Consider the following 57,523-nt stretch of genomic DNA (forward strand, 5'->3'; position numbering starts at 1 on the left):
GAGTTCCATGGTTCCGAGGCAGTTCCAAGACAGTTCCAAGACGGGGAAGTGACGTGACCGGACGGCGACGACTTGGGGAGTTGGCGCTGCTCGGCGCGGTGCTGGTCCTGTTCCTCCTCGGTGGCGCCGGACCCGCCTCGGCCCACGCCGTCCTGCGTGGCGCGGACCCTGCCGACGGAACCGTGCTCAGGACGGCGCCCGGCACGATCACTCTGGCGTTCACCGAGTCCGTCGGCCTGCTCGACGACTCCTTCCGCCTGTTCGACCCCGAGGGGCGGCGGGTGCGCACGGGCGAGCCGCAGCACGCGCCGGGACGCCCGGACACGGCCCGGGTGGCGTTCCCGAACGGGCTGGGCGAAGGCACGTTCACCGTGGCGTGGCGGGTGGTGTCGGCGGACAGCCACCCCGTCTCGGGCGCCTTCACCTTCTCGGTGGGAAAGCCCTCCCCGACGAAGGCCGCGATCGACACCGGCCCGGCCGAGAACCCCACGACCCGCGGCCTCCACGACCTCGCGCGCTACACCGCCTACGGCGCCGCGGCCCTGCTCGTCGGTACGGCGGCCTTCGTGCTGCTGTGCCGCCCGCCGGACGCGGGCCCGCTGCGCAAGCCGCTGGTGGCGGGCTGGTGGGCCCTGCTGGTCTCCACGCTCGCCCTGCTGGTGCTGCGGGCGCCCTACGAGACCGGGGCCGGTCCGGCGTCGGCCTTCGACCCCGCGGCTCTCACCCTCGCCCTGACCGGCCGCCCCGGTCTGGTGCTGCTGGCCCGCCTGGCCCTGCTCGCACCGGCGGCCGCCCTCCTGGTACGGCTGTCCCGGCGCCGGCCGGGGGAGAGGCCTTCGCGTGCGACCCTGGCGGCGGGCGCCGCGCTGGCCCTCGCCCTGGCGCTGACGTGGGCGGGGTCCGAGCACGCCTCGGCCGGCGTCCAGGTTCCGGTGGCGATGGCGTCGTCGGTGCTCCATCTGCTGGCGATGGCGGTCTGGCTGGGCGGCCTGACGGCCCTCCTGACCACGCTTCAGCACGCCACGACGGACGAGCCGGAGGCTCCACGCGGCGCGCCGGCGGCCCCGGACGGTGCCGGGGGGCCCGGTTCGGAGGACGCTGCTGGGGGCCTTGGTTCTTCGGGCGGCGGCGGAGACCTTGGTCCTTCGGGCGGCGCCGGGAGTCCTCCTCCTTCCGGCGACGGTCCCGGACCGAAGGCGAAGGCGGCAGTCACGGTCGCCTCCGAAGGCCGCAGCGGTCGCACAACGGTCGCGGCCGCCGCCGCGAAGGTCGACGGTCCGCGTCCCGCGGCGGCCGGTGTGGCGGCCGGAGCCACGGCGCCATCCGCCGACGGTGCCGCGCTGACCGCGGCGGTGGCGCGCTTCTCCCGGATCGCCTTCGGCGCCGTCACCGTCCTCGTGGTCACCGGCGGCTACCAGTCCTGGCGCGGCCTCGGCTCCTGGACCGCCCTCACCGGCACGGCGTACGGCAGGCTGCTGCTGGTCAAACTCGTGCTGGTGGCACTGCTGCTGGCCGTGGCGGCCCGTTCCCGGCGCTGGACGGCGCGGCTGGTGACGGCGGACGCGGAGCCGGCCGCACCCGAGGCCCGCCACCGCGCTCTGCGCCGCTCGGTGCTGGCCGAGGTCGCCGTGGGCATCGCGGTCCTGGTCTTCACCACGGTGCTGACCGGCACCGTGCCCGGTCGCGCGGCCGCCGAGGCGGCCGAGGCCACGCCCGAGGCCGGGGTTCCGGGCGCCTCCGTCACGGTCATCCCGTTCGACGTCGGCACCCCGGGCGGTCACGGCAAGGTGCAGATCACCCTGGAACCGGGCCGCGTCGGCCAGAACGCGGTGGAGGCCGTGGTCTACGGCCCGGACGGCGGCCTGGCCGTCGTCCCCGAACTGCGCCTGTCCCTGTCCCTGCCCGCACAGAGGATCGGCCCCATCGACGCCGGGCTCACCAAAAGGGGCGGCTACTGGGGCACCGACTCCCTCAACCTCCCGATCCCCGGCACCTGGACCATGAAGGCGACGGTACGGGTGTCGGAAATCGACCAGGTGAGCGAGGAGCGGAAGGTCCAGATCCTGCGCTAGTGGCCACGGGACGCCCACCGGTGCGTCGTGTCTCTTCATTTGTGCGGATGAGACATCCGATCGCACATATAGGGCTAATCAGGGAATTCCTTCACCCGTTTGCCGCGCATCCGGGGAAGTCGGACGGCGTTAGTCGGGATATGACTAAGGCAACCAGGGAAGGATACTGGGGTCTGTTCGGGGGTCAGGAGCGAGAGGACCCGGTCGCCGCGCACGCGGTTGCGCTGGGACCCTACACCTACCTTCCCGCCCCGGTGCACGCGTCGACCGCCGTCAACGGCACCCTGACCAGGGGCGGTTTTCCGGTCGCACTCAAGGTGACGGAGCCCCTGCTGCGGGATTTCCTGGACGCGATGAGCACACTGGAAGCCGACCTCGCCCGCCGCTGGCTCGGTGCGGAGGGCCGGTCCCGTTTCTTGGCGGCGGAATAGCCGGCCGCGTAATGTACGACGAACGTATCGATCATCTTTCTGGCCATTCGGCTGACTATTCGGGTTATCCCGGTTACCCGACCCATCCTGACGGATACGAGGGGGCCGGCACCGGCCGGCACCGGGGTCCGGCGGAGTTCTTCACGTCTCCCCTGGAACCGCCGGACGCGGCCTGGGATCCCGCCGAGGAACTGGCCTTCATGCTCCAGGACGCGATGGAGGCGCACCGGGCGGACACGCCTCTCGCCCGGGACGAGGAACCGGTCCCCGAGCCCGCTCCGAACACGCCCCTGGAGAACCTCCAGGCGATCACGGCGGAACTGCCCCCCTTGAAGGAGGTCGCCCGAAGCCATCGAAAGGTCCGGGAACGCAAGCGTCCGAACGTCCTGCGGACCACCAGTCACGTCATCGCCGCGCTGGCCGCGGTGATCGCTTCTTCGGTGAGTTTCTTCGGTGGAATGGTTGCCTACGATCCCCTCCACGTCGTGGCCGTGGCCCGGATGCAGGACGGCGTCGCGTCCTGGTGGCCGCTGCTGGTCTACGGTCCCTGGCTGGTGGCCTCGCTGTCCGTGCTGCGGGCCGCGCTGCACCAGCGCCGCGCCGTCCACTCCTGGAGCGTGGTGCTGATCTTCTCGTCCATCGCGATGCTCCTGTGCGTGTTGCAGGCGCCGAGGACGATCGCCGACATCGCCGCGGCGGCCCTGCCGGCCCTGGCCTCCCTGGCCTGCTTCCAGCAGTTCGTACGCCAGATCACCCTGACCCGGCCGCCCCGGCGCACCACGCCCCGCCACCGCCAGCCCCGCACCGAGACCCCGCCCATGTCCACCGCCCGCGACACCCGCCGCACCACGACGACGGCGCGACCGGCCGGAGGCGTGGCACGCAAGAGGATCTGAGCCGATCGCCGCCCGGACCGGGCCCCACGGACGTGGTGCCGGGGTCACCATGGAGGTGGACGGAGTGTGGCGGACGCGAAGGAGGCCGCCATGGCAGCCGCGCATCTACCGGTGTCGCCCCTTGTGGTCAGGGCGACCGACGGCCGACGGGCCGAGCTGATACTCACCGGGGACATCGGGGCGAAAGCCCTGCGGCCACTGGAGGAAGGGCTCGCGGCCCCGCCGCTGAACGAGGCCGACGAGTGGGTCGTCGACATGAGCGGGGCCACCCATCTCGACCTCGCGTGCGCCTATGCCCTGCTGCGGGTCGTCACGCGGTGGCCGGCAGCCGCGCTCACCATTCGCGGAGCCCGGGGCGCCGTGCACCGGACCCTGCATCACGCCGGGCTCGACAGGGCCGCGGTGATGGAGGACTTAGGGGCGGCAGGAGGCTCAGGGGACTCAGGGGGGTCAGGGGCGATGTAGGGCTACGGGGCCGGGGAGGGTTTCGTTCGCCGCCGGCGGGGCCCCTGATCGGACGGATCCCGAATAGTTCGGTGGCCGATGTAATCTGAGGGCATGGCTCCGGATACGACGCACACCCCGTCCCGCCCGCGCTGGCCCGCCGTGCTCACCGTGGAGCGGGCCCGCCCGGAGGGGATCCGGTCGCGGCCGAACGCCTGGCGGCTGGCCGTGGCCACGGTGTGCTTCGGGGCCTTCATGGGTCAGCTGGACGCGAGCATCGTGACGCTGACCTACGGCAGTCTGCGCACCGAGTTCGACGCCTCGCTCGCCGCGGTGGAATGGGTGTCTCTGGCGTATCTGCTGGCCCTGGTGGCGCTGCTGGTGCCGGCCGGGCGGCTCGCGGATGCCCACGGCCGCAAGCTGCTGTACCTGTACGGGTTCGCCGTCTTCACGCTGGCGTCCGCCGCCTGCGGACTGGCGCCCTCCCTGGCCGCGCTGGTGGGTTTCCGGGTGGCGCAGGCGGCCGGGGCGGCGCTGATGCAGGCCAACAGCGTCGCGCTGGTGACCACCAGCGCACCCCGCGGGCGGATGCGCAGCGCGCTCGGGGTCCAGGCCGCCGCACAGGCGCTGGGACTCGCCCTGGGGCCGACGGTGGGTGGCGCGCTGGTGTCCACCATGGGCTGGCGCTGGGTGTTCTGGGTGAACGTGCCGGTCGGGGTGATCGCGCTGGTGAGCGGCCACTATCTGCTGCCGCGCACCAGGGCCCGTACGAAGGTCGTCCGCTTCGACTGGGCCGGGCTGGTCCTGCTGGCCGTGGCGACGACGTGCGCGCTGCTCGGCGTGTCCGCGGCCTCCGGTCTGCCGGTGCCCGGCTGGAGCGTGGTCCTGCTGTTCGGCGTGGCGGCGTCGGCCGGCTGGGGCTTCGTCCGCCGTCAGCGGCGTACCGCCACGCCGCTGCTGGAACTCGCTCTGCTGCGGGTGCGCGCGGTCGCGTGGGGACTGGTCGGAGCGCTCAGTGGTTACCTGGTGCTGTTCGGCCCGCTGGTGCTGGTGCCGGTCGTGCTGACGGCGCGGGGGGTCTCGGAGCTGACCGCGGGAGTGGTGCTGACCGCCCTGCCCGCCGGGTTCGCCCTCGGTGCCACCGGCGGTGACCGGCTGCTGCCACGCTCCTTCAGCGACCGTGGGCGGTGCCTGACCGGAACCGGCGTGTTCCTCCTCGCCACGGGCGCGCTCCTGGCCGTTCCCCTGACCATCGCCTGGCTGGTGCCGCTGCTGGCCCTGGTCGGCGTGGGGCTGGGGATGTTCACCCCGGCCAACAACGCCCTGATCATGGGCGCGATCCCGGCCCGTTCCTCCGGCACCGGGGGCGGCCTGGTCAACATGACCCGCGGTCTGGGCACCGCCCTGGGCGTGGCCCTGGTGACCCTCGCCCTGCATCTGGCGGCCGGCGGCGGGACCGAGGCCGGTGCCCGGTGGTCCGCGGCGATTCTGGTGGCGGTGTCGGTCGTCGCCGTCGTCTCGGCCTGGCTGGGGCCGGACCGGGGCGAGTCCCGGTCGGCCCGCCCTGGACGGGGCGTGAGACGGTGCGCCGGCCGACGGACAACCCGCGTGAGCCGGTGAACGGCCCGGAGGCCGAACCGGCTGGAGGGCGCGTACGGGCGGAAGGGCCTGCGCGGGCGGGAGGGCGCGTACGGGCGGAAGGGCGTGCGCGGTCGGGAGGGCGCGTACGGGCGGAAGGGCGTGCGCGGGCGGGAGGGCGAGTAGGGGCGGAAGGGCGGGCACGGTCAGGCGGGCGCGCATCGGCGGAAGGGCGGGCGCGGGGACCCGGCTACCCTTGCCGCATGTCCGAGCAGCCCCGTTCCGAGTTCCCCCTGCCCGGCCCCGCCGCCGAGGCGCCGGACGCCCGTCTGCTCACCGAGGCTGTCACCCGCCTGCGCCGCGCCCTGCGGGCCTCGATCCGTACCGACTATCCGTGGGAGAAGCTGCCCATGGCCCAGGTCGAGCTGCTCCAGGTGCTCGGTGAGCACTCGCCCGCCCGGATCAGCGATCTCGCCGCCCGCCAGCGGCTCGCGCCGAGCACCGTCAGCGGACTGATCGGCCAGATGATCACCACGGGCCTGGTCGCGCGCGAGGTCGACTCCGCCGACCGCCGCGCCTCCGTCGTCACCCTCACAGGCGCCGGACGCGACCAGCTCGCCGCGTGGACCGCCGCGCACGAACGCCGGATGGACGCCGCACTGGCCTCCCTGGGCGACTCCGATCGGGCCGCCATCGCCACAGCCCTGCCAGCCCTCTTCCAACTCGCCGAACAACTCGGCCAGTTGGAAGACGGCACGACCGCGGGCTGACACGGCGAGGGCTCCCACCGGAATCCGGTCGGAGCCCCCTCATCGTGCTGGGTGTTCTTTCGCCCTGCCGGGTGCTTCGGTGTCAGGCGGTCGCGCAGACGGTCTCGATGAAGTGGCCCACCTGCGTCTCCGGCAGGCTGCGTGAGAGGTCCGACTCGCTGATCATGCCGACCAGGCGGTGGTTCTCGATGACGGGCAGCCTGCGGATCCGGTGTTCCTCCATGGTCCGCAGGACAGTGCCGCTGTCGGCGTTCGCGTCGATCGTGATCGGCTTGCCCTGCTCCAGCTCACCCGCGGTCATGGTCCGGGGGTCCTTCCGCATGGCGAGGCACTGCACCACGATGTCGCGGTCCGTGATGATCCCGTGGAGGCGGTCGTCGGGCCCGCAGATCGGCAGGGCTCCGACGTCCAGCTCCTTCATCCGGCGCGCCGCGTCCTCGAGCGTCTCGCTCTCCTGAACGCATGTGGCACCGGTGTGCATGATCTCCCGTGCAGTGGTCATGGCCGTCTCCTTCGAGCTTCGATGGCCGGCACGGAGAGAGCCAAGAGCCTGGCCCGCCCCGGCCAGTTCGGCATACCACCAGTGTCGGGTCTCCGGGTGCCCGCCGCATGCCGTGGAGTCCCGGCTGCCGCTTGAGACAGCACCTCACCCCAGGTGAGGCGTTTGCGCGTGTTCGTGGTGGTTCAATACCGTTGGTCGCGAGGTCAACCGACGTTTCGGGCAGGGCAGAGCGATGACCGTGAGTCCGTCTTCGCCACGGCCGGCCGCGCACCGGGCGCGGGCGCCCGTCCATCTGTCGTCGCTGGTGAAGCACCCTGTGGTGGACCCGGGCGACCGGTCGCTCGGCCGGCTCTCCGACGTGATCGTCCGGTTGCGCGGGGCCGACTATCCGGTGGTGACCGGGCTCGTGGTCGGCGTGGGTGGCCGTGAGCTGTTCGTCCCGGTCGAGCAGGTGGCCGCTCTCGACGCCGAGGGCCTGGTGGAGCTCGAGAGCGCACGGCTGGACCTGCGCTCGTTCGAGCGGCGTGAGGGCGAGGTGCTGCTGCGGGCGGACGTGCTGGGCCACCGGCTGATCGATGTCGGCGAGGCACGCCTGGTGCGCGCGCAGGACGTGGAACTGGCCGAACGGGAAGGACAGTGGCTGCTGTCGGGCGTGGACACGCACCGCCCGCACCGGCTGCTGGGGATCTTCGGGGACCGTTCGACGGGGCACGCGTGCCGTGACTGGAAGGCGTTCGAGCCGCTGATCGGCCACAGCCGCAGCGCGCTGGTCCGTCGCCCCACGACCCGGATCCGGCGCCTCCGCCCGGCGGAGATCGCCGACCTGCTCGAGGACGCCTCCCGGGACGAGGAACGCGAGATCCTCGGCGACGTCCGGCAGGACCCGGAACTGGAGGCGGACGTCTTCGAGGAGTTGGAGGAGGACCGGGCCTCCCGCCTGCTCAACGCCCGCACCGACGAGGAGGTCGCCGCCGTCCTGGCGCGGATGCGGGCGGACGACGCGGCCGACGCCATCGACGATCTGCGGCAGGGCCGTCGCCGTACCGTGCTGGAGCTGCTGCCCGCCGGACAGCGCGCCAAGGTGCTGACCCTGATGGGGTTCAACCCCGACAGCGCCGGCGGTCTGATGGGGATGGACTTTCTGGCCCTGCCTCCGGACACCCCGGTGAGTGAGGCCGAGGCGGCGGTCAGGCGGGCGAGCCGGCTCCAACCGGAGGCGCTGACCAGCGTCTACACCGCCGACGAGGAAGGACGGCTGCTCGGCTGGGTCCGGCTGGTCACCATCCTGCAGAGCGATCCAGGACTCCTGCTGGCCGAGGTGAGCGAGGCCGATCCCGTGCGCGTCGGCCCGGACACGGACCTGGTGGACGTCGCCCTGCTGATGACGGACTACAACCTCATCACCCTGCCGGTCGTGGACGACGAAGGCGTCCTGCTCGGCGTGATCACGGTCGACGACGTGCTGGAGGCGACGCTGCCGGAGGACTGGCGGCGCCGGGACGTGGCTCCGCCCCCCGACGCCCACCGCACCACCGAGGTCGGCAGCGCCGTGGTGGCCGGCGGCGCCAAGGGCCTGGACGAGCCCGAGGAGCCCTCACCATGAGGGAGCGCCGCCCACCGCAGCAGCCGCGGCCCGGCTCCCGCCCGGAGGACCGTCCGCCCGGGGGTGGTGGTCCTCGGGATGGGGGTCGGTCCGGGACCGGTGGTCCTGCGGAAGGCGGCTGGTCCGGACCCGGTGCCCGCCCCTCGGATCGCCCCGCTGCGTCCGGTCCGCTCCCGGACGGGGCCCGGCCCGCGACCGGCCCGCGCCCACAGGCGCAGGGCGGTGCGCACCCCGCAGCCCCGGGCGGGTCACCGGGCGTCGGCCCCGGCACCCCGGAACGCGCCACGACGCCTGAGCGTGCCACGACGCCTGAGCGTGCCACGACGCCTGAGCGTGCCACGACGCCGGAACGCGACGGCGCCCCCCGACCTCACGCCCGCCCCCGACCTCACCGCCGCCCCACAGCAGTACTGGACGAGGCCCACCTCGGCGACATCGAGGGTGCCCTGGGGCGTGTCCGGCTGGAGGAGTCGGACTCCAGCCGGAGCCTGAAGCGGCGGCTGCTGACGTTCCTGGCGATCGTCGGCCCCGGCCTGATCGTGATGGTCGGCGACAACGACGCCGGCGGGATCTCCACGTACGCCCAGGCGGGCCAGAACTACGGCTACAGCCTGCTGTGGGTGCTCCTGCTCCTCATCCCCGTCCTCATCGTCAACCAGGAGATGGTGGTCCGGCTCGGCGCCGTCACCGGTGTCGGGCACGCCCGGCTGATCAACGAGCGCTTCGGCAGGTTCTGGGGCTGGTTCAGCGTCGGCGACCTGTTCCTGCTGAACTTCCTGACGATCGTCACCGAGTTCATCGGAGTCTCGCTCGCCCTGAGCTACCTCGGCGTCGACAAGTACATCGCCGTGCCCGTCGCCGCCCTCGCCCTGGTCGCGATCACCGCCACGGGCAGCTTCCGGCGCTGGGAACGCGCGATGCTCGCCTTCATCGCCGTCAGCCTGCTGCTGGTGCCGCTGGCGCTGATGAGCCACCCGCGCTACGGGGCGGCCGTCCACCACCTGGTCGTCCCCGGTGTGCGGGGCGGGGTCACCTCGGAGGCCGTCCTGCTGATCATCGCGATCGTCGGGACGACCGTCGCCCCCTGGCAGCTGTTCTTCCAGCAGTCCAACATCATCGACAAACGCATCACACCGCGGTTCGTCGGCCATGAGCGCGCGGACACCGTGCTGGGCTCCCTCGTCGTGATCGGAGGCGCCGTCGCCGTCGTCGTCGTGGCCGACTACGCCGTGAGCGGCACGAGCGCGGCCGGGCACTTCTCCGACGCGCTGGGCGTCGCCGAGGCCCTGGGCGGGCACAGCCGTGTGCTGGGGGTGATGTTCGCCGTCGTGCTCCTGGACGCGTCGATCATCGGTGCCGCGGCGGTGACCCTGGCCACCAGCTACGCCTTCGGCGACGTCTTCCACCTGCGCCACTCCCTGCACCGCAGCTTCCGCGAGGCAAAGGCGTTCTACGGCACCTACGCCGGGATGGTCCTGGTCGCGGCCGCCGTCGTGCTGATCCCCGACGCGCCCCTCGGGCTGATCACGACCGCCGTCCAGGCCCTGGCGGGACTGTTGCTCCCCTCCGCGTCGGTCTTCCTGCTGCTGCTGTGCAACGACCGGTCGGTCCTCGGCCCCTGGGTCAATCCGCGCTGGCTCAACATGGTCGCGTCGACGATCATCGCGGTGCTCCTGACGCTGTCCGGAATCCTCGTCGCGACGACCCTGTTCCCGTCGCTGGACACCACCCGGGTCGCGCTGTGGCTCTCCGGTGTGCTGGTCGTGGGGCTGCTGAGCGCGGCCGTGGGGCTGCGCGTCGTCCGTGCCCGCCGAGGCCCGGCGACCCTGGCCCCGCCCCCGAAGACCTCCCGTTCCGAACGCGAGAGCTGGCGCATGCCTCCGCTGGCTCTGCTGGAGCCGGTCGTCTGGTCCCCCGGGCTCAGACTCGGAATGTGCCTGCTGCGCGGGTACCTGGTGATCGCCGCGCTGCTGCTGGTGGTCAAGGCCGTCCAGATCAGCTGAGCCGGGTCGGGGCGCCCGGTCGGGGAGGTGGCCGGGGCCCGGACACGGAGTGAGGATGGAGGGGTGAGGAAGGCCCTGCTGTGATCCTCTCCTACCCGCACCACGGCGACCGTGTGGTGGCCTATCTGCTGCCGGTGTGGACGAGGTTCCCCGCCGCCGACCGCGCGGGCGTGGCCGCTGCCGTGCTGGCCGTGGCGCTCGTCACCCTGATCGTCGGCACGAGGGTGCGGCGGGGGCGGGTTCGGTCCCGTCCGTCCGAACGCCCACGGGTCCGGACCGCCGAGCCGGTCGACACGTCGTGGTTCACGGCCCATGCCCTGGAAGGCTTCCCCGAGGAGGCGATCCGCGCCACTCTGAAGGCCCCGGCCGCGCCCTCCCGCGAACGCCTCTACGCCGCCTGGGTCCTCGCCACCCACACCCAGGGCACGGATGCCGTATGGCTGGAGAGGCACCTCGCCCTCCCCGCCGAAGCGGCCCACCTCATCGTGGCGGCCGCCGAATCCAGACGCGGCGGATCCTCGCCCCTGGATGACAAGACCCCTGAATGAGTCGGCCCCGACAAGAGCAAAGGCTCCGGCCGCAATGCGGTCGGAGCCCTCGCGTTCGCAGTGTCGCGCTCGAAACCCTGTCTGACCTGGCCGAAGACGCTTTGGCTGAGACACGGTCCGGGCGCACAACCGTTGTTGCCTCCACGCTCGTGACGCACCTCACACCCTGACGCGCAAAATGTTGCGCAACCCTTTGAGTTTCCCAGCGATCTCCTGTGCGAATACGTTGATCACACCCGGTTCTGAGGTTCGCATGAAGCTTCGCCGCTACCTGGCTCTCGCTGCCGCTACGGCCGCCATCACGCCTGCTGTCCTTCTTGCGGCCCCGGCCGCTTTCGCGACAGAGGGCACCCCCGGCTCCTCCTCCAGCAACCCCGCCCCTGCCGACAGCGAGTCGGCCGCGTCGAGCGGGTCCGACACCAAGACGGAGGACGGGTCCGACACCAAGACCGAGGACGGATCGGACACCAAGACCGAGGACGGATCGGACACCAAGACCGAGGACGGATCGGACACCAAGACCGAGGACGGGTCCGACACCAAGACCGAGGACGGGTCCGGCTCGAAGGACGACGAGGGCACCACGCCCACCGACAAGGAGTCGGCCACTCCCACCCCCAGCGCCTCGCCGTCCGAGACGCCGGGCCCGCAGATGTGCAACGACACCGACGACTACAAGCAGGACAAGAACCTGCGCACCAGCCTGTCCGGCCTGCCCTCGAAGATCGTCGCGGGCAGCGGATTCCACAACTTCAAGCTGAACGTCAAGAACTCTGGCAACAACACCTACAAGCGCGTCGACATGGGTGTGTTCGCGGCCCTGATCGACGACAAGAAGTACACGGACGAGTCGCGCTTCCTCACCCTGCAGTACCAGGACCCGACCACCGGCACGTGGCAGAACATCTCGGTGGACATGAACGACGAGGCCAGCGGCTACCTCGGCTACACCGATGTCCAGGCCAAGGAGTCCTTCTCCATCGACCTGCGGCTGAGCGTGGACAAGAAGGCCCCGGCCGGCCTGGGCTTCGCCATCTCCATCGGCATGTACGCCGATGACAAGGGCAACTGCGTCTTCGCCAGTGACGACGACTTCTACCAGTTTGACGTCCTCGCCGCCGGCGCGAGCGCGGGCACCCCGGGCGACGCCAAGCCGCAGGGCGGCCGGAAGCCGCTGCCGGCCAAGCCCGCCGGCGACAACGAGATCGTCCCGCAGGGCCACCTCGCCGAGACCGGCTCCAGCTCGGCGCTGCCGGCGATCGCCCTGGCGGGCGGCGCCGCGGTCGCCGTCGGCGCGGGCGCCGTGTTCGTCGTGCGTCGCCGCAAGGCCGACACCGGCGCTGCCACGGCCTGATTCGCGTCCCTGACGCACTGAATCACGAGGGCTGCACCCGCACACGCGGGTGCGGCCCTTCGCCGTCTGATCCGTAGGCGGGTGCAGCGGGAAGTGGTGATCTACCGGACCGTGAAGTGGGCCGGGACCATGCGGTTGGCTGGTTGACGAGTGGGGGCGGACGATGAAGTTCTGGAGCAGCAAGAAGAAGCTGCCGACACCGACCGAGGATGCTGCCACGGCGGCTCGGCACGTTGAGCGCTGGTTTCGCAGCATGGATCCCGGCGCGGCGGCGGATCTCAGCCGTCGATGGCAACAGTCAGGGCGACTCGAGCCCGACGATGCTCGACGTTTCTCGGCCTGGTACTGGGAGCATGTCCGCCTCTACATGCTCAAGGCAACGACTGGCGAGGGGCCATCGATACGGCCCAGGCCGACTGACGATTTCGAAAGGGTCCGCCTCGAGATTTCGTCGATGGTCGAGGACAGCGAGGCATTGAGGCGATGGTTGAAGGCTGAGGGATACGAGTGAGGGAGTGACGCCCCGTGCGGCCGGAAGGCCGGGTGCTGCCCCAGGCGGAGGCCGGCACCTGGAATCGGCTGCTTCGGGATGCGGGCGTACGGGACGGCCGTCTCCACGACGCTCGCCGCACCGCTGCGACCGTCCTCCTGATCCTTGGTGTCCCGGACGTCGTGATCGACTCGATCATGGGGTGGGAGCCCGGGGGAGCGGCGCGGATGCGCGCCCGGTACCTGCATGTGACGGGGGTCATGCTCCGCAAGGTCGCCCAGCAGGTTGGCGACGCGCTCTGGACGCCGCCCGGCTCCGAAGAAAAAGGCGACTGAGACGGAAACTGAGACGGACAACGTCGAAGGGCCCCACCGCGAACGGTGGGGCCCTTCGACATCGTGCCCGGTGAGGCACTGGCGGAGGATACGAGATTCGAACTCGTGAGGGGTTGCCCCCAACACGCTTTCCAAGCGTGCGCCCTAGGCCTCTAGGCGAATCCTCCGCCGGAAACATTACATGACTCGGAGGAGTGCTCGCGAACTCGTTGCAGGCCCCCGGGATCGGGTACTCTTTGCGGAGCCCCTCACGCGGCGCTATCTGACTGAACTCCCCCAGGGCCGGAAGGCAGCAAGGGTAGGTCGGCTCTGGCGGGTGCGTGGGGGGCGCTTGCGTTCGCGGGGCCGGACACGTTGTCGGTGGACGCCTATAACCTCGTATGCGTGTCGTCTCTCGCGCTGTACCGCCGCTATCGCCCGGAGTCGTTCGCCGAGGTCATCGGGCAGGAGCATGTCACCGACCCGTTGCAGCAGGCGCTGCGGAACAACCGGGTCAATCACGCGTACCTGTTCAGCGGTCCGCGCGGGTGCGGCAAGACGACCAGCGCGCGGATCCTCGCCCGGTGCCTGAACTGCGAGAAGGGGCCGACGCCGACCCCCTGCGGGGAGTGCGACTCGTGCCGTGACCTGGCCAGGAACGGGCCGGGGTCCATCGACGTCATCGAGATCGACGCCGCTTCGCACGGTGGTGTGGACGACGCCCGTGACCTGCGCGAGAAGGCCTTCTTCGGGCCCGCCCGCAGCCGGTACAAGATCTACATCATCGACGAGGCCCACATGGTCACGCCGGCCGGTTTCAACGCGCTGCTCAAGGTGGTCGAGGAGCCGCCGGAGCACCTGAAGTTCGTCTTCGCCACGACCGAGCCCGAGAAGGTCATCGGGACCATCCGGTCGCGCACCCATCACTACCCGTTCCGCCTGGTGCCGCCGGGCACCCTGAGGGACTACCTCGGCGAGGTCTGCCAGAACGAGGACATCCCCGTCGAGGACGGGGTCCTGCCCCTCGTCGTGCGGGCCGGCGCCGGGTCCGTGCGTGACTCCATGTCCGTCATGGACCAGCTGCTCGCCGGCGCGGGGGAGGAGGGTGTGACGTATGCCATGGCCACCTCACTCCTCGGGTACACCGACGGCTCGCTGCTCGACTCCGTCGTCGAGGCCTTCGCCTCCGGGGACGGCTCCGGCGCCTTCGAGGTCGTCGACCGTGTGATCGAGGGGGGCAACGATCCCCGCCGGTTCGTGGCCGACCTGCTGGAGCGGCTGCGGGACCTGGTGATCCTCGCCGCGGTCCCGGACGCCGCCGAGAAGGGGCTCATCGACGCCCCGGTCGACGTCGTCGAGCGGATGCAGGCCCAGGCCCGGTCCTTCGGCGCCGCCGAACTGAGCCGTGCCGCCGACCTCGTCAACGAGGGGCTGACCGAGATGCGCGGCGCCACCTCCCCCCGCCTCCAGCTCGAGCTGATCTGCGCCCGCGTACTGCTGCCCGCCGCCTACGGCGACGAGCGGTCCGTGATGGCCCGCCTCGACCGGATCGAGCGCGGCGTCAGCCTCTCCACGGGCGGGGGTGCGCCCGCGATGGGGTACGTGCCCGGACCCGACGTGCACGGGGGAATGCCGACCGCGGCGGGGGGCGGCGCGGGTGCGGCGCCGGTCCCTCCGGCTCCGCCGGCTCCGTCTGTGCCGCCTGTTCCGCCGGGCGGCGGGGCCGCCGCGGCTCGGGCGGCAGTACGGGGTTCGGGAGCCCCCGACGTGCCCGCCGGGCCCGCCGTCCCCTCCGCACCCCCCTCCGCACCCCCTGGTCCGGCCGCGGGCGACCGTCCCCAGGAGGCGGCTGCACCCCCCGCGCCGGCCCCTCCCACACCTGCTCCCATGGCCGCACCGCCGACGCCCGCACCCCCCGCACCCTCCGCGCCCGGTGCCTGGCCCACCGCGGCGGCCGCGGGCGGTGGCCGGCGGCCGGGCGGCTGGCCCACCGCGGCGGCCCCGGGCGGCGGGCAGGCGCCGAGCGCGCCGAGCGCGTCCAGTGCCCCGGCCCCGGCGCGGCAGGCGCCCGCGGCGAGGCCTGCCGCAGCCTCGGCGCCCCCCACCCCGCCGGCCCCGGCGGGCGGCGGGCTCGACCCGCGCACCCTCTGGCCGAACATCCTCGAAGCGGTGAAGAACCGCCGGCGCTTCACCTGGATCCTGCTCAGCCAGAACGCCCAGGTCTCCGGATTCGACGGCACCACCCTCCAGATCGGCTTCGTCAACGCCGGTGCCCGCGACAACTTCGCGAGCAGCGGCAGCGAGGACGTGCTGCGTCAGGCGCTGGCCGAGCAGTTCAACGTCCAGTGGAAGATCGAGGCCGTCGTCGACCCGACGGGCGGCGGCGGCTCCGTACCCCCGTCCCCGGGCGGCGGCTTCGGCGCAGGCCCCGGAGGCGGCGGCTACGGCGCCGGTGGCGGCGCGGCGGCGCAGCGTACGCCGGCGGGTCCCCAGTCCGCGGCTCCGGCGGCGCCCGCTCCCGCCGCGTCCCCGAACAGGCCGCCGTCCGCGGCGGCACCCGCGTCCGCTCCGGCACCCCGGCCCTCCGCCTCCGAACCGGCTCCCGTCGCCCCCGAGGACGACATCCCCGAGGACGACGACCCGGATCTCGACGAGTCGGCCCTGTCCGGTCACGAACTGATCGTCCGGGAACTGGGCGCGACGGTGGTCGAGGAGTATTCGACGGAGTGACGGAGTGACGGAGTGACGGAGTGACGGAGTGACGGAGTGGCGGAGTGACCCGGTGCGGAATCAGGGAGTGAGGGAGTAGCGGAGTCACGGGCCGAGGCCGAAGGCCTCCCCGCCCGCCCCGGCCTGCCCACCTCGGCTTTGCTCAGAGGAACATACGAACGTCCCGCCACTCTCCCCTCGGCGGCCCGCACAAAGCGCTCCGCGCCGTTGCCGTTAGGCTGACCTCGTGAAGGTCCTCGTCATCGGCAGCGGCGCCCGCGAGCACGCCCTGTGCCGTTCCCTGTCCCTCGACCCCGCCGTCACCGCGTTGCACTGCGCGCCCGGCAACGCCGGCATCGCCGAGGTCGCCGAGCTGCACCAGGTCGACGCCCTCGACGGCGCGGCCGTGTCCGCGCTGGCCGCCGAACTGGGCGCCGACCTCGTGGTCGTCGGCCCCGAGGCCCCGCTGGTCGCCGGCGTAGCCGACGCCCTGCGCGCGGCGGGTGTCCCGGTGTTCGGCCCCTCCAAGGAGGCGGCACGGCTGGAGGGCTCCAAGGCCTTCGCCAAGGACGTGATGGCCGCGGCAGGCGTACCCACGGCGCGTTCGTACGTGTGCACGACGCCTGAGGAGGTCGGTGCGGCCCTCGACGCCTTCGGCGCCCCCTACGTCGTCAAGGACGACGGGCTCGCCGCCGGCAAGGGCGTCGTCGTCACCGACGACATCGAGGCGGCCGAGGCGCACTCGGCGGCGTGCGACCGCGTGGTGATCGAGGAGTACCTCGACGGACCCGAGGTCTCCCTCTTCGCCGTCACCGACGGCGAGACGGTCGTGCCGCTCCAGCCCGCCCAGGACTTCAAGCGGGCGCTCGACGGCGACGAGGGTCCGAACACCGGCGGCATGGGCGCGTACTCGCCGCTGCCCTGGGCCGACCCCAAGCTCGTGGACGAGGTCCTGCACAGCGTGCTCCAGCCCACCGTCGACGAGATGCGCCGCCGCGGCACGCCGTTCTCCGGTCTGCTCTACGCGGGGCTCGCCCTCACCAGCCGCGGCATCCGCGTGATCGAGTTCAACGCCCGTTTCGGCGACCCCGAGACCCAGGTGGTCCTCGCCCGGCTCCAGACCCCGCTGGCGGGAGTCCTGATGGCCGCCGCCACCGGCGATCTCGCCCACCTGGAGCCCCTGCGCTGGACCGACGAGGCGGCCGTCACCGTGGTCGTCGCCTCGCACAACTACCCCGGCACCCCGCGCACCGGCGATCCGATCACCGGTCTCGACGAGGTGGCCGCGCAGGACGCCCCGCACACCTACGTGCTGCACGCCGGTACCCGGCGCGAGGGCGACACCGTCCTGAGCGCGGGCGGCCGCGTGCTGTCCGTGACCGCGACCGGCAAGGACCTGACCGAGGCCCGCGACCGCGCGTACACCGCCGTGGCCCGCGTCCGCCTCGACGGCTCCCAGCACCGTTCGGACATCGCGGCGAGGGCCGCGGCGGACGCCTGACGCGGCAGCTCCCCCCTTCCTCCCCCTCGTACCGTTCTTCTCTTCACCAGCAGGCCCCGGCTCCTGAGCCGGGGCCTGATCATTGCGCTGTGTCGCCCGGCTCTGACCAAAGCCATTCCATCGAGTGACCAATGCTCTATCCGGCTGACGCGGGCCGGGGGCCCAACTAGGGTGCGCGCAGGCATTCCGGCACTTGGCCCACCGGCATTGCGATGTCAGTCATGGGTGCCACAGTGGGGGAATGAGCAACGTCAGGACAGTCGGGAGGGGGTGACGGGCGGCCGTGACCGGTATGGGTGTGGAGGTCGGTGTGAGGGCCGCGCGCTCCAGGGCACTGGCCGTGCTGCGCGTGCGCAGCCGGGCACTGGCCGTCGCCCTGCTGCCCGCCGCCCTCGCCGTGATCCTGCTCGCCGGCGGATGGACCGGGCACCTCGTGGGCCGGGGCTGGGACCTCGCCCGCTGGGTGGTCGGCGCCGTCGCGGTCGTCGTCCTGCTCCTGGCCGCGGGCGTCGGGCTGGTCGTGGCCCGTGCCCGCCCCGCGACGACCCCGACCGTACCGATAGCCGAGAAGTCGGCCCCGGACCTGTACCGCCTGGTGCGCGATCTGGCCGACCGCCTCGGTGTCCCCGCCCCGTCGGCCATAGAGCTCACCCCGGACTGCGACAGCTGGCTGGAGGACCGTACGCACCCGGCCCACGGCCCACCCCCGGCAGCCGATCACCTCCAGGGCGAGCCGGACGCGCTGCGCGGCCCGTCCTCGGCCCGCCCGGGGCGTACGGCGGCGACGCCCGTCCTCGTCATCGGCTCCCCGTTCCTGTGGTGGATGCGCGTCGGCGAGCTGCGGGCCGTGCTCGCCCCGGTCGTCGCCGGTACGGGACCCTCGGCGCACCCGGACATAGCCGCGGCCCGGCGTTTCGTCCGCGGTCTGGACGCGGCGGTGGCCGTCGCCTCGGCACCCGGCCGCCGTCCCCTGGTCCGCTCGGCGTGCGCCGGTCTCGGCTGGGTGGCCCGGCTGCTCCTGCGCGGCTGCCGGGAGCACGCGGCCCTGATGGAGCGCGGTGTGGCGGCCGCGGCCGCGGAGCGCGCACAGGCGGTGGACTACGGGCTCAGGATCGTCGCCCAGGAGCAGGTGGGCCTGGCGTACGCGGGCTGGGACCGGCTGCTGACCCGGGTCGCGCTGCCCGCCTGGCGCATGGGCCGCTGGCCCTCCCGGCTGGACGCCGGTGTCGTCGCGGCTCTCACCGAACTGTCCCGCCGCGACCGCCTGGCCGAGGGCTTCACCTCCCGGCTCGGCGAGCGCCCGGCCTGCGACCTGCTGGAGGAGCCCGGCGTCGTCGACGAGGCCGCCTCGCTGCTGGCCGCGCGCCTCTTCCACGGCGGCCCGGCCGAGCGCGGCGGGGACTGGTGCCCGGTGGACTGGCAGGAGTACCCGGACGAGGTCGTCGACCGGAAGTGGCGCACCGACGCCGCCCGCCTCCACCGCGTCCTGAACGCCCTGGGCGTCCGGCGCTCCCCCGGCTCCGCCGCCGATCCGTACGGACCGACCCTGGCCCGGGTCCTGGAGCACCTGTCCACCGCGTCCCCCTCCGGCAAGTCCGGCGGGTCCGGCGGGTCCGGCGAGTCCGGCGAGGCCGGCGGGTCCGGCGAGCGCTCCGAGCGGACGGGACGCCCGGCCGACGACACCCGGCCGGCTCGTGACGACGGCGCGTGCGGCGCGTACCACCCGTACGGCGAGCCCGGCGGACACGGCGGGCACGCCGCCCCCGAAGACCCCGCCACGCCGGACGACGATCCCGGCCTCGGCAGCGAGCGCGGCGCCGCACTCGCGGCCAGCATCAGCGCCGAGCTGGCCCGCGAGGAGGCGTCGGCGCCGCCGACGCGTACGGCGTCGACGGGGGGCGACCAGCCCGGCGGCGCCCTCCTGCGGAACGAGGACTCGGTGCCGCTCTTCCCGCTGGAATTCCCCCTCGAACCACCGCGCACCGGCCGCGAACTCCTCGCCGACCACATCACCGCGATGGTGTGCTGCGCCGCGATGGACACCGCCGACGCCGCCCCGGGCCTCGACTGGCTCGACGGCCCCGCCCTCCTGATCAACGGCGAGCGGGCGGCCGACCTCGGCCCCAAGGTCCTCGCCCTGGTGGAGGACGGCGATCCCGTCCCGCTGCGGACCTGGCTGGTCGACTCGGGCATACGGCCGGAGAAGCCGGTACGGCTGGTCTGACCCGGGCCGCCACCGACCCGGCGGCCGCGCTACCGGATCCCCGAATTCCACTTTCGGCCAATTCGCGATGAATAGTGACAGCACGCGCGCGTTATGTGATGTGCTGGGACCGATAGCGCACATGGCAAGCGCGTGCGACATACGACAGCCACACCCGGACATGCCGACAGGTCGGCCACCGCGGCCACCACCGGCCCCGCACCGCCGCACGACCGACCACGGGGGCACGAGGGAGGGGATCGGGCATGGGATCGGAGCGGATTCGCCGCTGGGAGTCGGGAGCTCTCGCGCACGCCGTGTCGGACCCCTTCGGCCTGGGTCCTGTCCCCTGGCTGCGCGGCAGCGAGACGTACTTCGACGACACCGGCCACGTCGTCCCCTGGTACGTCGACCCGTCCCCGCCGACGACGTCCGGCGGCCCGCGCATCCCCGCCCCCCGCATCTCCGGCGGCGGCCCCCGCTCGGCCGACGACGTCCACCGGCAGATCAAGGGCTTCGTCTCCACCGGCGCCGTCTCACCCGGCCAGGCGATCGACTTCCACATCACCGTCGACCCGCCCCAGCAGTTCGGCGTGGACGTCTACCGCATCGGACACTACGGCGGCGACGGCGCCGCCAAGATCACCACCAGCCCGCGCCTGTCCGGCATCGTCCAGCCCCCGCCGCTGACCGCCGACCGCACGGTCTCCTGCCACCACTGGTGGCTGTCCTGGCGGTTGCAGGTCCCCTCCCACTGGAGCGTCGGCGCGTACGTGGCCGTGCTCACCACCGCCGACGGCTACCGCTCGCACATCCCGTTCACCGTCCGCGACAACCACCCGGCGGACCTGCTGCTGCTCCTGCCCGACATCACCTGGCAGGCCTACAACCTCTACCCGGAGGACGGCCACACCGGCGCGAGCCTCTACCACGCCTGGGACGAGCACGGCCGGCTGCTCGGCGAGGCCGACGCCGCGACCACGATCTCCTTCGACCGCCCCTACGCGGGCGCGGGCCTGCCCCTGCACGTGGGCCACGCCTATGACGTGATCCGCTGGGCCGAGCGCTACGGCTACGACCTCGCCTACGCCGACGCCCGTGACCTGCACGCCGGCCGAGTCGACCCCACCCGCTACCGCGGCCTGCTCTTCCCCGGCCACGACGAGTACTGGTCGGCGGGCATGCGCCGCACCGTCGAACTCGCCCGTGACCACGGCACGTCCCTGGTCTTCCTCTCGGCCAACACCATGTACTGGCAGGTCGAACTGGGCCCCTCCCCGTCCGGCGTCCCCGACCGCCTGCTGACCTGCCGCAAGCGCAAGGGCCCCGGCCGGCCGGTGCTGTGGCGGGAGATCGACCGGCCCGAGCAGCAACTGGTCGGCATCCAGTACGCCGGCCGCGTCCCCGAGCCGCACCCGCTGATCGTCCGTAACGCCGACCACTGGCTGTGGGAGGCGACCGGGGCCGAGGAGGGTGAGGAGATCGCGGGCTTGGTCGCGGGCGAGGCCGACCGCTACTTCCCGCGCACCCAGCTCCCCGAGTACCAGGACCGCATCCTGCTCGCCCACTCCCCGTACACGGACGGCGAGGGCACCACGCGCCACCAGGAGACGTCCCTGTACCGGGCGCCCTCCGGCGCCCTGGTCTTCGCCTCCGGGACGTTCGCCTGGTCTCCGGCCCTGGACCGCCCCGGCCACGTCGACGCCCGTGTCCAGCGCGCCACGGCCAACCTGCTGGACCGTATCTGCAAGCGGGACTGACCCCCTGTCCCCGGCTCGTGTCCGATACGGGAGAATCGAGCCAGTTGGACAGAACCACGGGGAGGAACCGTGTCCGGATTCGTCGAAAAGCCCGAGCCGAGCCAGGTTCCGGGCCTGGTGCATCTGCACACCGGCAAGGTGCGCGACCTGTACCAGAACGAGGCGGGCGACCTCGTCATGGTCGCCAGTGACCGCATGTCCGCCTACGACTGGGTGCTGCCGACCGAGATCCCGGACAAGGGCCGCATCCTCACGCAGCTGTCCCTGTGGTGGTTCGACCGGCTCGCGGACCTCGCCCCGAACCACGTCCTGTCCACCGACGTGCCCGAGGGCGCCCCCGCCGACTGGGCGGGCCGCACCCTGGTCTGCAAGTCCCTGCGGATGGTCCCCGTGGAGTGCGTGGCCCGCGGCTACCTCACCGGTTCGGGCCTCGCCGAGTACGAGCGGACCCGCACGGTCTGCGGACTCGCCCTGCCCGAGGGCCTGGTGGACGGCTCCGAACTGCCCGCCCCGATCTTCACCCCGGCCACCAAGGCCGAGGTCGGCGAGCACGACGAGAACGTCTCCTACGAGGAGGCGGCCCGCCAGGTCGGCGCCGAGACGGCCGCGCAGCTGCGCCAGGCGACGCTCGCCGTCTACGGCCGGGCCCGGGACATCGCCCGCGGCCGCGGCATCATCCTGGCCGACACCAAGTTCGAGTTCGGCTTCGACGGGGACATGCTCGTCCTCGCCGACGAGGTCCTCACCCCGGACTCCTCCCGCTTCTGGCCGGCCGACCAGTGGCAGCCGGGCCGCGCGCAGCCCTCGTACGACAAGCAGTTCGTCCGTGACTGGCTGACGTCCGCCGAGTCCGGCTGGGACCGCGGGAGCGAGCTGCCCCCGCCGCCGCTGCCGGAGCCGGTCGTGGAGGCCACCCGGGCCAAGTACGTGGAGGCGTACGAGCGGCTGACGGGAACGAGCTGGTCGTAGCCGGCGCGCCGGAGCAGACGAAAAGACCCCGGTCCGATGGACCGGGGTCTGATTCCCGAGCGGACGACGAGGCTCGAACTCGCGACCTCAACCTTGGCAAGGTTGCGCTCTACCAACTGAGCTACGTCCGCATTGCGCCGTGGCGCGAGGCCAACTATACCCAACCTCGCTCCCGTGCGAGCCGTACTGCCGCATGTCGGTTCTCCGCGCCCAGTTTGGTCGCGGCCGACGACAGGTAGTTCCGTACGGTCCCCGGCGACAGCGCGGCCCGCTCGGCGATCTCCGCGACCGGTGCCCCGTCGGCGGCGAACTCCAGCACCTCGGCCTCCCGCGCGGTCAGCGGGGAGTCGCCCGCGGAGATCGCGTCGGCGGCCAACTCCGGGTCGACGTAGCGGTTTCCGGCATGCACGGTGCGGATGATCTCGGCGAGCCGCTGGGCGCTGACGGTCTTCGGTACGAATCCGCGCACACCCGCGGCAAGCGCCCGTTTCAGATGTCCGGGCCGTCCGTGGCTGGTCACGATCAGCACCCGGCAGCCCGGCAGTTCGGCCCGCAGGGATGTGGCGACCCTCACACCGTCCGCGCCCGGCATCTGCAGATCCAGCACGGCCACGTCGGGCACGTGCGCCCGCGCCATGGCCAGCGCCTCCGGTCCGCTCGCCGCCTCCGCGACGACCAGCAGGTCGTCCTCCAGCGAGAGCAGGGCGGCGAGCGCGCCGCGGATCAGGTGCTCGTCGTCGGCCAGCAGCAGCCGGACGGGTACGCAGGACGTCGTCATCGGGTGGCCTCGCTCATCGGACGGGCGGTCTCGGGATCGGCGGCGGGCGGCGGCAGCGGCACCTCGGCGGTCAGCTTGAACCGGCCGCGCCCCGCGGGACCCGCCCGCAGGGTGCCGTCGAGCTCCGACAGCCGTTCCCGCAGACCGGCCAGTCCGGAGCCCGGCCGGTCACCGGCGGGGGACGCGGGCACCCCGTCGTTCTCGACGGTCAGCTCGGCCCGGCCGTCGGCGACGCGCAGGGACACGGTGCAGCTCCGGGCGTCTCCGTGCCGGAGCACGTTGGTGGCGGCCTCCCGGACGACCCAGCCGAGCGCGGACTGCACCGGCGTGGGCAGACGGCCCGGTGAGCCGGTGACCGCGCAGTCGATGCCGGCCGCCGCCAGGACGCCCTGGGCGCCGGCGAGTTCCGCGGCGAGGTCGGCCTCCCGGTAGCCGCGGACCACGGCACGGACCTCGCGCTGCGACTCCTGGGCCAGCCGCTGCACCTCGATCATCTGCTCCACCGCCTCCGGCCGATCGCGCCGGCCCAGCTGCACGGCCAGCTCCGCCTTCAGCGCGATCACCGCGAGGTTGCGCCCCAGCACGTCGTGCAGGTCCCGTCCGAACCGCAGCCGCTCCTCGGCGACGGCGAGCCGGGCCCGGGTCTCCCGGGCCTCGTCGAGCGCGTAGACGGCGTTCAGCAGCCAGACGGAGAAGACGGAGGTGAAGGCGAGGAACGCGCCCCCGACCAGCACCATGACCGTGTTGGCCAGAGCGGTGGGGCCCGGGATCCCCAGCGGGAAGGCGGCGACGCCGGAACCGGTCGCGAAGCCCGTCACCACCGCGGCCACCCGGCGCCGGTTGCGCACTCCGAGGGCGATGGTGCCGGCGCCGAAGATCAGCACACAGGCGAAGACCATGCCCGCCGCGGTGTCCACGTTCTCGCCCCGGCCGTGCGCGTGCACGCCGAGCGCGAGGACCGCGAGGGCCGCGGTGACCGCGCCGAGCGTCCACAGCAGCCGCAGCGGCTGCTCACGTCGGCCGCGGGTCCAGTCGAGCGCCCGGGACGCGGTCACCGCGCAGACGGCGGCGTGCCCGATGACCGCCGCCGCCAGCCAGGCCGCCGGGTGGGGACCCACCTGGCCCAGCACCAGCAGCCCGCCCAGGGCGGCCTCGATCAGCGCGAAGGAGTGGAACGACCACCGTGTGTACGTTTCGACCTTCGCCGGCGTGGTCTTGCCGCGCCACCAGCCCACGGGCCCGCGCATGGTCTCTCCCCCCACCTCTCACGCGCCTCTCAGCGCCTCGGCTCCCAGCGGAACCGGCGCCGTACAGCAAACACCGCGACCGCGATCCAGGCCAGCGCGACGGCCACGGCCCGTAGGGTGCCGTAGGCGCTCAGGTCTCCGGTCCAGCCGCCGCGCACCAGGGTGACCACCGGGGTCAGCGGCAGCAGGTCGCAGCACCGGGCCAGCCGCTCGGGCAGCAGCTCCAGCGGCACGGTCAGCCCGGAGCCCACCATCGAGACCAGCAGCAGCGGAAGCGAGGTGACCTGCGCGCTCTCGGTGGTCCGGGTGAAGCCCGCGGTGACGGCCGCCAGCAGCACACTCAGCAGCAGGCCCAGCAGCAGCCCGGCGACGGCGAGATGGGGCGCGCGCGGGGCCGGGACGTGGAGCAGCGCGGTGCACGCGCCGGTCAGCAACAGGCACTGGACGAGGCCGGTGGCGACGGCCGGCAGCGCGGCCCCGGCGAGGATCTCCGTGTCCCGCAGCTCGCCCGCGCGCAGCCGCTTGAGGACCAGTTGCTCGCGCCGGGCGACGAACACGCTGACCAGGGTGGAGTACACGGCGAACAGCAGCGAGAAGCCGATCGCGGAGGGCAGGATGACCAGCCCGATGGTCAGACCGGCGTCCTCCAGGTTCATCTGCGCGGTCGCCGACCGCACGCTGAAGGGCAGTACCAGCGGCAGGAGCACGCCCGCCACCAGAGCGCTCCGGCTACGGGCCAGCAGGACCAGCTCGGCACGCGCGAGCGCGGCCATCCGGCCGGCGGGGGTGGTGACGGCGGCGCTCATGCGGCGTACTCCTTCGTCCGTGGCGCGGCGGCGTCCCGCGCGATGCCCAGGAAGGCCTCCTCCAGCGAGGCCGACCGCACGTCGAGCCGGCCCAGTTCGACCCCGGACCGCCGGGCCCACAGCAGCAGTTCCGTGGCGGTCCGCTGGAGTTCGCGGGTGCGCAGCCGTACGGCGCGGCCGTCCACCTCGTGATCGCACACGCCCAGTTCGGCGAGCGGGGGCAGGTCGCCCAGGAAGAATCCCGTCGGCAGGTCGAAGGAGATCCGGGACGGCCGCGCGGCGGTCACCTCGGCCGGGGTCCCGGCGGCGGCGATGCGCCCCTCGTGCAGGATCGCGATCCGGTCGGCGAGCCCTTCGGCCTCCTCCAGGTAGTGCGTGGTGAGCAGCACGGTCGTCCCGCCGTCCCGCAGTGCCCGCACCAACTCCCAGGTGTTCTGGCGCGCTTCGGCGTCCAGCCCGGTGGTCGGCTCGTCCAGGAACAGCACCTCGGGTTCGCCGAGCAGCGCGAGCGCCAGGTCCAGGCGGCGCCGTTCACCGCCGGACAGCTGCTTGACCCGCACGTCCGTGCGCCGCTCGAGACCGACCAGCGCCAGCGCCTCGCGGGGCGGGCGGGCCCCGCTGACACAGCCTGCCCACATCCGGGCGGTCTCGGCGACGGTCAGCTCGGAGGGGAAGCCGCCCTCCTGGAGCATCACTCCGGTACGCGGCCGTACCAGCCCGCGCTCGTCGCACGGGTCGTGCCCGAGCACCCGTACGCGCCCCGAGGTCGGGGGCGCCAGGCCTTCCAGGAGTTCGACCGTCGAGGTCTTGCCGGCGCCGTTGGTGCCGAGCAGCGCGAAGATCTCCCCGCGGGCCACGTGGAAGGAGATACCGCGCACCGCCTCGAATCCGCCCTCGTAGACCCGCTGGAGGCCGGTCACCTCAATCACATGCTCGTCCGTGTCCATGGATCCAGCGTCCCGGCGGCCAAGGCGCGTCGGCAGTGCGCGGTGTCATCACCCGGCATGACAAATGTCAGAAGGGGGGAGAACGCGGAGCCATGCGGACAACGAGGTCGGACGGATACCGCGGCCCGACGGATACCGCGACAACGAAAAGACCCCGATCCGATGGACCGGGGTCTCATTCCCGAGCGGACGACGAGGCTCGAACTCGCGACCTCAACCTTGGCAAGGTTGCGCTCTACCAACTGAGCTACGTCCGCACTGCCTCCGACCGGCTCCCACCGATCGGCGCGAGCACCAGCCTACCTGATCCACAGGAGTGGTCGGGACCGGCGGTGCAGAGCGGGTGACAGGAATTGCACACTGCGCCTTCCCCCTGGAAGGGGGATGTTCTACTACTGAACTACACCCGCATGGACTCCGTGGGTCTCGGCCTTCCGGCTTCGCCCCTCGGCGTGCTCCAGACATTAGCTGATCAACAGGGGGGGTGCGCAAGTCGGTTGCCCCCAGGGCCCGCTGACGGACCCTGGGCCATGGCCGGGCGCGTGGGGAGCGCGGCCGTCACTGGGCCGCGCTGAACGCCTCGTAGACCTTCTTGGGGATGCGTCCGCGGGCCGGCACGTCCATTTTGTGGGCCTGCGCCCAGGCGCGGACGGCGGCGGGGTCGGGGGCGACCTCCGTCTGCCGGTACGTCTTGCCCGACTTCGACCGCTTGCGGCCGGCTTCCACGTACGGCGCGAGCGCCTTACGCAGTTTCTTGGCATTGGCTTGGTTCAGGTCGATCTCGTAGAACCTGCCGTCCAGTCCGAAGGCGATCGTCTCCGCCGCTTCCGAGCCGTCGATGTCGTCAAAGAGAGTGACCACGACACGCTGCGCCACGAATATCGGTCCCTTCGTGCGGCACCTCTGCGGTCCATCTGCTCCGCCATGCCGTCATGACGTGCGGAGATGTTAGGAGATGCCACTGTCTGCCTGTTATCGGGAAAAGTATCGGCTGCCGCCAATTCATTTGTACAGTGCCGGGCATTGCAAGGGGAAGCCCGACTAAATCTGTCCGCGTGTCCCGGCGCAATACCGGATCGGGCACCGAACGCCGAACTTTCCCGGAACTTTTCACGAAGGCCGCCCGCACGCGTGGGGGTCGTGACGGGCGTCACGTAGATTCCTACGAGTCTACTCGCGTAGAAATTTTGTGCGGGTAGTCTGAAGGGACCTGCTCAGCACCACACACCGGGAGTGCCAGTGGCACGCGTCGTAGTCGACGTCATGCTCAAGCCGGAGATCCTCGACCCCCAGGGCCAGGCGGTGCAGCGCGCACTGCCGCGGCTGGGTTTCGAAGGCATCTCCGACGTCCGTCAGGGAAAGCGATTCGAACTGGAAGTGGACGGGCCCGTCGACGAGGCCGCGCTCGCCCGCATTCACGATCTTGCCGAATCCTTCCTCGCGAACACCGTGATCGAGGACTTCACCGTCAAGGTCGAGGACGCGGCGGAAGTCGCGGAGGCCGCGAAGTGACCGCTCGTATTGGCGTCGTCACTTTCCCGGGCAGTCTCGACGACCGGGACACCCGGCGCGCGATCGGCCGCGCGGGCGCCGAAGCGGTGGCTCTCTGGCACCGGGACAAGGACCTCAAGCAGGTCGACGCGGTCGTCCTGCCCGGCGGTTTCTCCTACGGCGACTACCTGCGGGCCGGCGCCATCTCCCGCTTCTCGCCGGTGATGGAGACGGTCATCGAGCAGGCGAGGGCCGGACTGCCGGTGCTCGGCATCTGCAACGGCTTCCAGGTCCTCACCGAGGCCCACCTCCTCCCGGGGGCGATGCTCGGCAACGACCACCTCCACTTCGTCTGCCGCGACCAGAAGCTGCGGGTGGAGAACGCGTCGACCGCCTGGACCAGCGACTACACCGCCGGCCAGGAGATCCGCATCCCGCTGAAGAACATGGACGGCCGGTACGTGGCCGACGCCTACACGCTGGACCAGCTGGAGGCGGAGGGCCGCGTCGCCTTCCGGTACCTGGACGGCAACCCCAACGGCTCGCTCCGGGACATCGCCGGCATCACCAACGAGGCGGGCAACGTCGTGGGCCTCATGCCGCACCCCGAGCACGCCACCGAGCCGCTGATCGGTACCGGGCGTACCGACGGCCTGCCCTTCTTCACCTCGATCCTCAAGAAGCTGGTCACCGCATGAGCAAGACGCCTCTGGACACGGTCGAGCACGCGGCCGCGACCCCCGACGTCGAGCTGCCCTGGGCCGAACTGGGCCTGAAGAAGGACGAGTACGAGCGGATCGTGGAGATCCTCGGCCGCCGCCCGACCGGCGCTGAGCTCGCCATGTACTCGGTGATGTGGTCCGAGCACTGCTCGTACAAGTCCTCCAAGGTGCACCTGCGCCAGTTCGGCGAGAAGGCCCCCGAGAGCGACGCCCTCCTCGTCGGCATCGGCGAGAACGCCGGTGTGGTGGACGTCGGGCAGGGCTACGCGGTCACCTTCAAGGTCGAGTCGCACAACCACCCCTCCTACGTTGAGCCCTACCAGGGCGCGGCCACCGGCGTCGGCGGCATCGTGCGCGACATCATCGCGATGGGCGCCCGCCCGGTCGCCGTCGTGGACCCGCTGCGCTTCGGCGCGGCCGACCACCCCGACACCAAGCGGGTGCTCCCCGGCGTGGTGGCGGGCATCGGCGGCTACGGCAACTGCCTGGGTCTGCCCAACATCGGCGGCGAGGTCGTCTTCGACGCCTGCTACCAGGGCAACCCGCTGGTCAACGCGGGCTGCGTCGGCGTGATGCGGCACGAGGACATCCACCTGGCCAAGGCCTCCGGCACGGGCAACAAGGTCGTCCTGTACGGCGCCCGCACCGGCGGCGACGGCATCGGCGGCGCGTCGATCCTGGCGAGTGAGACCTTCGACGACGCGAAGCCGAGCAAGCGCCCGGCCGTTCAGGTCGGCGACCCCTTCCAGGAGAAGCTGCTCATCGAGTGCACCCTGGAGGCCTTCGCCGAGAAGCTGGTCGTCGGCATCCAGGACCTCGGCGCGGCCGGCCTGTCCTGCGCGACGAGCGAGCTGGCCTCCAACGGTTCCGGCGGCATGCGCGTCGTCCTGGACGACGTCCCGCTGCGCGACTCCACGCTCTCGCCCGAGGAGATCCTCATGAGCGAGTCGCAGGAGCGCATGTGCGCGGTCGTCGAACCGGAGAAGGTCGACCGCTTCCTGGAGATCTGCGAGAAGTGGGACGTCATCGCCACCGTCATCGGTGAGGTGACCGACGGCGACCGGCTGGAGATCTACTGGCACGGCGGCAAGATCGTCGACGTCGACCCGCGCACGGTCGCCCACGAGGGCCCGGTCTACGAGCGCCCGTACGCGCGCCCCTCGTGGCAGGACGCCCTCCAGGCCGACGACGCGAACAAGCTGCCGCGCCCGGGGACCGCCGAGGAGCTGAAGGCGCAGGTCCTGAAGCTCGTGGCGTCCCCGAACCAGGCGTCCAAGAAGTGGATCACCCAGCAGTACGACCACTTCGTGCAGGGCAACACCGTCCTGGCCATGCCCGAGGACTCCGGCATGATCCGGATCGACGAGGAGACCGGCCTCGGCGTCGCCCTCGCCACGGACGGAAACGGCCGCTACGCCAAGCTCGACCCGTACACGGGCGCGCAGCTCGCGCTGGCGGAGGCGTACCGCAACGTCGCCACCACGGGCGCGAAGCCGCTGGCGGTCTCCGACTGCCTGAACTTCGGCTCGCCCGAGGACCCGGCCGTGATGTGGCAGTTCGCTCAGGCCGTGCGCGGTCTGGCGGACGGCTGCAAGCAGCTGGGCACCCCGGTGACCGGCGGCAACGTCTCGCTCTACAACCAGACGGGCGAGGCCGCCATCCACCCGACCCCGGTGGTCGCCGTCCTCGGTGTGATCGACGACGTCGCCCGCCGCACCCCGGTCGCCTTCCAGGAGGAGGGCCAGCTGCTGTACCTCCTCGGCGACACCCGCGAGGAGTTCGGTGGCTCGGCCTGGTCGCAGGTGGTCCACGACCACCTCGGCGGCCTGCCCCCGAAGGTCGACCTGGAGCGTGAGCGGCTGCTGGCCGAGATCCTGATCTCCGCCTCCCGCGACGGCATGGTCGACTCCGCGCACGACCTGTCCGACGGCGGCCTGATCCAGGCGGTCGTGGAGTCCGCCCTCCTGGGCGGCAAGGGCGCGCGCCTGGTCGTACCCGACGGCCTGGACGCGTTCACCTTCCTCCTGTCGGAGTCGGCCGGCCGCGCGGTCGTCGCCGTGCCGCGCTCCGAGGAGGTCCGCTTCACCGACATGTGCGGCGCGCGGGGCCTGCCCGCCACCCGCATCGGTGTCGTGGACGGTGACACGGTCGAGGTCCAGGGCACCTTCGAGCTGACCCTGGCCGAGCTGCGCGAGGCCCACGAGGGAACGATCCCGGCCCTGCTGGCGTAGCGGCCGATCGCATCCCACGCTGCCCGAGGCCCCGCCGTGACAGGCGGGGCCTCGGTGTCGCCGTGCTCCTGCTCACGGTGCTCCGGGGTGGGGCGCCGTCAGGCCGGGACCGTCTCCTGCTGGGGCGGGGTCCTGGGGGCGGCCGGGCGGGTCCTGGGCAGACGGAGGGCGAGCAGCGAGGCCATCGCCATCAGCGCGGCCCCGCCCCAGAACACCACCCGCGTGGCGTCGACGAAGGCGCGCACGCCGTCCGCGTGGGCCGCGCCGGTCAGCCGGGCCAGGGCGCTGACGTCGCCGCCGGTGCCGTGGGCGGCGTACAGGCGGGCCAGGACGGCGCCGAAGACTGCCGTGCCCAGGGCGCTGCCGAGGGTCTGGAAGAAGCGGATGCCTGTGGTGGCGACACCGAGCTGGTCGCGCGGCGCGGCACCCTGGACCAGCAGGATCAGCTGGCCGACGAGTTGGCCGAACCCGGCGCCGGCCAGCAGGAGTTCGCCGCGGATCAGCCACAGCGAGGTGTCCGGCCCTGTCGTCGTGGCGAGCAGTGCGAAGGCGAGGGCGCTGGTGGCCGTGCCGCTGATGGTGAAGGTGCGCGCCGACCAGCCGCGAGCGCCGAGCGGTCCGGTCAGTGTGCCGGAGGCCGCCAGGCCGACGGCCATCGGTACGAGGTAGAGGCCGGCCGAGGAGCTGGAGACGCCGCGCGCGACCTGGAGGTAGATCAGGACGTAGTAGATGGCGCACATCATCGCGCTGCCCAGGATGCCCTGGACGGCGAAGCCCAGGCGCAGCTCACGGACCGTGAACAGGGAGAGCGGAAGCACCGGTTCGGGCGCCCGCACCTGCCGCCACAGGAAGAGGGCGAGTGCCACGAGCGCCGCCAGGGCGAGACCCAGGACGACCGGGGAGGACCATGGGTACCGCTTGCCGCCCCAGTCCGTCACCAGCAGCAGCGCACTGGAGAAGGCCGCCGCGAGCGCGGCGCCCGCGTAGTCGATCGGCCGGCGCACAGGGTGCTCGGGAAGCTTCAGGGCGAAGGCGGCGGCGACGAGCACCGCGAGGCCGACCGGCAGGTTGACGTAGAAGATCCAGCGCCAGTTCGCGTGGTCGGCCAGCAGACCGCCGATCCAGGGCCCGACCGCCATGCCGCCGCCGGCGACGATGCCGCCGAGGTTGCCGCCCTGCGCCGTGTCCTCTCCGGGGCCCTTGAGGTGGGCGATGACCACCATCGTGACGCTCATCAGCCCACCGCCGCCCAGGCCCTGCAACGCGCGGGCCACGATCAGCTCGCCCATCGACCGGGCCGCGCCGCACAGCGCGGAGCCCAGCAGGAAGGTGGCGATCGCGCCGGTGAAGACCCGCTTGGGACCGAGGACGTCGCACAGCTTGCCGTACAGCGGCAGCATCGCGGCCGACGTCAGCGCGTAGGCGCTGACCAGCCACGGGATCTTGTCGATGCCGTGTTCGGGGTCGAGGTCCCGGACGATCGGGACGGTGGCCGCGGAGACGATCTGCAGGTCCAGCAGCGCCAGGACGATGGTGACGAGGCAGACGAGGAAGCCGACTTTGCGCTGGGTCTCGGTCATGGATCTCACCATGACGCACGGGAATGTACCCAGTCAATATTTCATCCGGGCTCATCTTTCATCTCGGCCAAAACTTCATCTTGGTACTGTGATCTCATGGCGGAAGCGATGGGGCTGCGCGAGCGCAAGAAGCGGCAGACGGCGATGAGGATCTACCGCACGGCGATCGAGCTCTTCACCGAACGGGGCTTCGACGACGTGTCCGTGCAGCAGATCGCCGATGCCGCCGACGTGTCGAAGATGACCGTCTTCAACTACTTCGGGTCCAAGGAGGACCTGGTCTTCCGTCCCATGGAGGAGCACTTCGGCGACGCGGCCAGGGCCGTGCGCGAGCGCCGGCCGGGCGAGAGCGCCGTCGACGCCGTACGACGGCAGCTCCTCGAACTGGTCGAGGCACGCGACCCGTCGGTCGGCCTGCACAGCGAGCCGTTCGCCCGCATGGTGCGCAGGCTCGTCGTGCAGACTCCGGCCCTGATGGAACGCGCCTTCCTCGGCGCCCAGAAGGGCACCCGGGACCTGGCCGGTCTCCTCGCCGAGGAAACCGGCGACGTGATGCTCGCGACCGTCGCCGCCGCCATGCTCAGTGCCGCCCGCAACGCCGTCGTCGAGGAGAACCACCGCCGCATCGACGACGGCGAGAGCCCGGAGGAGGTCGCTGCCGACGCCCCCGAGCGTGTCCGGCGCGCCTTCGAGCTGGTCGAAAAGGGCCTGAGCGGCTACGCCGTGAAGGCATAGGCTCGCCGTCATGCCCCCGGCCAAGAAGCGCACCCGGACCTATGACCCCGGCAGGACCCGCGCCGCCGTCCTGGCCCAGTCCGGTCATGTGCGGGACGCCGTCCGCAGCCTGACCCCCGAGCAGCTCGCGCTGCCCACGCGGCTCGGCGACTGGACCGTGCGGGATCTGGTCGCCCACGTCGGCATGGCCCTGTCGGCCGTCGGCCGGCTGCTCGACCGGCCCGAGCCGGCCCGGCAGGACGGTGCCCTGCACGACTGGCCGTCGGCCATCGGCGCCGACGCCCCGGCCATCGCGGCACACGCCCGCGAGCTCGCCGAGGGCAACCCCGACCCCGTCGCCCACCTCGAGGCCGCCGAACGGGACTTCACGGCCGCTCTCGCCGGGCATCCCGGCACCCGGCTGCTCGACACCAGCGCGGGCGCCCTGCCGCTGGCCGACTACGTCGTCACCCGCACGGTGGAGCTCGTCGTCCACACCGACGACCTGAACGCCGCCGTGCCAGGTCTGGACATCCCCTACGACCGCCAGGCGCTGGCCACCGCGACGAGGCTGCTGGCCGACACGCTCGCCGCCCGGGCGCCCGGCGGCTCGACCGAGGTGCGCATCCCGCCGTACGCCGTCGTGCAGTGCGTGCAGGGCCCCCGGCACACCCGCGGCACCCCGCCCAACGTCGTCGAGACCGACCCGCTCACCTGGGTCCGGCTGGCCGCCGGCCGGCTGGCCTGGCAGGACGCCGTGGCGGCCGCCGCGGTCAGCGCGAGCGGGGAGCGGGCCGACCTCGGCGGGCTGCTGCCGCTCCTGGCCTGAACCCGCTCCCCGTGGTGTCCACGGCCCGAATGATGTGCGACGCCTCACTCATGTCCCCCGCGGAAAAGTCCGCCGCGCCCTCCCGACGGCGCCGACGGCACCGGATGGATCATCGATTCACCGCTCTGACCTGCTAAAACGGCGACGGGGCGGGAGAAGTGGCGCGAGAGCGGACCCGGACGGGCGGGCATCCCCCAATTCGGACCAGTGGTCGACCTCGCCTACACTCGGAGCCGTGCCACGTGGTGACGGACGACTCAACCACGACCTGCTCCCCGGTGAGAAGGGCCCCCAGGACGCGTGCGGCGTCTTCGGTGTCTGGGCTCCGGGTGAAGAGGTCGCAAAGCTCACGTACTTCGGGCTCTACGCCCTCCAGCATCGGGGCCAGGAATCCGCGGGTATCGCGGTCAGCAACGGCTCCCAGATCCTCGTCTTCAAGGACATGGGCCTGGTCTCCCAGGTCTTCGACGAGACCTCGCTCGGCTCCCTCCAAGGTCATATCGCGGTCGGACACGCCCGCTACTCGACTACCGGCGCCTCCGTGTGGGAGAACGCCCAGCCGACGTTCCGCGCCACCGCGCGCGGATCGATCGCTCTCGGCCACAACGGGAACCTGGTCAACACCGCCCGGCTCGCCGAGATGGTGGCCGAGCTGCCGAAGGACGACAACGGGCGCTCCACCCGCGTCGCGGCCACCAACGACACCGACCTGCTCACGGCCCTGCTGGCCGCCCAGGTCGACGCCGACGGCAAGCCGCTGACCATCGAGGACGCGGCCCACACCGTCCTGCCGCAGGTCAAGGGCGCCTTCAGCCTCGTGTTCATGGACGAGCACACCCTCTACGCCGCCCGAGACCCGCAGGGCATCCGCCCGCTGGTTCTGGGTCGTCTGGAGCGCGGCTGGGTCGTCGCCTCGGAGACCGCGGCACTGGACATCACCGGTGCCAGCTTCGTCCGGGAGATCGAGCCCGGCGAGTTCGTCGCCATCGACGAGAACGGTCTGCGCACCTCCCGATTCGCGGAAGCGAAGCCCAAGGGCTGCGTCTTCGAGTACGTGTACCTGGCCCGTCCTGACACCGACATCGCCGGCCGGAACGTCTACCTCTCCCGGGTCGAGATGGGCCGCCGGCTGGCGAAGGAGGCCCCCGTCGAGGCCGACCTCGTCATAGCGACCCCGGAGTCCGGCACCCCCGCCGCGATCGGGTACGCGGAGGCCTCCGGCATCCCCTTCGGCAGCGGTCTGGTGAAGAACGCCTATGTGGGCCGCACCTTCATCCAGCCTTCGCAGACCATCCGGCAGATCGGCATCCGCCTGAAGCTGAACCCGCTGAAGGAGGTCATCAAGGGCAAGCGCCTGGTGGTCGTCGACGACTCGATCGTGCGCGGCAACACCCAGCGGGCCCTGGTGCGGATGCTGCGCGAGGCCGGTGCCGCCGAGGTGCACATCCGGATCTCCTCGCCGCCGGTGAAGTGGCCCTGCTTCTTCGGCATCGACTTCGCCACGCGGGCCGAGCTCATCGCCAACGGCATGAGCGTCGACGAGATCGGCACCTCGCTGGGCGCCGACTCGCTGGCGTACATCTCCATCGACGGCATGATCGAGGCGACCACCATCGCCAAGCCGAACCTGTGCCGCGCCTGCTTCGACGGCGAGTACCCGATGGAGCTGCCCGACCCGGAGCTGCTCGGCAAGCAGCTGCTGGAGTCCGAGCTGGCCGCCGGCCCGGCCGGAACGGCCGCGGCCGACGCGATCCGCCGCCCGTAAGCACGCACGACGACACGAAGGTTCCCAAGGTCATGTCTTCCGAGACCACTGGCGCCAGCTACGCGAGCGCCGGCGTCGATATCGAAGCGGGCGACCGCGCCGTCGAGCTCATGAAGGAATGGGTGAAGAAGACCCGTCGCCCCGAGGTGCTCGGCGGCCTCGGCGGCTTCGCCGGCCTCTTCGACGCCTCCGCCCTCAAGCGCTACGAGCGCCCGCTGCTGGCCTCCGCCACGGACGGCGTCGGCACCAAGGTCGACATCGCCCGTCGGCTCGGCGTGTACGACACCATCGGCCACGACCTGGTCGCCATGGTCATGGACGACATCGTGGTGTGCGGTGCCGAGCCGCTGTTCATGACCGACTACATCTGCGTCGGCAAGGTCCACCCCGAGCGGGTCGCCGCCATCGTCAAGGGCATCGCCGAGGGCTGCGTCCTGGCCGGCTGCGCGCTGGTCGGCGGCGAGACCGCGGAACACCCGGGACTGCTCGGCGCGGACGACTTCGACGTCGCCGGCGCGGGCACGGGCGTCGTGGAGGCGGACCGGCTGCTCGGTCCGGATCGCATCCGTACGGGTGACGCGGTGATCGCCATGGCGTCCTCCGGGCTTCACTCCAACGGGTACTCCCTGGTCAGGCATGTGCTGCTGGACCGCGGCGGGCTGTCCCTGGAGGCGCATGTCGAGGACCTCGGCCGCACCCTCGGCGAGGAGCTGCTGGAGCCGACCAGGATCTACTCGCTGGACTGCCTGGCGCTGATCCGCACCACCGAGGTGCACGCCTTCAGCCATGTCACCGGCGGCGGGCTCGCCGCCAACCTGGCCCGGGTGATCCCGGACGGTCTGCACGCCGTGGTCGACCGCGCCACCTGGACCCCGGCCCCCGTCTTCGACCTGGTCGCCAGGACCGGCGACGTCGAGCGGCTGGAGCTGGAGAAGACCCTCAACATCGGCGTGGGCATGATCGCGATCGTGCCCCAGGAGTCGGTCGACGTGGCCCTCGCCACCCTGGCCGACCGCGGGGTCGACGCCTGGGTGGCCGGCGAGATCACCGACCGCGGCGAGCACACCACGGGCGCCGCCCTGGTGGGAGACCACGCGTGAACCACACCCGTGACCGGCACGCTTCGGCCGCCGGCGCCCGGTGGGCGTCGGCGGGCGTACGAAACCCGGTCCGGTGCATGAGCCCCGGACCGGGTGCGATGCGATGCCTACGGCACGCTGGATACGGCTGAGCCGCCGCGGGCGTTATGCGCCGCGACGGTGTTGCCGCGAGGAGTTGTCGTCCTCGTCCTCGTCCTCGTCGTCCTCGTACACATCGGCGTACCGTGCGTACGGGTCGTCCTCGTGCTCATCGTCCTCGAAGCGGTCGCCGTTCGGTGACTGATTCGATGTCGATGCGCCCAGCTCCTCAGCCAGGCGTGAGAGGTCCGTCCCACCGCTGTTGTACTTCAGCTGGCGGGCGACCTTCGTCTGCTTGGCCTTGGCCCGGCCGCGCCCCATGGCTCGACCCCCTCAACGACGGGGCTCAACGGCCCCAGAGTCTGACACGCGTTCATGATCCGGAACGGGCTCTCCATGGAGAGACCGGTCCGTAGGGCTTCCACGGTACCTGAGCCCACGCCCATACGGTACGTCGCCCACCGGACGCGCGTGTGCACAGGACCGTCAAGGAAACCTGTCCTTGCTGGTCAGTGGCGATTTTAACCACTTATCCGCAGACGACCCGCCGGTGGAAGTGAGAGTTCTCTCCAACTGTCCACCGGCAGGTACCGCGCGGAGGCGGGACGTCCGCCGTGCGTCAGCGGGCGGGCCGTGCGTCCCTGGCGGCCCTGGCGTCCGCCATCCGCTGCTCGGCGATCCGGTCGGCCGCGGCGGCCGGCGGAATCCCGTCCTCCTTCGCACGTGCGAATATGGCGAGCGTGGTGTCGAAGATCTCCGACGCCTTCGCCTTGCACCGGTCGAAGTCGAAGCCGTCCAGCTCGTCGGCGACCTGGATGACGCCGCCGGCGTTCACCACGTAGTCCGGCGTGTAGAGGATCGAGCGGTCGGCCAGATCCTTCTCGACGCCCGGGTGGGCGAGCTGGTTGTTGGCCGCGCCGCACACCACCTTGGCGGTCAGCACCGGCACGGTGTCGTCGTTCAGGGCACCGCCGAGCGCGCAGGGGGCGTAGACGTCCAGCCCCTCGGTCCGGATCAGCGCGTCGGTGTCGGCGGCCACCGCCACGGTGGGGTACTGGTCGGTGACACGCCGTACGGCGTCCGGCCGCACGTCCGTGATCACGACCTGGGCGCCCTCCTTGACCAGGTGCTCCACGAGGTAGTACCCGACCTTGCCGACGCCCGCGACGCCGACCTTGCGGTCGCGCAGCGACGGGTCGCCCCACAGGTGCTGGGCGGAGGCACGCATGCCCTGGTAGACGCCGAAGGCGGTCAGGACCGAGGAGTCGCCCGCGCCGCCGTTCTCGGGCGAGCGGCCGGTCGTCCAGCGGCACTCGCGCGCCACCACGTCCATGTCGGCCACGTACGTGCCGACGTCGCACGCGGTGACGTAGCGCCCGCCGAGCGAGGCGACGAACCGCCCGTAGGCGAGCAGCAGTTCCTCGGTCTTGATCTTCTCCGGGTCACCGATGATCACAGCCTTGCCGCCGCCGAGGGCGAGGCCGGCCATGGCGTTCTTGTACGACATGCCGCGGGCGAGGTTCAGCGCGTCGGCGACGGCCTGCTCCTCGGTCGCGTACGGGTAGAAACGTGTACCGCCGAGCGCGGGGCCCAGGGCGGTGGAGTGGATGGCGATGACGGCCTTGAGGCCGCTGGCGCGATCCTGACAGAGCACGACCTGCTCATGACCCCCCTGCTCCGAGTGGAACAGGGTGTGCAGGACGCCGTTGGTCACGTCGGTCACGGTGGTGACTCCCGGGTAAGTAGCGGCGAGCGGGGACTGGCCCTCCGAGGTCCCCGCGCGTTGTGGTGGCGAGGGCGGAAGGAGGGGTGGTGGGCGGCGGCCGGTGGGCCGCTCAGCAGGAGATTAGACCCTGACCCCGCTCTCCATGGCCGCGGTGGTGGCGATCACCCTCCCCCGGAGTACACCGCCACCCGGGCGTGGGACGATTTGCAGTGGTTTTCCGTCCAGCCGGGTGCGGCCCGTGCGGGTTTCGGGTCCGGTTCGGTGGGGAGGGAGCAGGCGTGCCCAAGGTGTCCTCCGTGGTCGTCCCGTACGCGACCTACTTGCGCGTCTACGAACCGCTGGCCGCCTTCCCGGAGCCGGAGCGCAGCCACTGGGCGCGCTATGCCCGCCGCCCCGACCGCCCCTCCTGCCAGGACGAACTGCGCCGCTCGCTGGCCGACCTGCTGCCCACCCCGCCGGTGCCGGTGCCGGTACACGAGAGCCCGGACGCGTTCGTGCTCGACGTCGACGGGGTGGTCTGCGTCTGCCCCTGGCGCACCCGGCTGCGCGGCTGGCAGGCCCTGGGCGATCTCGCCGAGGACTTTCCGGCCGTCGTGCTGGACGCGGTGCTGCCGCCGCTGGTGCGCCGCCAGGCCGCCCAGGACTACGAGCGCTGGCTGGCCGACAACCCCGACGCCCGCCCCTGGATCCGCACCGCGACCTGGCAGGTGCCGCTGAACTGGTTCGTGCTGGTCTCCGACGAGGAACGGGAGTACGTCAAGGGCTCGGGGGACAGCGGGGATCCCGGCGGCTTCGGGGACGACCTGCCGGTGCTGCGCTACCGGACGCCGATGGTGCAGGCGCGGCGGCGGGTGGCGCGCGGCCTGCGGGCGCTGAAGGACGCCATCGACGAGGGGCCGCTGATCGACGGACTGGTGGACGTCGGACGCTGGCTGGAGGAGTTCCATCCGCGCTCGTTGGTGGAGTTGGACTACGGCGGCCTGGTGCACGCGCTGCCGGCCGGTGAGCTGGAGGGCGACCACTCCGCCGCCGACGTGGCCGAGGGGATCGAGGCGCTGCGCCAGGGCGACGGGGCGGCCGCGGGGGCGGCGTACGGGCGGCTCGTGGAGCGCTGGCGGGCGGTGCGCGACCGGCGCTCCGCGAACTGACGCTCCGCCAGGGCCTCGTGCCGGGGTGACGTGGATCACGGATGAACGGGGCGTGAACGACGTGCCGTCGGGGGCGTTTCCGGGAGCTGACGGGATGTAGGTCCCGATCCGGGCGATTGCGTCAAGGGTGACGGACGGCACTTACCCGACCCTTGCGCCGCTTGCCACCCCTCGTGCCAAAATAGGACAAGGAGTCCGGGGAGGGCTCCATCCGTCCACCTGTGCTCAACTATGGGCGGAATTACCGTATTGCACTCTTTGGGGGGTCTGGTGACTCCTGATCGCGCTGTGACTGATCGTCACAGGGGCGTGACTGTCCGCTATGACATGGTCCATCGGCTTCCGTCGCTGATGAACACCTGGGAGGGCAATTCCATCGGTTTGGCCGACGCGGCTGGACAGATGGTGTAGTTGTAGTGCCGAGGACAAGCCGTTCGTCCTATAACCGACTCGACTCGCGTCCGCCATTTCGGGCAACGCGGGTCAAGGTGCAGAATTTAGAGGAAAGAACCGAGAAGGTTCGGTTCTCCCGAGGAGGCCGCTCATGACCGCTCGCACCCCTGATGCCGAGCCGCTGCTGACCCCGGCTGAGGTCGCCACCATGTTCCGCGTCGACCCCAAGACGGTCACGCGCTGGGCGAAGGCCGGCAAGCTCACGTCGATCCGCACGCTCGGCGGGCACCGCCGCTACCGCGAGGCCGAGGTCCGCGCACTGCTCGCGGGCATTCCGCAGCAGCGCAGCGAGGCCTGAACAACCGAATAGTCGGACGAACCGGCTGGTCCCCCAACTGGCCGAGGCGTCCGGACCCGCAGCTCCAAGCGACGCGGGGACTGCCCCAACAGACCCCACGCCCAAGCCGTCAGAGCTCCGCAGGCAAGTGAACAAGGGTGCGTCGTCGATCGCGCTGGACTCCGCCGAGTCCAGCGCGATCTTTTTTGTGCGTCTTCCGGGGCCCTCGGGGTGGCTCTGTGAGCGGGCCTGTCGGAGTCTGGGGAGGCTCGGCGGATCATCGGTGGAGCAGCACACAGGGCAGTGCAATTGCACATATTAAATTGACCCTGTGTAGGACGGGTGTAAGTACCGCACTTTCAGAAACTCATTCGGTGACACCCGTCACATACCGAGGCGCTTGTTACCGGCCGTGTCTCTGCGCTAATGGAGGCTCCGGTTCCATCGCCCCACGCCTGCAAGGGAGTTCGGGACACGAGGGGCGCCGCGGCGCCGCTCACGCCGTCGAGGGGTTGTCGTCCCTCACCGCCTCCTCCGGGGCGCCGGAGGCCGTCAGTGGGGCGCCGTCCATCGCCAGCCGCAGCAGACGGCGGCAGACGGCGCAGCGGCGGGTGAGATGGCGGTACGACGAGGCGGCCGCGAGATGTGCGCGGAGCAGCGCCCGCGTCTCGTGCCTGGCCGATGCCGTCATACGCCACCTCCGGTGAACCGCGGGGGAGCGGAGCCTGCTCCCTGGGTACCGAGGGAATGTGACGCCGTCAAGACGCGACGGCGCGCCACTGGCCGACGCCGGCCCCTTCGCCCTTCCGGAATGGACGGCGCGGCGCGGGCGGCGCGAACGGAGCCGACGGTGTGCGTACACGGGAAGAGGGCCCGCGCCCCCTGGGGGACACGGACCCTCTCGACAATGCGGTCCTGACGGGATTTGAACCCGCGGCCTCCACCTTGACAGGGTGGCGAGCACTCCAAGCTGCTCCACAGGACCTGGTTTCGCGGCGCCATTCGTGCGGTGCGCTGCGAGATGAGACTGTACAGGAGCGGGGCCGTCGGGTCGAACTCACGCAGGGTGCGCGCACCGTCACGGGGCGGCCGCGTCGATCGCCTTCACGATCCGCTTGTCGGAGACCGGGTACGCCGTGCCCAGCGCGTGCGCGAAGTAGCTCACCCGGAGCTCCTCGACCATCCAGCGGATGTCCAGGACCGAGGAGGGGACCGGCCGGCCCCGCGGCATCTGCTCGAGCAGCCACGCGTACTCGTCCTGCATCTCGTGGACCTTCTCCATACGCGTGGTGTCCCGCTGGACGTTCGTCGGCATCTGCTGGAGCCGGCGGTCGGCGGCCACCAGGTAGCGCATCAGATCCGGCAGGCGGCGCACCCCGGACGCCGTGACGAAGCCGGGCTTCACCAGGCCGTCCAGCTGCGCCCGCAGGTCCGCCAGGTTCGGCAGCAGCGCGGGGCTGCGTACGGCCTTCAGGCGGCGCTCACAGGCCTGCCAGGCGGCCAGCACCTGCTGCACCTGGCCCACCGTCCGCACGGTCACGTCCACGATCTCGGCCCGCACCTTGTCGTACAGCTTCCGGTACGACTCCTCGTCCCAGACCGGCCCGCCGAAGTCCGCGATCAACCGGTCCGCCGCCGCCGTCGCGCAGTCGTCGAACAGCGCCTGGATCGAGCCGTGCGGGTTCGCCGACAGGGCGAGCTTCTGCGGGTTGCTCAGCTTTTCGGACGCGAACTTCGCGGGGTTGACCGGGATGTTGCGCAGGATCAGCCGCCGCGTGCCCCGCCACATGGCCTCGGCCTGCTCGGCCTCGGTGTCGAAGAGCCGTACGGACACGGTGTCGCCGTCGTCGACGAGCGCCGGGTAGGCCTTCACCGGCTGGCCGGCCCGACGCGTCTCGAAGACGGGGGTCAGCGTGCCGATGGACCAGTCGGTCAGACCCTTGCGCTCCAGGGACTCCCCGCCCTGCCGCTCCGCGGTCGCCGCGGCGGCCTGGGACAGCGCCTTGCGCGCCTTCGGCCTCAGCTTCAGCTTCAGGGCCTCGAGGTCCTCGTCCTCGGCCAGCTGGCGGCGCCGCTCGTCGACGATCCGGAAGGTGATCTTCAGGTGGTCGGGGACCCTGGACCAGTCGAAGTCCTCGGCCTCGAAGGGCACCCCGACCATGCGCTTCAGTTCGCGCGCCATGGTGGTGGTCAGCGGCTCCTGCAACGGCACCGCCCTGTCCAGGAACGCCTTCGCGTAGTTCGGCGCCGGCACGTAGTTGCGGCGGACGGGCTTGGGCAGGGAGCGGATCAGCTCGGTGACGACCTCCTCGCGCAGCCCCGGGATCTGCCAGTCGAAGCCCTCGTCCGTGACCTGGTTCAGCACCTGCAACGGGATGTGGACGGTCACGCCGTCCGCGTCCGCGCCCGGCTCGAACTGGTACGTCACCCGGAACGTGAGGTTCCCCTGCCGCCAGGAGTCCGGATAGTCGGCCTTGGTGACCGCCTCCGCCGACTCCCGGATGAGCATCTCCCGCTCGAAGTCCAGGAAGTCCGGCTGCTCGTGCCGCTTGTGCTTCCACCAGGAGTCGAAGTGCGCCCCGGAGACGACGTGTTCGGGCACCCGCCGGTCGTAGAAGTCGAACAGCGTCTCGTCGTCGACGACGATGTCCCGCCGCCGGGCCCGGTGCTCCAGCTCCTCCACCTCGCTGAGGAGCTTGCGGTTGTCGGCGAAGAACTTGTGGTGCGTGCGCCAGTCGCCCTCGACGAGCGCGTTGCGGATGAACAGCTCCCGGCTGAGCGCCGCGTCGATCCGCCCGTAGTTCACCTTCCGCTGGGCGACGATCGGAACGCCGTACAGCGTGACCTTCTCGTACGCCATCACCGCCGCCTGGTCCTTCTCCCAGTGCGGTTCGCTGTACGTCCGCTTCAGCAGGTGCCCGGCGAGCGGTTCGACCCACTCCGGCTCGATCCTCGCGTTGACGCGGGCCCACAGGCGGGAGGTCTCGACGAGCTCGGCGGACATCACGAAGCGCGGCGGCTTCCTGAACAGCGCCGAGCCGGGGAAGATCGCGAACTTGGCGTTGCGGGCGCCCAGGTACTCGCCCCGGCCGCCGTCCTTGCGCGCGCCGGGCCCGGAGTCCTTGGACTCCTTCACGTCCTTCATGCCGATGTGCGAGAGCAGACCGGCCAGCAGCGAGACGTGGATCCGGTCGGCGGGCGCGTCCTGCTCGTCGAGGTGGATGCCCATCTGCTTGGCGACCGTGCGCAGCTGGCTGTAGATGTCCTGCCACTCGCGGATGCGCAGGAAGTTGAGGAACTCCTGCTTGCACATGCGCCGGAACGAGGAGGAGCCCCGCTCCTTCTGCTGCTCGCGGACGTAGCGCCACAGGTTGAGGAAGGCGAGGAAGTCGCTGGTCTCGTCCCGGAAGCGGGCGTGCTGCTGGTCGGCCTGGGTCTGCTTGTCGGCGGGACGCTCGCGCGGGTCCTGGATGGACAGCGCGGCCGCGATCACCATGACCTCGCGGACGCAGCCGTTGCGGTCGGCCTCCAGCACCATGCGGGCCAGGCGCGGGTCGACCGGCAGCTGGGCGAGCTTGCGGCCGGTCTGCGTGAGCCGTTTGCGGGGGTCCTTCTGCGCCGGGTCCAGCGCGCCCAGCTCCTGGAGCAGCTGCACGCCGTCACGGATGTTGCGGTGGTCCGGCGGGTCGATGAACGGGAACTTCTCGATGTCGCCGAGGCCCGCCGCGGTCATCTGGAGGATGACGGAGGCGAGGTTGGTGCGCAGGATCTCCGCGTCCGTGAACTCCGGGCGGGTGAGGAAGTCGTCCTCGCTGAAGAGCCGGATGCAGATGCCGTCGGACGTACGCCCGCAGCGGCCCTTGCGCTGGTTGGCGCTGGCCTGCGAGACCGGCTCGATCGGCAGCCGCTGCACCTTGGTGCGGTGGCTGTAGCGGGAGATCCGGGCGAAGCCGGGATCGATGACGTACTTGATGCCGGGGACGGTCAGCGAGGTCTCGGCGACGTTGGTCGCCAGGACGATCCTGCGGCCGGTGTGCGGCTGGAAGACCCGGTGCTGCTCGGCGTGCGACAGCCGCGCGTACAGCGGCAGCACCTCGGTGGACCTGTACTTCTTCTTGAGCAGTGCGTCGGCGGTGTCCCGGATCTCCCGCTCCCCGGAGAGGAAGACGAGGATGTCCCCCGCCCCCTCGGCCATCAGCTCCTCGACGGCATCCGTGATCGCGGTGATCTGATCCCGGTCGGCGTCCTCGGAGTCCTCCTCCAGGAGCGGCCGGTAGCGCACCTCCACGGGATACGTCCGCCCGCTGACCTCGACGATCGGCGCGTCGCCGAAGTGCCGGGAGAAGCGCTCGGGGTCGATCGTGGCCGAGGTGATGACGACCTTCAGGTCCGGCCGCTTCGGCAGCAGCTGTGCCAGATAGCCCAGCAGGAAGTCGATGTTGAGCGACCGCTCGTGGGCCTCGTCGATGATGATCGTGTCGTAGGCGCGCAGCTCGCGGTCGGTCTGGATCTCGGCGAGCAGGATGCCGTCGGTCATCAGCTTCACGAACGTGGCGTCGGGGTCCACCTGGTCGGTGAAGCGCACCTTCCAGCCGACGGCCTCACCCAGCGGCGTTTCGAGCTCCTCGGCCACGCGCTCGGCGACGGTGCGGGCGGCGATACGGCGGGGCTGGGTGTGGCCGATCATGCCGCGCACACCCCGGCCGAGCTCCATGCAGATCTTCGGGATCTGCGTGGTCTTCCCGGACCCGGTCTCACCGGCGACGATGACGACCTGGTGGGCGCGGATCGCGTCGGCGATCTCGTCCTTCTTCTGGCTGACCGGCAGTTGCTCGGGATAGCTGACCGCCGGCACCCGGGAACGCCGGGCGGACATGCGCTCCTCGGCCGTCCCGACCTCGCCCTCGATCTCGGCGAGGACGGCGGCACGCGCCTCCGGCTTGCGGATCTTGCGCGCGCCTTCGAGCCTGCGGCCGAGCCGGTGCGCGTCACGCAGCGACAACTCGTTCAGGCGGGAGGCGAGGGCGCCGAGGGCGGGGGCGGGATGCGTAGACATACGGGACCCAGGATCTCATCCCCGAGAAAATCCTGGCGAACGCTTTTGCCGCGGCCTGCCGGGGGCGCGTGGCGGGCCCGGGGGTGCGGCCTGCCGGAGGGCGAGTCCGGTGTACGAGTCCGGTGTGCGCGTACGTCCTCGGGTGGTGTCACCGGGTGGTGTCACCGGGCTCGGGAACGAAAAAGGATCCCGCCCATCGGGCGGGATCCTTCTCTTGTGGCTGGGGCCGGGGTCGAACCGGCGACCTATCGCTTTTCAGGCGATCGCTCGTACCAACTGAGCTACCCAGCCACGAGGTTCCTTGCGAAACCTCAGCGGTCCTGACGGGATTTGAACCCGCGGCCTCCACCTTGACAGGGTGGCGAGCACTCCAAACTGCTCCACAGGACCATGCTTGCGTGCGAACCGACGAACGTAAGTGTCGCACACCGTACTGCGTGCCCCCAACGGGATTCGAACCCGTGCTACCGCCTTGAAAGGGCGGCGTCCTAGGCCGCTAGACGATGAGGGCTATCGGCCCGCCTGGGCGCTTCTCAGCGCGTCGGGGACGTGAAAAGCATAGGGGATGGCCGGGGGTATCGCCAAAACCGTTTACGAGCGGGAGGGGGACGGCGCGGACGGAGGGGCCGGGGAGGCCGTGGAGAGGGAGGGCGCGGTCGGGGAGGGGGTGGCGCCCGGCCTGTTCTCCTCGGGCAGGTGGCGGCTGACCTCGGCCGTCGTCTGGCCCAGGCCGCCCAGCCTGATCGCGTCCCAGGCCTGGAGGCGGCGGCTGTCCCGGTCGACGTAGAGGATCGACGCCTCGATCGGGGCCGGGTACCTCCCCTCGACCGCGCGCAGCCCGCTGCCGCCCGTGGACCCCTCCATGCGCAGCCGCGTGCCGTACGGGAGGATCTCCGTCCCCTGGTGGTGGAGGTGGCCGCACAGCACCAGCGGCACGGTGCCGTCCGTCTCACGCGCCGCGGACGGCTCGTGGGCGATGGCGATGTCGACCGGGGTGCCCTCGGCCCGCTGGTCGCGCAGGGCCGAGGCCAGCCGGGCACCGGCCAGCTCCTCCGAGGCGTCGGCGCCCGGTGCGCCGGAGCGGTCGGGGGTGAACTGGGGGTCGCCGATCCCGGCGAAGCGCAGACCGGCGACGGTCTCGGCGCGGCCGTCGTCCAGGACGTGCACGTTCTTCATCCGCTCCAGGTAGCGCTGGGTGACCTTCGAGTCGTGGTTGCCGCGCACCCAGACATACGGGACGCCCAGGTCCTTGATCGGGTCCAGGAAGCCGTTCTCCGCCGCGGTGCCGTGGTCCATCGTGTCGCCGGAGTCGACGATCACGTCCACCTTGTACTGCTCCACCAGCGAGGCGATGATCTTCCAGCTCGCCGGGTTGAGGTGGATGTCGGAGACGTGCAGGACCCGGATCGTCGTCGGGTCCGGCTGGTAGGCGGGGAGCGTGGAGGTGACGTCGTAGAGCTTGGTCACGTTCGTCACCAGGCGCGCCAGCTCCTTCTGGTAGACGTCGAACTCCGTGACGATGCTGCGCGCGTTGCCGACCACGGTGGGCGCCGAGGACAGCAGCCCGGAGAACTTCGGCTCCAGCACCGAGTTGGGGTTCCAGGTGGCGTACGCCGTCGCGCCGGACGCGGCGAGCAGGGTCAGGGCCAGGCCGCCGGCCGCCAGGGCGCGGCGCGGGCGACGGTAGACCGCCAGGCCGAGCGCGGTGGCGCCGGAGACGACGGCCACGCAGGACCGCACGGCCAGGTCGAGGGTGCCGTGCTCGACGTCGTGCGCCACCTCGTCCTGGAGGCCGGATATGCGTTCCGGGTGGTCGACCAGGGCCTGGGAGCGGACCGGGTCGAGCTGGTCGACGTTCACGTCGAGGCGGACCGGGGCGACATGGCTGTCCAGCTCCAGGGAGCCGAGGGGCGAGACGTTGATCTTCGTGCCACCGCTCAGGGACGGGCGCAGGGCCATCGTGGTGTTCATCGGGCCGACCGGGGCCCGTACGTTGCCGACGACGAGCAGCCCCAGCCAGGCACCGGCCAGGACGACGGCCACCAGTCCGGCGGCGCGCGCCCAGGGGCGCGGCTCCTGCGCCGGCGAGAGGTCCGGGCGCGGGCGGGGCGATCGTCGGCGGAGGGCGACGGCGTGCACCGCCCTGCGTATGCCGCGGAGGGAGACGGCGTGCACCGCCCTCCGTATGCCGCGGAGGGGGTGCGGGCGGTTCGGGTCTGCGGCGGGGACGCGGGACATTGGGCGCGTATGCCCATGCCCGACACCCGATATGCCCGCGCGGGGCATGGTCGCGCGGGCGGTGCCGGACAATGACCGTGTGCTGGAGATGACGCGCGAGGAGTTCGAGGAACTGGTGGCCGAGGCCCTCGACCGGATTCCGCCGGAGCTGATGCGGCTGATGGACAACGTCGCGGTGTTCGTCGAGGACGAGCCGCCCGCCGACGATCCCGATCTGCTCGGGCTGTACGAGGGGACCCCGCTGACGGAGCGCGGCGAGTGGTACGCGGGGGTGCTGCCCGACCGGATCACGATCTACCGCGGGCCGACGCTGCGCATGTGCGAGACACGGGAGGACGTGGTCGTGGAGACGGAGGTGACGGTGGTTCACGAGATCGCCCACCACTTCGGGATCGACGACGAGCGTCTGCACGCGCTGGGCTACGGCTGATCCCCGCCGGGACCGGTCGCGTGTCCTCGCGCGGGTGAACGGAGTTGGGCACGGCGACTTCTTCCTCCCGGAGGTGGCTGCCCGTGCGCCCCTTGTACCTGTCCGTCCGTCTCGCCGCCGTGGTCACCGCCGTCACCGCCGCCGCGGGCTGCATGAGTGTGGGGGAGGACTCCGGCGGCGCGGCCGGGCCGTCGCACTCCGCCGGACAGCGGGGCGGCCGGGCCCCGGGCGGTGAGGACGCGGTGTACGGCGGTGACGCGGGTCACGCCGGTGGCGGCGGGGACGGCAAGCGGAGCCACGGGGCGAAGGGGAAGCACGGCGCGTCGCCGTCGGCCTCGGCCTCGCCGTCGGCCGGGGACGGTGCGTCGGCTGCGCCGGGCAGTGGCGGGACACCGCCGAAGGCGGGCGGGACGACGCCGGCCGAGGCGGTGCCGGCGCCCCCGCAGACGTCCGCCGAGCCCGAGCAGCCGCCGGCCTCGTCGCCCGCTCCGCCGGCCCCGTCGGATCCGCCGACGGCCGAGCCGTCGCCCTCGGAGCACGACGGCACGGGGTCGCAGCCGGAGCAGCGGGACCGCCCGCACAAGCCGGGCCGGCGGCCGCAGCGGGCGAGTGGCTGACCCACGGACGCCCCGCCACCGCTTCGGCTGCGCCGTGTGGCGGACCGGGTTGTGCCGTGGTCGGGCCGTACCGCGGATCGGGCTGCGCCGCGCCGCCGGTTTGCGTTCGGGGGTGCAGGGTGCGTATGGTGGTAGATCGTTTGATCCCATTTGCCCGGCGCCCATGCAGAGCGCGCCGTGTGGCGCGTACTCTCCTTTGCCGTGGCGGACCGCATCGAGGCGGTCGTGGCGCGAAATCACGGAGTTGACGGGCGCGTGCCGACGAGACTCCGGAAGGTTTCGCATTCGCATGTCCATTTCCACCGATCACGCCGTCGTGCCCGAGAACGCCGACGACGCCCCCGAGGTCCACGAGGTGTCCGAGAGCCGCGAGGCGCCCGAGATCACCTTCGCGGACCTCGGCCTGCCCGAGGGCATCGTCCGCAAGCTCGCGCAGAACGGCGTGACCACGCCCTTCCCGATTCAGGCCGCGACCATCCCGGACGCCCTGACCGGGAAGGACATCCTGGGCCGGGGCCGCACCGGCTCCGGCAAGACCCTCTCCTTCGGTCTGCCGACGCTGGCCACGCTGGCCGGCGGCCGCACCGAGCGGAAGCGGCCTCGCGCGGTCATCCTCACCCCGACCCGTGAGCTGGCCATGCAGGTGGCCGACGCCCTCCAGCCCTACGGCGACGTCGTCGGCCTGCGGATGAAGGTCGTCTGCGGCGGCACCTCGATGGGCAACCAGATCTACGCCCTGGAGAAGGGCGTCGACATCCTGGTCGCCACCCCGGGCCGGCTGCGCGACATCATCAACCGCGGCGCCTGCTCCCTCGAGGACGTGCAGATCGCCGTTCTGGACGAGGCCGACCAGATGTCCGACCTGGGCTTCATGCCCGAGGTCACCGAGCTGCTCGACCAGGTTCCGGCGGGCGGTCAGCGGATGCTGTTCTCCGCGACGATGGAGAACGAGATCAAGACCCTCGTCGACCGCTACCTGACCGACCCGGTCAGCCACGAGGTCGACGCGGCGCAGGGTGCGGTGACGACCATGTCCCACCACATCCTGATCGTGAAGCCCAAGGACAAGGCGCCGGTCACCGCGGCCATCGCCTCCCGCAAGGGCCGCACCATCATCTTCGTGCGCACCCAGCTGGGCGCCGACCGCGTGGCCGAGCAGCTGCGCGAGTCCGGTGCGAAGGCCGAGGCCCTGCACGGCGGCATGACCCAGGGCGCCCGCACCCGCACCCTGGCCGACTTCAAGGACGGGTACGTCAACGTCCTGGTCGCCACCGACGTCGCCGCCCGCGGCATCCACGTCGACGGCATCGACCTGGTGCTGAACGTCGACCCGGCCGGCGACCACAAGGACTACCTGCACCGGGCCGGCCGTACCGCCCGCGCGGGCCGTACCGGCACGGTGGTCTCGCTGTCCCTGCCGCACCAGCGGCGTCAGATCTTCCGCCTCATGGAGGACGCGGGCGTGGACGCCTCGCGCCACATCATCCAGGGCGGCGCGGCCTTCGACCCGGAGGTCGCCGAGATCACCGGCGCCCGGTCGATGACCGAGGTGCAGGCCGAGTCCGCGGGCACCGCGGCCCAGCTGGCCGAGCGTGAGGTCACCCACCTCACCAAGCAGCTGGAGCGCGCGCAGCGGCGTGCGGCCGAGCTGCGCGAGGAGGCCGACCGGCTGGTGGCCCGCCTCGCCCGCGAGCGCGGCGAGACCGTGCCGTCCGAGGGCTCGGACGCGGTGGCCGGGGAGCAGGCGGTGGCCGAGGTGTCGGTGCCGGAGCAGCTGGCGGCGCGGGACGTCGACCGCATCGACCGGGAAGAGGGCGTCGAGCGCGTGGAGCGCGAGGAGCGTACGACGGCCTCGTCGTCGTACGACCGGCGTGAGAGGCGTGACGACCGCGGCGGCTTCAACCGGGACCGCGACCGGGACCGCGCGCCCCGTTCCTTCGACCGTCGTGACGACCGCGGCGGCTTCAACCGGGACCGGGACCGCGGTGACCGTGGCGGCTTCCGCCGTGACGACCGCGGCGACCGCGGTGGCCGTTCCTTCGACCGCGACCGCGACCGCGACCGTGACCGCGGCTTCGAGCGCCGTGACGACCGCGGTGGCTTCCGCCGTGACGACCGGGGCGACCGCGGTGGCCGTTCCTTCGAGAGGCGTGACGACCGCGGCGGCTTCAACCGGGACCGCGACCGGGACCGTGCGCCCCGTTCCTTCGACCGTCGTGACGACCGTGGCTCCTTCGACCGCCGTGACGACCGTCGTGACGACCGCGGCGGCTTCCGCCGGGACGACCGTCCGGCCCGGCGCGACGAGCGCGGCGGGCACCGCGGCAGCGACCGCCCGTTCAACCGCGACCGCCAGGGCGACCGCCCCGGCTTCCGCTCCGGCGGCCACGAGCGCCCCTACGGCCGCCGTGACGACCACCGCGGCGGCGGCTCCTTCGGCCGCCGCGACGACAAGCCGCGCTGGAAGCGCAACGGCTGACGCCGGCTGAACCCACCCCGCGGGGCTCGTACGACTCCTGTCGTACGGGCCCCGCGGCTCTTGGCCGCACCAGGATCTCCGGCGGCTGGAGGGGCTGCGACAGGATCTTCTGACCGCAACCGTCACCCGGTCACCGCCGATCACGGTGAACTTCCGGCCGGGCACCCCCGATACCCGATCGGCGACAGGCCCGCCTCCCGCTATGCTCAGGTAGGCAACATCGCCTGGGCCCTTAGCTCAATTGGCAGAGCAGTGGACTTTTAATCCATTGGTTGTGGGTTCGAGTCCCACAGGGCCTACCGGACCCCACGGGGTCGGGACCCCCGCTGACCTGGTCAGACGGGGGTTCTGTCGTTTCTGGTCCCGGTCAGCTTCTGGGAACGGTTCGCCAGGTGGTCTGCAGGGCGGCGCCCACCTGGTCGGCCAGGGTGACGGCGACCAGGCGGGCCTCGAGGGGCGGGGTGTGGCCGGGGGTCGGCCGGAGGAGGTAGCGGCCGTGGAAGTGGCCGCCCGCGAGGACGCGCAGTTCGATGTCCTGGGCGGGCATGCCGAGGCGGTCGGCGTCCCACGTCCTGCGCCCGACGGTGAGGGAGCCGTCGGGTTCCAGGCGAGGGGCGTGGCCGAGCAGGGTGCCGTACTCGAAGCGGCAGCCGCGCAGATGGAGCAGGCCGACGAGTTGCGCGCGCACGGCCTCCACCACCGCGTCGGGTGAGGTCGCCTCCCGGGCGAGCTGGGCCGCGTGGTGGATCTGGGCGAGGTAGCCGGCGTCGGTGATGGTGACGACTTCCAGGCGCCGGGCGCGGGCCGCCAGTTGGGAGACGGTCAGTGCGACGGCGAGCAGCACGACGGCGGTGGTGATGTCGGCGGTGCCCGCGATCGTGAGCCGCTCGTAGGGGGCGGTGAAGAAGAAGTCGAACCAGACGGCCGAGGACACGGCTGCGAGGACACCGGCCGGCCGGTGGCCGAGGGCCGCCGTCGCCACCACGACCACGACGAGGACGAGGGCGACGACGGTGTTGGGCAGACCCGCGCGGAAGGGCAGCAGCACCGCGCTGACCGCGAGCGGAGCCACGAGGGCGATGACGATCGCAACGGGCCCTCTGGCGAGGTGGTCGGTCATCGTGGGCACCTCCTGCCTGCCTCTTCCGGTGTAGCAGGACGCGAGCGGCCCCGGGTGACCTTTAACAGCTCTCTTGCGCTGTATTCGGTGGTTTGCGCGGGATCCTGCCTCCGGAGTTCCGAAGGCGACGTGAGGACGGTGGAGCCGTGGGTGCGAGTGCCGAGGGCGCGGATCGGGGTCGCACTGCCGGGCGGGTCGTGGGGAGACGGCAGGAGAGGGACCGGCTGACGGTGCCGCAGGGGCTGGCCGCGCTGTCCCTGGACGCGCTCGCCTCGGTGGCCTACGGGCCGGAGGCGATCGTGGTGGTGCTGGCGACGGCCGGCAGCCGGGGCCTCGGTTTCACCCTGCCGGTCACGCTGGCGATCGTGGTGCTGCTGGCGGCGCTGACGTTCTCCTACCGGCAGGTGATCGCCGCGTTCCCGAACGGTGGCGGCGCGTACGCGGTCGCGGGGCGCCATCTGGGCCGGCGGCTCAGCCTGGTCGCCGCCGCCTCGCTGATCATCGACTACGTGCTGAACGTGGCCGTGTCGGTCTCCGCCGGCGTGGCCGCGCTCACCTCCGCCTTCCCCGTCCTGTACGGCGACCGGGTGGTGTTGTGCGTGATCGTGCTGGGGCTGATCACGGCGGTCAACCTCTACGGGGTCGCCGAGTCCGCCAAGGTGATGTTCGCCCCCACCGTGGTGTTCATCGTGGCGATCGCCGTGGTCATCGTGGCCGGGCTGGTGCGCCGCACGCCGGCGGTCCCGCCCGTTCATCCGGCGGCCTCGACCGTCTCCGCGGTCGGAGTCCTGCTGCTGTTGCGGGCGTTCGCCTCCGGCTGCTCGGCGCTCACCGGAGTGGAGGCCATCGCGAACGCCGTCCCCACCTTCCGCACCCCGAGGGTCCGGCGGGCGCAGCGCACCGAGCTCGCGCTCGGCGCGCTGCTCGGTGCCATGCTCATCGGGCTGTCGTTGCTCATCGGCAGGTTCCACGTCGCACCGAGCGGCACCAAGACCGTCCTGGCGCAGCTCACCGAGGCGTCCCTGGGCCACAACGCCGGGTTCTACGTCGTGCAGTTCGCCACCATGACGCTGCTCGCGCTCGCGGCCAACACCTCCTTCGGCGGCATGCCCGTCCTGGCCTCCCTGCTGGCCCGCGACAACCATGTGCCGCACGTCTTCGGGCTGCGCGCCGACCGGCAGGTCTACCGCTACGGCGTCGTCGTGCTCGCCGCCGCCGCCCTGGTCCTGCTGGTCGTGGCCGAGGGCGACACCCAGAAGCTGGTGCCGGTCTTCGCCATCGGCGTGTTCATCGGCTTCACCCTCTCCCAGGCCGGCATGGTCCGGCACTGGCACCTGGACCACGGTCCCGGATGGTGGCGGCGGGCGGCCGTCAACGGCCTCGGGGCACTGCTGACGCTCGCGGCCCTGGTCATCGAACTGGTCGCGAAGTTCCACGAGGGCGGCTGGCTGGTCTTCGCCGCGGTCGCCGTCCTGGTGACCGTGTTCGAGTCGGTGCACCGCACGTACCGGCGTATCGGCGCGGCCCTGCATCTCGGCGAGGTCCCCGCACGGCCCGAGCCGCGCCACACGGTCGTCGTCGTTCCCGTCGGCGCCGTCAACCTGCTCACCAGCGAGGCCATCAGCGTCGCACTGTCACTGGGCGACGACGTCCGGGCCGTCACCGTCGTGCATCCCGAGGACCGCGACGCCCCTTCCGCCGACGAGGTTCACGCCGCCTGGAACGCCTGGCGGCCCGGTGTCCCCCTCACCGTGCTGCACAGCCGCACCCGGTCCCTGACCCGGCCCGTCGTCGACCATCTGCGCGCGCTGTCCGCCCAGGAGCGGCAGGACCGGATGGTGGTCCTCATCCCGGAGATGCATCTGCCCAGGCCCTGGCAGCGGCTTCTGCAGAACCAGCGCGGCGTCGTCCTGGACCGCGCCGTGCGCCGCCATACCGACGCCGTCATCTGCCGGCTGCGGTTCCGCGTCCACCTCGAGCACTGATCGTCGCCGAGACCGCTGCCCCGCACCGACCGGTGCGCGGCCGCCCGCGTCGTGTGCGCGGCTCCGCCACGGTGGTGCCCCGCCCCCGATCGGCGGGGTCGGTCAGACTGGGAGCGAGTCCGCCGTCGAGAGAGAGGGCGTCGATGCCCCACCCGTACGTCCTGCTGTCCGCCGCCGTCTCGCTCGACGGCTACCTGGACGACACCGGCCCCGAGCGCCTGCTGCTCTCCAGCCCCGCCGACTTCGACCGGGTCGACGAGGTACGGGCGTCGGCCGACGCGATCCTGATCGGCGCCGGCACCCTGCGGGCGGACAACCCGCGGCTGCTGGTGAACTCGCCCGAACGGCGGGCCGCCCGCCGCGCCGCCGGGAAGCCGGAGTATCCGCTGAAGGTCGCGGTCAGCGCCTCCGGCGAGCTGGACCCCCGGGCGCCCTTCTGGCACACCGGCGGCGAGAAGGTCCTCTACACGACCGACGAGGGCGCGCTGCGGCTGCGGCGCGCGGGCCTGGCCGCCGACGTCGTGCCGCTGGGCGCCGAACTCGGCTGGCCCCGGCTGCTCGAGCACCTGCACGACGTACGCGGGGTGCGCCGGCTCATGGTCGAGGGCGGCGGGACGATCCACACACAGCTGCTCCAGCAGCGGCTCGCGGACGAGGTGCAGCTCGTGCTCGCCCCCCTGTTCGTGGGGGACCCCGGCGCGCCCCGGCTGTTCGGGCCCGGGGGCTACCAGGGTGGGCGGCTGCGGCTGGTGGAGACGCGGACCATCGAGGACGTCGTCCTCGTGCGCTACGAACCCACCGCCCCCGGCCTCGCCGGCCGCGCCGCCCCGGCCGACCGGCACTGGCTCCGGATCGCCTGCGAACTGGCGGCCCACTGCCCGCCGTCCAGGACCGCGTTCAGCGTGGGCGCCGTGGTGGTCGCCGCCGACGGGACCGAACTCGCCCGCGGGTACTCGCGGGAGGGGGGCGACCCGGTCGTGCATGCCGAGGAGGCGGCCCTGGCCAAGGTCGACCCGGCGGATCCGCGACTGCCGGAGGCCACGGTGTACAGCAGCCTGGAGCCGTGCGCCCGCCGCGCCTCCCGGCCGCGTCCGTGCGCCCGGCTGATTCTGGACGCCGGGGTGCGACGGGTGGTGACGGCGTGGCGGGAGCCGGACACGTTCGTCGAGGGTGCCGATGGGACCGGGGTGCTGGTGGCCGAGGGCGCGGACGTCGTGGTGGTGCCGGAGTTCGAGGAACGCGCCAGGGAACCGAACCGGCACCTGCTCGGCTGAGCGGAGCCTCGTCGCACGGCCGGGAACCGGGTGCCGGACGGCGTGGAAGTGAGCTGGGTGCGAGCAGCCCCGCGGATGGCATATACTGGTGACACAACGACGCGGGGTGGAGCAGCTCGGTAGCTCGCTGGGCTCATAACCCAGAGGTCGCAGGTTCAAATCCTGTCCCCGCTACTGAAACTCAGGGCCGGAATCCGATCAATGGATTCCGGCCCTGAGTGTTTGGCGGACGTGCGGGTTCTCCGGCAAAGGCGCGGACTCTCCCGTATGTGGAGTCAACTCGTCCGGTTTTCGGCGCCCATGGACCATAAGGTCGGGCCGCGAGGTGGAGCGATCAAGCCGAACGGCTTGGAATACAGGCCCCGGGTCTATTAACGTTCGATAACGCAGCACGGTCGTCCCAGCCGTCACAAGAGGCGGCTCCGTGCGCGCACGCCGAATCCCGCAAGGGAACCGGGGAACCACCAACTTGGGGTGAATCGGGCGTAACTGCCGTGTTCCGCATGGCTTGTTTACGCGCGTAGGAGACCTTCCCGCTCCGAACCCGTCAGCTAACCCGGTAGGCGAGACGGAAGGAAAGGAGTACGCCTTCGTGGCGTCCAACCCGCCTGCTCCGGAAGCCCCGTTCACGCCGAGCCGGCAGTACGGAGAGACCTTCGGCTACGACAGCCGCCGCGCCGACGAGGGCCCCTGGGAGGAGTGGAACCCCACCGCGGATTCCGTCCGTCCCGTGCGCGGCCGGCACCGCGTCGCCAAGCAGCGCGGCGGCGGACTCGCCCGCAGCTCCACCGTTCTCGGCGTCGGTGTCATCGCCGCCGTCGGCGCGGGCGGCATGGCCAGCGCCAACAGCGCCAAGCCGCCGGTGTCCATCTCGCTGCCCGATCTGCCCTCCGTGGGCTCCCTGTTCGACCACTCCTCCGACGCCCCCGAGGGCTCGTCGACCGCGCTCAGCAGCGTTGGCGTGACCACCGCCGAGGCCGAGGGCGGGACCGCGGACGCCGGCGAGGTGCTGCGCAACCGGATCATGGCGCAGGCCGAGCAGCAGCAGGTGCAGATCGAGGCCAAGGCTCAGGCGGACGCCGAGGCCGCCGCCGCCAAGGAGGCCGCCCAGGCCGCCTCGAAGGCGGTCGAGGAGGCCGAGGCCAAGGCCACCGCCGCGAAGCAGAAGGCGGAGGAGGAGGCCAAGCAGAAGGCCGAGGAAGCCAAGCGGAAGGCCGAGGAGGCGCGGCTGGCCGAGCTGGCCAAGCAGTACACGCTGCCCACCTCCTCGTACACGATCACCTCCACCTTCGGTCAGGCCGGCTCCATGTGGTCCTCCGGCTACCACACCGGCCTCGACTTCGCCGCGCCCACGGGCACCCTGCTCAAGGCGATCCACACCGGCACCATCACCGAGGCCGGCTGGGCCGGCGCCTACGGCTACCGCACGATCCTCACCCTCGACGACGGCACCGAGCTCTGGTACTGCCACCAGTCGTCGATCAACGTCAGCGTCGGCCAGCAGGTCAACACGGGCGACGTGATCGGCCGCGTGGGCGCCACCGGCAACGTCACCGGGCCCCATCTGCACCTGGAGGTCCACCCGGGCGGCGACGCCACCGGCATCGACCCCGCAGGGTGGCTGCGCGACAAGGGCCTCACCCCCTGACGCACACGCCCCGCCCCGTGACGTACGCGGACCGGTCTCACCCCTGACGAGCCCGTGAGGCCGGTTTGCGCAACTTTTGCGGCCGGACGCGGCCCGGCGAGGAATGGGCCGCTCCGGCGCGGTTGTTGATGTTGAACATGACTTCTCTACGCAAACTGGGTTCGTCCGATCTCGAGGTCTTCCCGCTCGCCCTCGGCGGCAACGTCTTCGGCTGGACCGCCGACCAGGAGCAGTCCTTCGCCGTCCTCGACGCCTACACGGCCGCCGGAGGCAACTTCGTCGACACCGCCGACTCCTACTCCGCGTGGATCGAGGGCAACCACGGCGGCGAGTCCGAGACGATCATCGGCAGGTGGATCAAGGAGCGCGGCAACCGCTCCGACGTCGTCATCGCCACCAAGGTCAGCCAGCACCCCGACTACCAGGGGCTGAGCGCCGCCAACATCAAGGCCGCGGCCGACGCCTCCCTCCGGCGCCTGGGCACGGACCACATCGACCTGTACTACACGCACTTCGACCGGCCGGACGTCCCCGTCGAGGAGATCATCGGCGCGCTCGACGAGCTGGTCAGGGCGGGCAAGGTGCGGCACATCGCCGCCTCCAACATCTCCGCCGAGCGCCTCCAGGAGTCCCTGGA

The 57,523-nt window shown here is 71.9% G+C and carries 45 protein-coding genes, 10 tRNA genes, 1 other RNA gene, 1 pseudogene and 1 riboswitch (1 of these 58 cut by a window edge); of the genes and pseudogenes, 36 read left to right on the forward strand and 21 right to left on the reverse strand.

Annotation, left to right across the window (positions count from 1 at the left end; all coding sequences use genetic code 11):
• Nucleotides 1-53: 53 nt before the first annotated feature.
• The 6 genes from ACTYVM_RS06190 (at nt 54) to ACTYVM_RS06215 (ending at nt 6,191) form a co-directional block, all read left to right on the forward strand.
• Nucleotides 54-2,072, forward strand: coding sequence for a copper resistance CopC/CopD family protein (locus tag ACTYVM_RS06190; protein ID WP_445524933.1), 2,019 nt, complete (start codon nt 54-56; stop codon nt 2,070-2,072).
• Between the two features lie 140 nt (nt 2,073-2,212).
• On the forward strand, nt 2,213-2,503 hold the full coding sequence (locus ACTYVM_RS06195) for a hypothetical protein (RefSeq protein WP_445524934.1): 291 nt from the start codon (nt 2,213-2,215) through the stop codon (nt 2,501-2,503).
• Between the two features lie 11 nt (nt 2,504-2,514).
• Complete coding sequence (locus tag ACTYVM_RS06200) at nt 2,515-3,399, forward strand: DUF2637 domain-containing protein (protein WP_445524935.1); 885 nt, start codon at nt 2,515-2,517, stop codon at nt 3,397-3,399.
• A gap of 90 nt (nt 3,400-3,489) precedes the next feature.
• Nucleotides 3,490-3,864 carry an STAS domain-containing protein gene (locus ACTYVM_RS06205; RefSeq protein WP_445524936.1) on the forward strand — a complete coding sequence of 125 codons (375 nt, stop codon included), beginning with the start codon at nt 3,490-3,492 and terminating at the stop codon, nt 3,862-3,864.
• 93 nt (nt 3,865-3,957) lie between these two features.
• Nucleotides 3,958-5,463, forward strand: coding sequence for an MFS transporter (locus ACTYVM_RS06210; protein WP_445524937.1), 1,506 nt, complete (start codon nt 3,958-3,960; stop codon nt 5,461-5,463).
• A gap of 221 nt (nt 5,464-5,684) precedes the next feature.
• The gene (locus ACTYVM_RS06215; RefSeq protein WP_445524938.1) at nt 5,685-6,191 is read left to right on the forward strand and encodes a MarR family winged helix-turn-helix transcriptional regulator; all 507 of its coding nucleotides are present in this window, start codon (nt 5,685-5,687) and stop codon (nt 6,189-6,191) included.
• A gap of 82 nt (nt 6,192-6,273) precedes the next feature.
• On the opposite strand, the gene ACTYVM_RS06220 is transcribed toward ACTYVM_RS06215, so the two are convergent.
• Nucleotides 6,274-6,693 (reverse strand): CBS domain-containing protein, encoded by a 420-nt coding sequence (locus ACTYVM_RS06220; protein ID WP_400030694.1) that lies wholly within the window; start codon nt 6,691-6,693, stop codon nt 6,274-6,276.
• 238 nt (nt 6,694-6,931) lie between these two features.
• Here ACTYVM_RS06220 and ACTYVM_RS06225 point away from each other — a divergent pair, with 238 nt between their 5' ends.
• The 6 genes and pseudogenes from ACTYVM_RS06225 to ACTYVM_RS06250 form a co-directional block, all read left to right on the forward strand.
• Nucleotides 6,932-8,296: a magnesium transporter MgtE N-terminal domain-containing protein gene (locus ACTYVM_RS06225; protein WP_445524939.1), complete on the forward strand. Its 1,365-nt coding sequence runs from the start codon at nt 6,932-6,934 to the stop codon at nt 8,294-8,296.
• Between the two features lie 542 nt (nt 8,297-8,838).
• Entirely contained in the window at nt 8,839-10,299 is a 1,461-nt protein-coding gene (locus tag ACTYVM_RS06230) for an NRAMP family divalent metal transporter (protein WP_445524940.1), read from the forward strand.
• A gap of 80 nt (nt 10,300-10,379) precedes the next feature.
• Entirely contained in the window at nt 10,380-10,847 is a 468-nt protein-coding gene (locus ACTYVM_RS06235; RefSeq protein WP_445524941.1) for a hypothetical protein, read from the forward strand.
• Between the two features lie 253 nt (nt 10,848-11,100).
• Nucleotides 11,101-12,201, forward strand: coding sequence for an LAETG motif-containing sortase-dependent surface protein (locus tag ACTYVM_RS06240; protein WP_445524942.1), 1,101 nt, complete (start codon nt 11,101-11,103; stop codon nt 12,199-12,201).
• A gap of 163 nt (nt 12,202-12,364) precedes the next feature.
• Nucleotides 12,365-12,712: a hypothetical protein gene (locus ACTYVM_RS06245; RefSeq protein WP_445524943.1), complete on the forward strand. Its 348-nt coding sequence runs from the start codon at nt 12,365-12,367 to the stop codon at nt 12,710-12,712.
• 56 nt (nt 12,713-12,768) lie between these two features.
• Nucleotides 12,769-13,026: pseudogene (locus ACTYVM_RS06250) on the forward strand (site-specific integrase); the annotation flags it as partial.
• 79 nt (nt 13,027-13,105) lie between these two features.
• Here ACTYVM_RS06250 and ACTYVM_RS06255 read toward each other — a convergent pair.
• Nucleotides 13,106-13,193: transfer RNA gene (locus ACTYVM_RS06255), tRNA-Ser, on the reverse strand.
• Between the two features lie 72 nt (nt 13,194-13,265).
• Here ACTYVM_RS06255 and ffs point away from each other — a divergent pair.
• From ffs to ACTYVM_RS06285, 6 genes are all read left to right on the forward strand, one after another.
• Nucleotides 13,266-13,364: signal recognition particle sRNA small type (ffs, locus tag ACTYVM_RS06260), an RNA gene on the forward strand.
• Between the two features lie 46 nt (nt 13,365-13,410).
• On the forward strand, nt 13,411-15,735 hold the full coding sequence (locus ACTYVM_RS06265; protein ID WP_445524944.1) for a DNA polymerase III subunit gamma and tau: 2,325 nt from the start codon (nt 13,411-13,413) through the stop codon (nt 15,733-15,735).
• 226 nt (nt 15,736-15,961) lie between these two features.
• A complete protein-coding gene (purD, locus tag ACTYVM_RS06270; protein ID WP_445524945.1) occupies nt 15,962-17,215 on the forward strand; it encodes a phosphoribosylamine--glycine ligase in 1,254 nt (417 codons plus the stop codon).
• Nucleotides 17,216-17,507: 292 nt separating this feature from the next.
• The gene (locus tag ACTYVM_RS06275) at nt 17,508-19,439 is read left to right on the forward strand and encodes a M48 family metalloprotease (protein WP_445524982.1); all 1,932 of its coding nucleotides are present in this window, start codon (nt 17,508-17,510) and stop codon (nt 19,437-19,439) included.
• 245 nt (nt 19,440-19,684) lie between these two features.
• Nucleotides 19,685-21,178, forward strand: coding sequence for a N,N-dimethylformamidase beta subunit family domain-containing protein (locus tag ACTYVM_RS06280; RefSeq protein ID WP_445524946.1), 1,494 nt, complete (start codon nt 19,685-19,687; stop codon nt 21,176-21,178).
• Nucleotides 21,179-21,247: 69 nt separating this feature from the next.
• Nucleotides 21,248-22,147, forward strand: coding sequence for a phosphoribosylaminoimidazolesuccinocarboxamide synthase (locus ACTYVM_RS06285; RefSeq protein WP_445524947.1), 900 nt, complete (start codon nt 21,248-21,250; stop codon nt 22,145-22,147).
• Between the two features lie 58 nt (nt 22,148-22,205).
• Here the strand turns inward: ACTYVM_RS06285 and ACTYVM_RS06290 are convergent.
• The 8 genes from ACTYVM_RS06290 to ACTYVM_RS06325 form a co-directional block, all read right to left on the reverse strand.
• Nucleotides 22,206-22,278, reverse strand: a tRNA-Gly gene (locus ACTYVM_RS06290).
• Nucleotides 22,279-22,301: 23 nt separating this feature from the next.
• On the reverse strand, nt 22,302-22,925 hold the full coding sequence (locus ACTYVM_RS06295; protein WP_445524948.1) for a response regulator: 624 nt from the start codon (nt 22,923-22,925) through the stop codon (nt 22,302-22,304).
• Nucleotides 22,922-24,172 carry a sensor histidine kinase gene (locus ACTYVM_RS06300; protein WP_445524949.1) on the reverse strand — a complete coding sequence of 417 codons (1,251 nt, stop codon included), beginning with the start codon at nt 24,170-24,172 and terminating at the stop codon, nt 22,922-22,924. The genes ACTYVM_RS06295 and ACTYVM_RS06300 overlap by 4 nt, the downstream gene beginning before the upstream one ends.
• A gap of 29 nt (nt 24,173-24,201) precedes the next feature.
• Nucleotides 24,202-24,978, reverse strand: a complete 777-nt coding sequence (locus ACTYVM_RS06305; protein WP_445524950.1) for an ABC transporter permease — start codon at nt 24,976-24,978, stop codon at nt 24,202-24,204.
• A complete protein-coding gene (locus tag ACTYVM_RS06310; protein ID WP_445524951.1) occupies nt 24,975-25,925 on the reverse strand; it encodes an ABC transporter ATP-binding protein in 951 nt (316 codons plus the stop codon). Before ACTYVM_RS06310 ends, ACTYVM_RS06305 begins: the two co-directional genes overlap by 4 nt.
• Nucleotides 25,926-26,109: 184 nt before the next feature.
• Nucleotides 26,110-26,182: transfer RNA gene (locus ACTYVM_RS06315), tRNA-Gly, on the reverse strand.
• 81 nt (nt 26,183-26,263) lie between these two features.
• Nucleotides 26,264-26,335: transfer RNA gene (locus tag ACTYVM_RS06320), tRNA-Gly, on the reverse strand.
• Between the two features lie 148 nt (nt 26,336-26,483).
• Nucleotides 26,484-26,801 carry a histone-like nucleoid-structuring protein Lsr2 gene (locus ACTYVM_RS06325; RefSeq protein WP_100570386.1) on the reverse strand — a complete coding sequence of 106 codons (318 nt, stop codon included), beginning with the start codon at nt 26,799-26,801 and terminating at the stop codon, nt 26,484-26,486.
• A 363-nt stretch (nt 26,802-27,164) separates the two neighbouring features.
• Between ACTYVM_RS06325 and purS the strand changes: the two genes are divergently transcribed.
• From purS to purL, 3 genes are read left to right on the forward strand one after another with little or no spacing between them, the layout of a single operon-like run.
• Nucleotides 27,165-27,437, forward strand: a complete 273-nt coding sequence (gene purS / locus ACTYVM_RS06330) for a phosphoribosylformylglycinamidine synthase subunit PurS (protein WP_356938180.1) — start codon at nt 27,165-27,167, stop codon at nt 27,435-27,437.
• A complete protein-coding gene (gene purQ, locus ACTYVM_RS06335; protein ID WP_445524952.1) occupies nt 27,434-28,114 on the forward strand; it encodes a phosphoribosylformylglycinamidine synthase subunit PurQ in 681 nt (226 codons plus the stop codon). The genes purS and purQ overlap by 4 nt, the downstream gene beginning before the upstream one ends.
• The gene (gene purL, locus ACTYVM_RS06340; protein ID WP_445524953.1) at nt 28,111-30,369 is read left to right on the forward strand and encodes a phosphoribosylformylglycinamidine synthase subunit PurL; all 2,259 of its coding nucleotides are present in this window, start codon (nt 28,111-28,113) and stop codon (nt 30,367-30,369) included. The genes purQ and purL overlap by 4 nt, the downstream gene beginning before the upstream one ends.
• 98 nt (nt 30,370-30,467) lie before the next feature.
• Here purL and ACTYVM_RS06345 read toward each other — a convergent pair whose 3' ends face one another.
• Entirely contained in the window at nt 30,468-31,949 is a 1,482-nt protein-coding gene (locus ACTYVM_RS06345; protein WP_445524954.1) for an MFS transporter, read from the reverse strand.
• Between the two features lie 96 nt (nt 31,950-32,045).
• Between ACTYVM_RS06345 and ACTYVM_RS06350 the strand changes: the two genes are divergently transcribed.
• From ACTYVM_RS06350 to purM, 4 genes are all read left to right on the forward strand, one after another.
• Nucleotides 32,046-32,684 (forward strand): TetR/AcrR family transcriptional regulator, encoded by a 639-nt coding sequence (locus tag ACTYVM_RS06350; protein WP_445524955.1) that lies wholly within the window; start codon nt 32,046-32,048, stop codon nt 32,682-32,684.
• Between the two features lie 10 nt (nt 32,685-32,694).
• A complete protein-coding gene (locus tag ACTYVM_RS06355; RefSeq protein ID WP_445524956.1) occupies nt 32,695-33,492 on the forward strand; it encodes a maleylpyruvate isomerase family mycothiol-dependent enzyme in 798 nt (265 codons plus the stop codon).
• A gap of 235 nt (nt 33,493-33,727) precedes the next feature.
• Nucleotides 33,728-35,257: an amidophosphoribosyltransferase gene (gene purF / locus ACTYVM_RS06360; RefSeq protein ID WP_445524957.1), complete on the forward strand. Its 1,530-nt coding sequence runs from the start codon at nt 33,728-33,730 to the stop codon at nt 35,255-35,257.
• A gap of 32 nt (nt 35,258-35,289) precedes the next feature.
• Nucleotides 35,290-36,357, forward strand: coding sequence for a phosphoribosylformylglycinamidine cyclo-ligase (purM, locus tag ACTYVM_RS06365; RefSeq protein ID WP_445524958.1), 1,068 nt, complete (start codon nt 35,290-35,292; stop codon nt 36,355-36,357).
• Between the two features lie 144 nt (nt 36,358-36,501).
• Here the strand turns inward: purM and ACTYVM_RS06370 are convergent, their stop codons facing one another.
• Entirely contained in the window at nt 36,502-36,756 is a 255-nt protein-coding gene (locus ACTYVM_RS06370; protein WP_400030740.1) for a DUF3073 domain-containing protein, read from the reverse strand.
• 298 nt (nt 36,757-37,054) lie between these two features.
• The gene (locus ACTYVM_RS06375; RefSeq protein WP_445524959.1) at nt 37,055-38,158 is read right to left on the reverse strand and encodes a Leu/Phe/Val dehydrogenase; all 1,104 of its coding nucleotides are present in this window, start codon (nt 38,156-38,158) and stop codon (nt 37,055-37,057) included.
• Nucleotides 38,159-38,439: 281 nt separating this feature from the next.
• Between ACTYVM_RS06375 and ACTYVM_RS06380 the strand changes: the two genes are divergently transcribed.
• The gene (locus ACTYVM_RS06380) at nt 38,440-39,309 is read left to right on the forward strand and encodes a DUF8083 family protein (RefSeq protein ID WP_400030744.1); all 870 of its coding nucleotides are present in this window, start codon (nt 38,440-38,442) and stop codon (nt 39,307-39,309) included.
• 544 nt (nt 39,310-39,853) lie between these two features.
• Nucleotides 39,854-40,060 (forward strand): developmental transcriptional regulator BldC, encoded by a 207-nt coding sequence (gene bldC / locus ACTYVM_RS06385; protein ID WP_003949541.1) that lies wholly within the window; start codon nt 39,854-39,856, stop codon nt 40,058-40,060.
• A gap of 475 nt (nt 40,061-40,535) precedes the next feature.
• Here bldC and ACTYVM_RS06390 read toward each other — a convergent pair whose 3' ends face one another.
• From ACTYVM_RS06390 to ACTYVM_RS06420, 7 genes are all read right to left on the reverse strand, one after another.
• Nucleotides 40,536-40,730, reverse strand: coding sequence for a DUF6274 family protein (locus tag ACTYVM_RS06390; RefSeq protein ID WP_445524960.1), 195 nt, complete (start codon nt 40,728-40,730; stop codon nt 40,536-40,538).
• Between the two features lie 219 nt (nt 40,731-40,949).
• Nucleotides 40,950-41,024 (reverse strand) — tRNA-Asp (locus ACTYVM_RS06395).
• Nucleotides 41,025-41,117: 93 nt separating this feature from the next.
• The gene (gene hrpA / locus ACTYVM_RS06400; RefSeq protein ID WP_445524961.1) at nt 41,118-45,095 is read right to left on the reverse strand and encodes an ATP-dependent RNA helicase HrpA; all 3,978 of its coding nucleotides are present in this window, start codon (nt 45,093-45,095) and stop codon (nt 41,118-41,120) included.
• 217 nt (nt 45,096-45,312) lie between these two features.
• Nucleotides 45,313-45,386, reverse strand: a tRNA-Phe gene (locus ACTYVM_RS06405).
• A 24-nt stretch (nt 45,387-45,410) separates the two neighbouring features.
• Nucleotides 45,411-45,485: transfer RNA gene (locus ACTYVM_RS06410), tRNA-Asp, on the reverse strand.
• A 48-nt stretch (nt 45,486-45,533) separates the two neighbouring features.
• A tRNA-Glu gene (locus tag ACTYVM_RS06415) sits at nt 45,534-45,606 on the reverse strand.
• Nucleotides 45,607-45,686: 80 nt separating this feature from the next.
• Entirely contained in the window at nt 45,687-47,333 is a 1,647-nt protein-coding gene (locus ACTYVM_RS06420; protein ID WP_445524962.1) for a metallophosphoesterase family protein, read from the reverse strand.
• 79 nt (nt 47,334-47,412) lie between these two features.
• Between ACTYVM_RS06420 and ACTYVM_RS06425 the strand changes: the two genes are divergently transcribed.
• The 4 genes from ACTYVM_RS06425 to ACTYVM_RS06440 all read left to right on the forward strand — a co-directional run bounded on the left by ACTYVM_RS06425 (nt 47,413) and on the right by ACTYVM_RS06440 (nt 51,158).
• Nucleotides 47,413-47,763 carry a metallopeptidase family protein gene (locus ACTYVM_RS06425; protein WP_400030752.1) on the forward strand — a complete coding sequence of 117 codons (351 nt, stop codon included), beginning with the start codon at nt 47,413-47,415 and terminating at the stop codon, nt 47,761-47,763.
• A gap of 83 nt (nt 47,764-47,846) precedes the next feature.
• Nucleotides 47,847-48,380: a hypothetical protein gene (locus ACTYVM_RS06430; RefSeq protein WP_445524963.1), complete on the forward strand. Its 534-nt coding sequence runs from the start codon at nt 47,847-47,849 to the stop codon at nt 48,378-48,380.
• A 289-nt stretch (nt 48,381-48,669) separates the two neighbouring features.
• Nucleotides 48,670-50,859 (forward strand): DEAD/DEAH box helicase, encoded by a 2,190-nt coding sequence (locus tag ACTYVM_RS06435; RefSeq protein WP_445524964.1) that lies wholly within the window; start codon nt 48,670-48,672, stop codon nt 50,857-50,859.
• Nucleotides 50,860-51,085: 226 nt separating this feature from the next.
• Nucleotides 51,086-51,158, forward strand: a tRNA-Lys gene (locus ACTYVM_RS06440).
• 68 nt (nt 51,159-51,226) lie between these two features.
• On the opposite strand, the gene ACTYVM_RS06445 is transcribed toward ACTYVM_RS06440, so the two are convergent.
• On the reverse strand, nt 51,227-51,979 hold the full coding sequence (locus ACTYVM_RS06445) for a DUF4118 domain-containing protein (protein WP_445524965.1): 753 nt from the start codon (nt 51,977-51,979) through the stop codon (nt 51,227-51,229).
• A gap of 197 nt (nt 51,980-52,176) precedes the next feature.
• Between ACTYVM_RS06445 and ACTYVM_RS06450 the strand changes: the two genes are divergently transcribed.
• The 5 genes from ACTYVM_RS06450 to ACTYVM_RS06470 all read left to right on the forward strand — a co-directional run.
• A complete protein-coding gene (locus tag ACTYVM_RS06450; protein WP_445524966.1) occupies nt 52,177-53,964 on the forward strand; it encodes an APC family permease in 1,788 nt (595 codons plus the stop codon).
• A gap of 143 nt (nt 53,965-54,107) precedes the next feature.
• Nucleotides 54,108-55,238, forward strand: a complete 1,131-nt coding sequence (locus tag ACTYVM_RS06455) for a dihydrofolate reductase family protein (protein ID WP_445524967.1) — start codon at nt 54,108-54,110, stop codon at nt 55,236-55,238.
• A 100-nt stretch (nt 55,239-55,338) separates the two neighbouring features.
• Nucleotides 55,339-55,412: transfer RNA gene (locus tag ACTYVM_RS06460), tRNA-Met, on the forward strand.
• 249 nt (nt 55,413-55,661) lie between these two features.
• Nucleotides 55,662-55,819, forward strand: a riboswitch (cyclic di-AMP (ydaO/yuaA leader).
• 11 nt (nt 55,820-55,830) lie between these two features.
• Nucleotides 55,831-56,886, forward strand: a complete 1,056-nt coding sequence (locus ACTYVM_RS06465; RefSeq protein ID WP_445524968.1) for a M23 family metallopeptidase — start codon at nt 55,831-55,833, stop codon at nt 56,884-56,886.
• Between the two features lie 137 nt (nt 56,887-57,023).
• On the forward strand, nt 57,024-57,523 hold the 5' portion of the coding sequence (locus ACTYVM_RS06470; protein WP_445524969.1) for an aldo/keto reductase. The gene runs 445 nt beyond the window's last position; the window shows 500 of its 945 coding nt (coding positions 1-500); its start codon is at nt 57,024-57,026; its stop codon lies beyond the right edge, outside the window.

This window comes from Streptomyces cyslabdanicus (assembly GCF_052663305.1).

Bases quoted from the DNA above. Each gene is read 5' to 3' on its own strand.
- ACTYVM_RS06200 (WP_445524935.1), top strand. From the start codon at position 2,515: ATGTACGACGAACGTATCGATCATCTTTCTGGCCATTCGGCTGACTAT.
- ACTYVM_RS06305 (WP_445524950.1), bottom strand. From the start codon at position 24,978: ATGAGCGCCGCCGTCACCACCCCCGCCGGCCGGATGGCCGCGCTCGCG.
- ACTYVM_RS06245 (WP_445524943.1), top strand. From the start codon at position 12,365: ATGAAGTTCTGGAGCAGCAAGAAGAAGCTGCCGACACCGACCGAGGAT.
- ACTYVM_RS06420 (WP_445524962.1), bottom strand. From the start codon at position 47,333: ATGTCCCGCGTCCCCGCCGCAGACCCGAACCGCCCGCACCCCCTCCGC.
- ACTYVM_RS06455 (WP_445524967.1), top strand. From the start codon at position 54,108: ATGCCCCACCCGTACGTCCTGCTGTCCGCCGCCGTCTCGCTCGACGGC.
- ACTYVM_RS06355 (WP_445524956.1), top strand. From the start codon at position 32,695: ATGCCCCCGGCCAAGAAGCGCACCCGGACCTATGACCCCGGCAGGACC.
- ACTYVM_RS06435 (WP_445524964.1), top strand. From the start codon at position 48,670: ATGTCCATTTCCACCGATCACGCCGTCGTGCCCGAGAACGCCGACGAC.
- ACTYVM_RS06205 (WP_445524936.1), top strand. From the start codon at position 3,490: ATGGCAGCCGCGCATCTACCGGTGTCGCCCCTTGTGGTCAGGGCGACC.
- ACTYVM_RS06210 (WP_445524937.1), top strand. From the start codon at position 3,958: ATGGCTCCGGATACGACGCACACCCCGTCCCGCCCGCGCTGGCCCGCC.
- ACTYVM_RS06390 (WP_445524960.1), bottom strand. From the start codon at position 40,730: ATGACGGCATCGGCCAGGCACGAGACGCGGGCGCTGCTCCGCGCACAT.
- ACTYVM_RS06295 (WP_445524948.1), bottom strand. From the start codon at position 22,925: ATGACGACGTCCTGCGTACCCGTCCGGCTGCTGCTGGCCGACGACGAG.
- purL (WP_445524953.1), top strand. From the start codon at position 28,111: ATGAGCAAGACGCCTCTGGACACGGTCGAGCACGCGGCCGCGACCCCC.
- ACTYVM_RS06275 (WP_445524982.1), top strand. From the start codon at position 17,508: ATGGGTGTGGAGGTCGGTGTGAGGGCCGCGCGCTCCAGGGCACTGGCC.
- ACTYVM_RS06350 (WP_445524955.1), top strand. From the start codon at position 32,046: ATGGCGGAAGCGATGGGGCTGCGCGAGCGCAAGAAGCGGCAGACGGCG.
- ACTYVM_RS06370 (WP_400030740.1), bottom strand. From the start codon at position 36,756: ATGGGGCGCGGCCGGGCCAAGGCCAAGCAGACGAAGGTCGCCCGCCAG.
- hrpA (WP_445524961.1), bottom strand. From the start codon at position 45,095: ATGTCTACGCATCCCGCCCCCGCCCTCGGCGCCCTCGCCTCCCGCCTG.
- ACTYVM_RS06445 (WP_445524965.1), bottom strand. From the start codon at position 51,979: ATGACCGACCACCTCGCCAGAGGGCCCGTTGCGATCGTCATCGCCCTC.
- ACTYVM_RS06310 (WP_445524951.1), bottom strand. From the start codon at position 25,925: ATGGACACGGACGAGCATGTGATTGAGGTGACCGGCCTCCAGCGGGTC.
- ACTYVM_RS06220 (WP_400030694.1), bottom strand. From the start codon at position 6,693: ATGACCACTGCACGGGAGATCATGCACACCGGTGCCACATGCGTTCAG.
- ACTYVM_RS06280 (WP_445524946.1), top strand. From the start codon at position 19,685: ATGGGATCGGAGCGGATTCGCCGCTGGGAGTCGGGAGCTCTCGCGCAC.
- ACTYVM_RS06345 (WP_445524954.1), bottom strand. From the start codon at position 31,949: ATGACCGAGACCCAGCGCAAAGTCGGCTTCCTCGTCTGCCTCGTCACC.
- bldC (WP_003949541.1), top strand. From the start codon at position 39,854: ATGACCGCTCGCACCCCTGATGCCGAGCCGCTGCTGACCCCGGCTGAG.
- ACTYVM_RS06215 (WP_445524938.1), top strand. From the start codon at position 5,685: ATGTCCGAGCAGCCCCGTTCCGAGTTCCCCCTGCCCGGCCCCGCCGCC.
- purM (WP_445524958.1), top strand. From the start codon at position 35,290: ATGTCTTCCGAGACCACTGGCGCCAGCTACGCGAGCGCCGGCGTCGAT.
- ACTYVM_RS06240 (WP_445524942.1), top strand. From the start codon at position 11,101: ATGAAGCTTCGCCGCTACCTGGCTCTCGCTGCCGCTACGGCCGCCATC.
- ACTYVM_RS06195 (WP_445524934.1), top strand. From the start codon at position 2,213: ATGACTAAGGCAACCAGGGAAGGATACTGGGGTCTGTTCGGGGGTCAG.
- ACTYVM_RS06230 (WP_445524940.1), top strand. From the start codon at position 8,839: ATGGTCGGCGACAACGACGCCGGCGGGATCTCCACGTACGCCCAGGCG.
- ACTYVM_RS06300 (WP_445524949.1), bottom strand. From the start codon at position 24,172: ATGCGCGGGCCCGTGGGCTGGTGGCGCGGCAAGACCACGCCGGCGAAG.